Origin of the sequence: Algoriphagus sp. NF (genome assembly GCF_028823735.1) — a bacterium.
Taxonomy (GTDB): domain Bacteria; phylum Bacteroidota; class Bacteroidia; order Cytophagales; family Cyclobacteriaceae; genus Algoriphagus; species Algoriphagus marincola.
On record NZ_JAPEIB010000017.1, the window covers coordinates 1 to 57,671 of the forward strand.

Genomic DNA, 57,671 nt, shown 5'->3' on the forward strand with positions numbered 1-57,671 from the left:
TAATTGAGGGCAACTCTTTATCAAAAGAATGATGTTTATCTACTGATTCACCACAAGCAAACGTAAAAATGATGAAATACAATAAGGTCGCTCTGTTCATTTTTCTATTTATCTAATATTAAATTTGAGACAGAAGTTACTATCCTTCTGTCTCAAAACATTATTCCCCTAACCCAGGAGTGCATGGATTTCTCTGACACTCTTTTGAGCCCCAATCACAATCGTTACCAATCTGGATTACATCCCCTTGATAAATCACAAAACATTGAACAAGCTTCTTATTTTGGTCAAACATGCTCTGAGCTTCTGAACGATTGCTTAACATAAATATGAACATTAAAGTCACCAAAGCAAACCTTATTGAACTCAAAAATATCTTTTTCATAATATTAAAATTAAGTTATTCAGAAAAACCTTCACCACATGGATTAGGAATACAAACTTTATTACCAAATTCACAATTATTCCCATACTTAGTGACATCCCCCATCTCATTCACAATTTGACATGCCACAAATTTGTAGTATGGGGGAAAAAGCAAATTAGCATTAGTGGTAATAAAAAACCCAAAAGAACACAGCATAACTAAACAAAATTTAATCAATTTTTTCATCTTTTCCATAGTATCAAGTGGTTAATTGTTAGAAATAATTAAATGAATGGTTGATTTTAAGTATTCTAGTTCACACTTCCAAATCCCTTAGGATCAGAACCTTCCAATTCTTAGAAAAGTACAAGCTGAAAAACGGGTTTTTTCGGAATAAAATTCCGAATTAGTCAAAAAAAAAAAAAAAACAGTTGATAATTGTAGTAGAATGTGTTTAACAAAAATATTTCATCGAATTTCAACTATTTTTAAATTATTTTCGATTCTTGGAAAAACCCAACGATAATTTTAGCGGAAATATCTATTTGTAGGAAAATAAAGAAATCATCCTTTAAAGAAATCAGTTTTCTGATTCACGTTCTAAAAATTTTCGAAGAATTAACCTTCTGAATTTAAACTGGCTCAAAAATCGTGATATGTGTCAAATGCAAACCAAATGCCTACAATTTACCCCTTTTCTCATTTCAACCCACCTACTGCTTACTACTTACCATTTACAACCTAAGACTCAATTGGAATACTTCTCTCCGCTTGATTCGACCCCTTTTCGCCAAGGTAATAGTAAAATACCTACTGCACCGCAGGCTCCTGCTGACTTAGACAGTGAAAACTCCCCAATCCCCAGATGATATCCGTACTATCGATTCCAATTACTCGTCTTTCCGGAAAGCAATCATTCAGGATATCAAGAGCTTTCTGATCCTTTTTATCCCGAAAAGTCGGCACCACCACCACCTCGTTCCCAATGTAGAAATTGGCATAGGAAGCAGGAAGCCGCTGATCTTCCCAAATTACCGGACTGGGCATGGGAAGCTCTACAATATTCAACTGCTTGCCGTTTTCCAGACTCATCTTCTTGAGCATTTCAAGGTTTTCGGCCAGAATCTCGTGGTTTTCGTCGGATTTGTTTTCCTCCACCACGGTCACCACGGTATCCTCATTCACAAAACGGGTGATGTCGTCGATATGCCCATCCGTATCATCCCCGATAATGCCATCTCCTACCCATAGGATATGCTTCACTCCATAATAATCGCAGAGGTATTTTTCGATTTGAGCTTGGCTGAGGTGTGGGTTACGGTTCTCATTCAAGAGACAAGCCGTCGAGGTCAAAAGTGTTCCTTTTCCATTGAATTCCACCGAACCGCCCTCCATGACAATACCTGGCTTGAAGCAGGGAAGGTTCAACTCCTCTGCTATTCGGATGGGAATCTGATTATCCAAATCATAAGGAGGATACTTATCTCCCCAGGCATTGTAATTCCACTTGACGATGGCTTTTTTTTGTACTGCTTTAGGGTTGATCAGAAAGGCAGGTCCATGGTCTCTACACCAAGCATCATTCGTTGGGAAAAAGTGAAAGAATATCTTGCTCAGGTCCGCTCCGGCTTTTTCCAGATGTGCCAAAGCAAAAGCCTTCATGGCTTCATCCGCCACATTGATATTGACTTTTTGGCCCTTGGCTACTTCCTTGATAAACTGGGAATAGGGCGCAAAAATCTTCTCAATTTTACCTGGCCATGACTCTTCCTTATGTGGCCAGCTAAGCCACATGGATTCCTGAGGTGCAAATTCCGCTGGAAAATAATAGCCCAACTCAGCTGGAGTCGCTGCTCCAGATCGAGCCAATTCAAATACATCAGCCATCTTTATTCCTCGTCTAGGTAACGCTTGGTAATCGGTTCGTAACTATCAATGCGGCGATCTCGGAGAAAAGGCCAATGCGTACGGTATCGATCCGACCCAGTAAGGTCCAGCTCCTCTACATGCACTTCCTCCTCCAGGTGAGGGGCTTTGTACACCACCCGACCAAAAGAGTTGGCTACAAAAGATCCTCCCCAAAACTGCATCTCACCTTCTACGCCTGTACGGTTGACTGAAACTACCGGAACTCCATTAGCAACGGCATGGGAGCGCTGAATGGTTTGCCAAGCGCCATATTGCTCATCATTGGTGAGTTGGTCCTGATCCTTATGCCAGCCGATAGCCGTAGGATACACCAAAAAGTCTGCGCCTTTCAAAGCAGTAATACGAGCCGCCTCCGGATACCACTGATCCCAGCAGATCAGCACGCCGATCTTGCCAAATTTGGTTGGGAAAACCTTATAACCCAAATCGCCCGGGGTGAAGTAAAACTTCTCAAAATAGCCCGGATCGTCAGGAATATGCATTTTCCGATATTTGCCAAGGTAAGTTCCGTCAGCATCAAGAACTGCCGTGGTATTATGATACAACCCCTCAGCCCTCTTTTCAAAAAGGGAAGCGACAATCACCACACCCAATTCTTTGGCCAAAGCACCTAGAGATTCCGTCGAAGGGCCGGGAATGGCTTCGGCGAGTTTGAAGTTTTCATAATCCTCCACATCGCAGAAATACAGCGATCTAAAAAGTTCTTGCAGGACAACCACTTGAGCGCCTTTTTGGGCGGCAGTACGGATTCCTGCGATAGTTTTCTTCATATTTTCGGCCACATCCCCAGAGCAACTGAGCTGAACGAGACCTACTTTGACGTTTTTATTTGACACGGCTGAAGGGTTTAATTTCTGCCATAAAGGTACGGGAGTGAAAAGGGAATGGCAAATGGGATTTGGAATTGGAAAATTGAAAAATTTGAAAATTTAAAAATTATCGAATTCTCTTTTACTAATTCACTAAATTCTATTGCTATTAGGATACCTACTTAGAAAATAGAAATACTTCATAAACAAAAGATCAAAACTTCTGAATGTAAATCCTAAACTTTGCACTAAATGGATAAAGTATTGGAGTTGTATCACCTGCTTTGTAAAAACTTCCCGAAAGAGTACCTTCTACAATACTAATTTCTTCATCAAATTTTGTGATCTCCATTAATATTGTTTGATCTGTGGGTTCTGGTGAGATATTGGGGCCAGAGTAGCTTAAAGCATAGGAATCACCACCTACTAATAAACCTTGTGTAGTTTGATTTTCAAATTTCCCTACTTTCAGAGGATTCGATGGGAATATCAATAAATCAACACAGTCCCTATTCTTATCCGGACCACAATCCCGGCTCAAAACAATTGAAATATTATTACCAAAATAATTATAAAACAAGGCATTTACCCCAGGTTCACCTGAATTGTTTTTTTCAAATCCTGAGTTTGGTATCAAATCTACCTCAGGGATTTCAGCACGGAAATTTTTTCCATCAATTTCTATATCGAAATAAAGTGAATCTTCTAGCTCTTCTTCTACAGGAATTTGAGGGTCTTCAGATTCAGTACAGGCAAAAAGGAAAACAGCAACTAGAAGGCAACCTACATTCCAAATTTGAGTTTTGCGATAATTTTTCATTATGGTAGTTTAGTTAGATTTTTATACAAAAAAAATATATCCAATCTTTAAATCCTATAAACTTCATTGAAAAAATTATTTATTTTCAAATCAGTTTGAAATATGAAATGATTCATATTTATCCCATGAAGAAAAAGCTAACATTAATCTTAGTCAATACAATTTTTGTTTCGTTAAGTGTTTATTGCCAAATCAAAGAAACCTTCCTTACAATTCCTGAAAGAAAAGCAAATGCAGAAGGGGGTTCAGAGTTTATGCACCGAATCAAATCCCTGCCTCTTTCTGAGCGAGAGGAGGAAATCTATAAGGTCTTATCTTCAGGTAATTTGCCTGATTTTTTAAGAAAACCGGTCATATTGAAGGGGAGTTTTAAAGATGCATTAGGAGAAGAGCATGAAGTGATTTACCAGGCTATGCCCGACTATTTAGCGGTAGGTTCAAATGAAGATTATTGCCGAATCCCCATGAATCCTCATACAGCTCAAAAACTTGCCGATTTATTTGGAGGATCGTTGATTACTGCAAAAATCAGTGATCATCTTTATGAAAATGCAACTATCAAACTATCGCCTTTTTTCTACAAACCTGTGGGCAATCAAAATGAAAGCGTAGAAAAATTTGTCGATCACAACAACCAGATCGAATTGCAAAAAAAGGAAGCAGGTGGGCAAAACGGACAACTAATCGCCGGAATCAAAAAGGACATTATTCTATCCCATCAACTCAGTGACTTATCCAATAAAGTAATCATCTATGGATGGCATCAATTGGATGGAAAACCCATACAGCCAGTCTATGCAGGGCACGTGGACTGGTACGTGGATTACAGCCATGGAATCCGGCTGATTAGTCAACTAGTCAAAGTTGATGGAAAGGAAATTCCAATTTCCCGGATTTTGAGTGATCCAATTTTATTTAAGCTCATAAGTGATGAAGAAGAACCGGTGCTCCAAACCAGATATCTTGAAAAAAATAGTCAGCAATAATCTAAAAATATCCCTTGAGCCAAACTTCTTTTGATTTTTCACAAAGGAAGGTCATCTCAAGACCCAAACTACTCCACCGGCCCCAGCTTCCCCTTAGCGGCATTTTTCAGGTCATGCGAGGAATAAAACTTCCCCCCTTTGATCACCGTGTGTACACTGCGGGTTCGATTGATATCTTCGATAGGATTTCCCCGAATGACCATCATATCCGCCCATTTTCCAGGGCTGATGCTCCCTGCTTTATCCGCAATTCCCAAGGCCTCTGCATTTTGCTGGGTAGCTAAATAAATCACCTCTCCCGGGGAAATCCCGATCTCAACCATGGCTGCCATTTCCCGATGGATAAAAAACCCACCTATTCCTCCACCCAGGTAATTATCCAAAAGTAAGGGTCGGTCGGTACCTACGGTGATTAAGCCACCGGCATCATAAAAGCGCTTGAGTGTTTGTTGCTTTACCGGATAGATCAAAGCACAAAGCTCATTAAAGGCAGAAGCTGTTTTGGATCGAATAATCTCACGAGTAAAAGGGGTGAAATATTCATTTTCAATCGCGAAGTCAAAGAAAATGGGCGAATCAACCATGCCAATTGCTCCATAGGTAGCCAAAGTGGCGTCAAAGTAAACCCCATTATCGATATACAATTGAATAATCTCATCCAACCTTGGATCTGAGTGATCTAGAGACTTTAAACTTTGATAGGCGTCTACAGAATCCGCTAATAATCTTCCACCCAGAAAATGTTCGACACGATCAATTCCCATTTCAATGGCTTCCTGAGGATTGACGGAGTTTCGGTAGCCGGAATTCAAATGCCCGGTGACAGTCAGTCCGTGTTTGTGAGCCTGATCGATCAATACTTTGAGTTGCTCTGCATTTACACCCTTGGCTTTAAAACCATAAGCTCCCCGTCCGGCCCACTCATCGACTCGTTGCCTAATTTGAGACTCTGAAATATCCGGGTTCCAATCGGGTGCTGCTGTGCCAAAGTATGGACCCGAGTGGAGTATTCTAGGCCCTGGGATTTGTCCTGCATCGATTTTTTGCTGCAAATCCCACATTTTCTCTGGCTCAATCTCCCCGGCAGGAAAGGTGCTGGTGACTCCATTTGCCAGAAAAATCTTTGGCATCGCTACCGTATCATCATAGGCCTTCCCCTCATAGCTTACCCGATAGTGGGCATGCAGGTCGATCAAACCCGGCAGAATATAATCCTCATCGGAAAGCTTTTTGACCTGCCAGTTGGTAATATTTTCACTGCCCGTTCCAAATAAGCCGTTGACCACATAAATGGCCGAATTCTTTTTAAAGGCCTTAGTCTCGGTATCATAAACCCAGCCTCCGGTGATTATCTGATATTGGGAAAAAGCTGGGAATGTGGTAAAAATCAGAAAAAGCGAAAGGAGGATGATTTTTTTCATTTGTGAAATTAAAAATATTAGACGATTGAATTTAAGTAAATCTTTATCAAAAAAGCGAATATCAGTATAAATCCATCTTTTATAAATCCCCTTTGCCAATCTCCCGATAAAACCTACTTTTAATCAACCTTAAACCCATTAAAACCATGAAAAAACTACTTTTACTCACCGCTCTAGTGATGATGAGTTTCTCCTTTGTAAATGCTCAAAAAGGAACTAAAGAACGTATCAAAATCCATAGTCAAGCGCTAGAAGGCAACCTCATCGGCGATCCTGCCGAACGAGATGTGACTGTCTACCTTCCTCCCTCCTATGCCTCTAATTCAGACCGGCGTTTTCCCGTGCTATACATGCTTCACGGATTTACCGATACCGATTCTCAATGGTTTGGCTGGGAAGACCACTGGATTAACCTGCAAGATGTCATTGAGCAATCCCTAGCAGCCGGACTTTCCAAAGAAATGATTGTGGTCATGCCCAATGCATATAACACATTCAAAGGTAGCATGTATGCGAGTTCGGCTACCATAGGAGATTGGGAAACCTTCGTCACCCAAGAGCTGGTCAGCTACATGGACAAAAACTACCGAACCATCCCGGACAAAAATAGCCGAGGACTCGCCGGTCACTCCATGGGGGGCTACGGCACCTTGCGATTAGGTATGAAAAATCCGGATATCTATGCGGCTATTTATGCCTTGAGTCCTTGCTGTATGGATGGAGCAGCGTCAACCAATCCGGAATTGATGAAAAAGCTCGAAAGACTTACTCCAGATCAACTGGCAGAAACTTCCTTCTTCGAAATAGCGGCTTTGGCTACTTCGGCAGCTTTTGCACCCAATCCACAAAACCCACCACTCTACCTTGATCTTCCAGCAAAAGATGGGGAGCCCCAGCAAGAAGTCATCAATAAAATAATCGCAAACCGGACCCTTAACTTTGTAGATCAGTACATTTTGAATCTGAAAAAATTCAAGGCAATCGGAATGGATGCCGGACTTCAGGACCGAGGAATCAGTGAGGCCACAAAAAAGTTGCACGAGCTGCTGGAATCTTACGAGATTCCTCATTTCTATGAAAGCTATGAAGGCGATCACCTCAACCGTATTGCCGAACGCATCAAAACCAAGGCTTTACCTTTCTTTTCTGAAAGCCTAGCCTTTTAAAAAGGCCATTAGCCCAAAAAAGACATCTAGGTTTTCTGAAATTGAATTCCTATTTTTCCAAAATGAAACAATAGAAACAAATTCCATGAAAAAATTACTTCTTCTCTCCAATTTCCTTTTTGTGCTTGCCTTGAGTTCGACCGCTCAGGAAGCCTTATTCAACGCTCAGCAAATTGTTTCTCCTGAAATCCATGAAGACAATTCAGTTACATTCCGCCTTTTTGCTCCCAATGCTGATGCGGTAGAAATTACCGGGGACTTTTTACCTACGGTAAAGATGGAAACGCCCATGGGAGAAATGGACGGTCCCGGTAAAGTAGAATTGACCAAGGATGAAAATGGTCTCTGGAGCTACACTTCCGAAAAACTAGGCCCCGAGCTTTACAATTATGCTTTTCTGATCGATGGCTTTCGAACCACTGACCCAAACAATCCATTCTTAATCCGTGATGTAGCAAGCTCTACGAATATTTTTATCATCGGAGGCGGACATGCCGAACTCTACAAAACCAATGACATCCCCCACGGATCTGTCACCAGGAGATGGTATGATTCCCCGGGACTGGATATGGATAGAAGAATCACGATTTATACACCACCGGGTTATGAAAAATCATCTGCAGAATATCCTGTACTTTATCTATTACATGGAGCAGGTGGAGACGAGGAAGCGTGGATATCCTTGGGCCGTACTGCCCAAATCATGGATAACCTGATTGCCCAGGGAAAAGCCAAACCCATGATCGTCGTGATGCCAAATGGTAATGTGATTCAGGACGGAGCTCCCGGGGAGGGAAGTAGAAATTATTACAAGCCACAATTCATGATCCCCAAAACCATGGATGGAACCTATGAAGGAGCTTTTGAGGATATTATCAATTTTGTGGAGAGCAATTATCGGGTGAAAGCGAATAAGGAAAATCGCGCTATTGCAGGCCTTTCAATGGGAGGTTTCCATACGCTTCATATTTCCAGATACTATCCAAATACTTTTGATTATATCGGCCTTTTCTCTGCAGCTATTATGCCACGGGAAGATGCTACTGGAAAGGTTTACAGCGATTTTGATCAAACCCTGCAAGTCCAAATGGAAAATGGCTACAAACTCTACTGGATCGCTATCGGAAAAACCGACTTTCTATACGATGCCAATACTGCTTATCGAGCCAAACTGGACGGAATGAATATGCCCTACGAATATGTAGAATCTGAAGGAGGACATACTTGGAGAAATTGGCGAGTCTATTTAAGTCAATTTGCTCCGCAGCTTTTCTAAAAAAAATCAAACAACCACCAACGCTAAAAACGCTGCCTCAAAAAAGGCAGCGTTTTTTATTGGAAGGTCAAGCACTAAATAAGCTTCGTGCCATAATCACTAGAGTTTTCAACCACAAATTTTAAATGTAGTAATTTCTATTTGGGAGAATATCAATCCTTAATGCCCTTTATCATTCAACCTCTTCCGCTCCCGAAGGAAGCTTTTGGACAATTCTGAATTGCCCTTTGGTCACTTTTACTTCCTTGCCATCTTTCGTTTTGAATGTACCGGCAAACTGACCTTCCACCGTACCAATAAACTGGCTAAAAGTCCCATTCATAAAGTTGTAAGTCGTCTGCTTTCCGTCAAATGTGATGATTTTGACGGTGGCAGAAGATTCTGGAATTCGCTCCTCCTCCAAAAAACCATAATCATGTGCAGAATAAGCGTAATACTTGGTTCCCTCTTTCTTCACAAATCCCATCATAAAAAGATTGTTTCCAAAAGTACCATTACCAGGACCCAAATCATGCCCAGCCTCATAGGTTCCGGTACCCAAAGGTATCCAGTTGAAGCCAGCAAAATTAAAATCATTACTTGGTCCCCACATATTGACAGAGATCGATTTGTCCGTATTTAGTGTATTGAGAATTTCCGCATAATTACTCACTTCCACCCCGTCAATTTCCATTACATAGCGACTTTCATCTCCCGAAAGTGTAAAGGGAAAATTCAAGTCATTCGTCAACTGCTGATTATCATCTGGCTCCATATCTTCCCCCTCCGTACAGGAGATCATTACAAACCCAAATGCAAGAATCCAAATCCAGTTAAAAAGCCTTTTTTTCATTTTTTGTCATAGTTAGATCCTCGTCAAAATTGATTGAAAAGCAGTTTATTGCCTATACGGCATTTGCCCTAAATTCAGATTTTAAATACAGTCCTTACCTTTTAGGAGAAAAATTATTGGAATTAGCTTTGGCTTAGATTTGAGCCTTGGACATATCTAGAAGCCACCATTCCTCAAAAAGAATTTGTACTCTGACACAGGCTGCTTAATTTCCAGCTTAAGTACAAAGATTCTCATATGAAAAATAGATACCTCTTACTCCTGCTTTTTCTAGGCTTTTCGATGACAAGTCAAAGCCAAGAACTAACAAGCGAACTACTTAACGGGCTAAAACTCCGAAATATCGGACCTGCGACGATGAGTGGGCGAATAGTAGATCTTGCCGTACTCGAATCAGATCCTTACACCTTCTATGCTGCCACTGCGACAGGTGGCGTTTGGAAGACGACAAACAATGGGGTCACTTTTGAACCTATATTTGAAAATGAAGGAACTCACTCAGTGGGTGCCATCGCTCTTCATCAAAAACATCCCAATATCGTATGGGTCGGCACCGGAGAGCGAGCCAATCGCCAAAGCTCTTCCTGGGGAGATGGTGTCTACAAGTCACATGATGGCGGTAAGACTTGGGAAAATGTAGGATTAAAAGACTCGCATCATATCGGTCGAATTGTACTTCATCCCACGGATACCTTGGTCGCATACGTCGCTGCCATCGGTCACCTTTGGGGACCCAATGGGGAACGAGGCCTTTACCAAACCAAGGACGGAGGCAAAACCTGGGAGCGAATCATTTATGTGAATGAAGATACCGGTGTCACAGACGTGGCCATGGACCCTTCAGACCCAAACATCCTCTATGCAGCCACCTATCAAAGAAGAAGAAGACCTTATGGATTTCATGGTGGAGGACCTGGAAGTGGACTTCACAAGTCTACCGATGGAGGCAAAACCTGGAAAGAACTGAAAAACGGACTACCTGAAGGGGATTATGGCCGAATAGGGATCTCCATCTATCGAAGCAATCCTGAAATAGTCTACATTTCCTTGGAGCAAGGCTTTCAATACAACGCCTCCACAGCCTACAATGAGCGTCGGGCAGGATTATACCGGAGCAAAGACAAAGGAGAAAGCTGGGAACTCATGAGTGATTGGAATCCAAGACCCATGTACGCTTCCCAGCCATTGGTGGATCCCAGCGATGAGTCTCGCATTTACATGATGAATCAGTATAGCTATTCCAGTGATAGCGGTAGAACATTCATCGCTCCTCGCCAAACCCTCCATGGAGACGATCGGATTCTTTGGGTCAATCCAAAAGACTCCAGACATGTCATCAAAGGAGATGATGGAGGGATTGGAATATCGTATGATCGAGGTATCAAATGGCTATTTATTAGCAATTTACCAGTCAGCCAATACTACCGAATTGCCGTTGACAATGCCAAACCTTACAATGTGTACGGAGGCCTTCAGGACAATGGAAGCTGGGTAGGCCCAAGCGAAACTTACCGAGCTGACGGAATTATCAATGAGGACTGGAGACGACTGGGAGGCGGAGATGGTTTCTTAAACCTAGTCGATCGAAATGACCCGAATGTAGTCTATACCGAATCACAATACTTGGGACTTTCCCGACTCGATATGAAGACGGGACAACGTCAGGATATCCGTCCAGGCGACCCTCAAGGAAAAATCAGTGCCCGAAGAAATTGGGATGCCTGGGGTCCTGGGATCCCGGAACCGGAACTTGGCAATGCCATGGCGCCTGCCAACTGGGACGGTCCGTTTTTCCTCTCACATCATGATCCCAATACGATCTATGCCGGCACCAATGTCCTTTGGAAAAGTACCGACAATGGAGCGACCTGGACTTCACTGGGAGATTTGACAACCCAAGTAAATCGTAGAGAACTCCTCATTATGGGACAAAGACCTGATGAAAACACAGCTTCATTGGATGATGGAATCCCCTACTACCCCACCCTAACCGCTGTGGCCGAGGATCTATTCAAACCCGGTGTGCTGTATGCAGGAACAGATGACGGATTGCTTCAAGTCTCTTGGGATGATGGACAGACTTGGAATGATGTAACTTCCCAACTTGGGGGATTACCCAAAGAAACTTGGATCAATACCATCGAAACATCCAGCCACCAAGCCGGAAGGGCCTACGTCGCCATCAATAACTACCGGAATGATGACTTCAATAATTACATCTATCAAACCGATGATTATGGTAAAACCTGGAAATCCATAGAGGGGAACCTACCGGAAAATCGAGTTGCCAGAACCCTAAGAGAAGATCCGAAAAACCCGAATCTACTCTATTTGGGAACAGAGCTTGGCCTATTCATTAGTATCGATCAGGGAAAGAATTGGGTGGAACTCAAAAGCAATATGCCTACTCTCCCATTCAATGACTTGGTGATTCATCCACGTGATAATGATTTGGTTTTGGGTACACATGGACGGGGGGTATGGATTCTTGACCATGTAAATGCACTTCAGGAAATGACTCCTGAGGTCCTAAGGCAGGATGCCGCACTCTTCTCCATCGCTGAGGCGGAAATCATCAATTACACTCGCGATGGAGCGCATACAGGAGATATGTACTACCGAGGCGAAAATCCTGATTTCGGAGCAGCTATTGATTTCTATCTTCGAGAATCAGTTTCCCCTGATGCGATCAAACTGACGATTTTTGATGCGAATGGAAAAATGGTGGATGAAGTCAAAGCACCAACTAAAGCAGGATTGCATCGGGTGATGTGGAACCTGCGATACCAAACAGAGGCATCAGGCACAAGACGAGGTAGAATCTCAGGTCCTTATGTTTTACCTGGGCTCTACACTGCCAAACTGGAAGTCAATGGAAAATCACAGGAGCAAAAATTTCAGGTCAGCGATGATCCGAGATTGAATATTCCGATAGATATCCGAAAGGAATGGACCGCCTCCCAAATGGAGGTTTTGGCTCTTTATGCCGAGGTAGCTGAGGATCAAACAGCCATCAATAAACTGGATGACCAACTCGAAAAATTAGAAAAAGAAGGAATCTCTTACGATGAAAATACTGCGGCTCCACTGAAAGAAATCAGCAGAAAATACGGAGAATTGAGTCGGAGAATCCGGTCATTATACTCTGAAATTAGTGACTATATCGGACCTTGGACAGCAGATCAAAAGTCACAGTTTGACTACTACCAATCGATGAGGACTAAACTACGAGAAGAACAAGAGGATGTAATCCAAAATACCGTTCCAAAAATCAACCGCGGACTTAAGAAGGAAAATAGATTGACAGTTTCTCAATAGGTCCCAAAATTGAGAGTTTTCACAAAGCACTGACATTTGACAGGTCAGTGCTTTTTTTGTTTGCATCTTTCTCACCGAAATATAAAGTCCATTCAAGAATTGCTTGTATTTTGGAATTCTTAAATCTAGATCGACATGAACATTTTCAATATCATCACGATTTTGACCATTCTTTCAGCTGGTTTTGCCTTTATCAATACCAAATTCTTGAAGCTTCCCTTCACGATAGGCTTGATGATCATCGCCATCGTTTTCACCATTGCGGTGTATATACTGGGATCTTTTAATCCCTTCATCTTAGAGGAAGCCAATTTATTGATCAACTCCATCGATTTTGAAACGGTTCTACTCGATGTGATGCTGAGTTTTTTACTTTTTGCTGGGGCACTCCATACCAAACTAGACGCGCTCAAAAGACAAAAAGGCCCCATTGCGTTATTCGCCACCATCGGTGTAGTCATCTCCACTTTTTTGATAGGGACGCTGATGTATTATTTATTTCAGGCATTCAGCTATCCCATTGATTACATCTACTGCCTGCTATTTGGAGCACTGATTTCCCCCACTGACCCGATTGCAGTTTTAGGGATTTTGAAGGAAGCAAATGCACCAAAAAAACTAGAAACCAAGATCGTCGGCGAGTCACTTTTCAATGATGGAGTGGGTGTTGTTGTCTTTATTGTGATTTTCAAAATCGCCCAACAAGGCCTGGACTCGATGTCATTTGGAGATGTCGGACTGCTGTTCGTTGAGGAAGTTATCGGAGGAATAGCTCTTGGGTTGATTGCCGGTTGGTTGGCTTTCAGACTGATGAAAGCCATCGATAATTTTGAGACCGAAGTGATGATCACCCTCGCTTTAGTGATGGGAATATCGGCTTTAGCGCATTATTTGCATGTTTCAGGGCCTCTCGCAGTGGTCGTGGCGGGAATCTTCATTGGCAACAAGTCCCCTGAAATCGCTTGGTCGCCCAATACTCAAAACTATGTAGATAAATTCTGGGAATTAATTGATGTTTTGCTCAATGCCCTTTTATTCGTTTTGATCGGCTTAGAATTGTTAATCGTTTCGCTGGATAGCACCTATGTGATTTTTGGAGTATTTGGAATCGTGATTTCGCTTCTGTCAAGATTTGTTGCCCTTTCTGGACCAGTTTCCCTATTTCAAAAGAAGTTGGACTTTATCCCAAAAACGAATCTGATTATGACATGGGGAGGAATCCGGGGTGGCATTTCCATAGCCTTGGCGCTTTCACTCGAGCCGCAGATGGGACGAGAATTATTTTTGACCATTACTTACCTCATTGTGATTTTCTCCATCATCGTTCAAGGATTATCCATCGGTCCCTTGGTCAAAAAAGTCATTTCCAAATCTGGAGTAAACAATGCTTAACAGAGATTTTTATAGAATACAATCAATTGATAATCAGCAAATTGATTGCTTAAAAATAAAGTATGATTATCCGCAATGTTTCCAATAACCGAATTTTCTTTGCTAACCTAGTCGGATGTCCGATGTCAGATGACGGATGATAGCATAAATCGATCAATTTCGCAGAATTTTTACCGCGAAATTTCAGCCCTGGTAAGAAAACGGACATTCATTAAATGATGTAATCAATAAGCTTTTCCCAAAAACAGAGCAAACTATGCGGGGAGAAGTCCAGCTTCGATTTCAAAAAAATCATGTAGCCAAATATTTTTTTGTAAAATTTCATTTACTTTGCATTACAAAGTACTTTTAAAATGAAAAATCCCCAACAAGAATTAGCTGAGATCAAATCCATGATGGAGCGCAGCACGCGTTTCCTTTCTTTAAGTGGACTATCGGGTGTACTAGCTGGAATTTATGCATTGATTGGTGGCGGGATCGCCTGGTATTGGCTTTATTTTCCAAAAAGCCAATGGGGCGATTCAAGCCAACTATTGAACAGTTCCTCCTTATTGCCCCGATTATTACTCCTGGCAATTTCGATTCTCTTATTGGCTGTTGGCACCGCTTGGCTACTCAGTAAGCGAAAAAGCAAACAGAAATCACAGGTGTTTTGGAACAGTGCCAGTAAGCGGTTTATTCAAGCGCTGTTTATTCCCGTTTTGGTTGGTGGGCTTTTCACCTTTGCGCTGATTCATGAATCAGCTTTCCAATTGATTCCTGCCAACCTATTGATTTTTTATGGTTTGGGTCTAGTTGCTGCTTCTAATTTTACCTTAGGGGAAATACAGAAACTAGGCTTCTTTCAGTTGATCTTGGGAATAATGTCAGCCTTCTTTCCTGATTATGGCTTGTGGTTTTGGGTTTCTGGTTTCGGAATTTTACATGTGGTATATGGCGCCTTGATGTACCAAAAATACGATCGCTAAGGTGAAGGGGAATTACGATAAAGCATTTGAAAATGTCGTCAGACTGCGGGTCATGTCCATCCTGATGGTCAATGAGCAGTATGACTTCAATTCATTTAAAGAAACCCTGGAAGTGACAGATGGGAATCTTGCATCTCACCTTCGCAACCTGGAAAACCAAGGCTATATAGCCGTAGAAAAGACATTTGTGGGCAGAAAGCCGCAAACCAATTATTCGGCTACAGCATCAGGAAAAAAAGCCTTTCAGGATCATTTGGATTTTCTGGAGCAATTGATCAAAGAAAACAAAAACTAAAAAAATTTATCCATTCACTTTGAAATACAAAGTACTTTCATTTAAAATAAAATCTAAAATCATGAACACAAATCAAGCCCCCTTTCTTCCTCGCAACCTAAAAGACTTATTACTCCCAGCTGTACTAGGTGCAAGCCTTCCTTTGGCCTGGTTGGTTTTCATTATCCTTATGAAAGAAGATCTATTCGAATCTTGGATGTATTATCCTCTAGTCATCATCCCTTTGGGTGGTGCTGGTGGTGGCTTATTCTTTTATTTGATGGGATTTCATTGGTTTCCCGAAGGAAATAAAAAATTAATAGCGGTGATATTCAGTATCATTTTCTATTTCTTTTCACTTTGGATAAGTGCCGTAACTGCCTTTGCCATTACAGGACATTGGAATTGAAAATCATGCATATAGATATCCGAAATCTGACCACTACCCTAATTCGTTTTGCTCACCACGCTGGAAGCCGGAAGAATGAAGATCGAAGCAACAACTATCTAAACTTCAAGACGAATTTTAAGCCATATCAATTTCATACTGCCAGAAAAGCAGAAACTCAGAATCATTAAATTTAATCTAAAGCAGCACCTAATATGAAAAAAAAAATCCTATCCCATCTCGACCAGGCAGAAGAGTTGGAAAAACTTTATAGAAAGAATAAATCTGAATTCAAAAAAGCATTCTTGGACATCTATCCAAGTATTCAAAACCAATCTCCGGTTTCGGATTTTTGGAAAGCACGGCTCCAAACTCCATCGGATAGCATTCAATGGGGAGAAAAATCAGAATGGATATTTTTAATTGTAGCATCTTTAGCAGCTGGAATTTATGCTAAGCTCCCAGCTATTTTCCCCATCAATGAGGATTTCTTTTATCCCAAAAATCTTGGACTGATGGTTTTCCCTTTTGTTTCAGTCTATTTTGCTTGGAAAAATAAGCTTTCACAGAAAAGCACCATCATTCTTACCCTATCCTTTCTTGCTTCGCTGCTTTATATCAACCTTCTACCTGATAATGAAAGTAGTGACACGCTGGTTCTGGCTTGTATTCACTTACCCATTTTACTTTGGGGACTAATGGGCTATTCTTTTGGAGGGGAAAATTGGAAAAGTTCGGAAAGCCGATTGGGCTTCCTTCGATTCAATGGTGATGCCATTATCATGGGTGGATTATTGGTCCTTTCGGGAGGAATCCTTTCGGCAATTACGATTGGACTCTTTAGCCTGATTGGTTTGAGAATTGAGGAGTTCTATATGGAATACATTGCCGTCTTTGGATTGGCTTCTATCCCATTAATTGCCACCCACCTGACCCAAACCAATCCGCAATTGGTCAATAAAGTCCCACCGATAATCGCTCGAATTTTCAGTCCGCTTGTTTTAGTGATGCTCTTGGTTTACTTAGGAGCAATCGTATATGCGGGCAAGGACCCTTACAATGACCGGGAGTTTCTATTGCTCTTTAATTTGCTTTTGATTGGCGTGATGGCATTGATTTTTTTCTCGATTGCAGAGAATAGCCAAGGAAAAAATCAAGCTTCCCAAAACTGGCTTTTGCTGCTTTTAGCCTTAGCTACTTTGCTTGTAAATGCTGTTGCCTTGTCAGCCATCATATTCAGGATCAACGAATGGGGATTCACCCCTAACCGCACGGCGATTTTGGGAATTAATATACTTATGATGGTACATTTGATTTGGGTAGGAAAAGACCTCTTTTTGACTGTTAGATCCAGGAAAAGCATTAATCAGGTCGGGCAAACCATCTCCAATTTCTTACCTGCCTATTTGGTTTGGACTGGATTTGTAACTTTCCTATTCCCAGTTGTATTTGGTAACATTTAAAAAGTCTACCCAAAAAAAAATTGGGCGAATTCGAGCCCTCATTATAATTTGGAGAATTACTGAATTCGCTCAATTTTAATTTTGATCAAAAATCACTTCTCAAATACAATCGCCTCCGGATTGGCTCCCAGCTCTTCCAGCGCTTTGCTGACTGCTTTGATCATAGGTTCGGGTCCACAGACATAGAATTCCTGCTTGAAATCAGAAACATGTTTCTGTAAAAATTCTTTGTCAATTCGACCATGGGCATGACCTTCTTTTTCTTCTTGATCCAAGATGGAAATGAAATTTTCCCCAAGGGTATTTTCAAACCAATCTTCCAGAATCACATCCTTGGAAGTTTTATTTGCGAAAAGCAAACTATTTCCGTCTACTTTTCCCTGAGCTTTCAAACTTTTGAAAATCGCTATAAAAGGCGTGACCCCGGCTCCACCGGCAATGAAAATACCTTTCCCTTGGTACTGAATTGCTCCCCATGATTCATCGACCAAAAGTTCATCGCCCACTTTGAGACTGTCAATCTCTTTGGTCACTCCATCGTGATCGTGGTAGGATTTGATGACGAATTCTAGATGATCGTCCCCAGGAAGACAGGTAAAAGTGAATGGTCTTTTTTCTTCTGTCCAGCCTTCCTTATTGATTGCTACCTCGCAAGCCTGACCCGGCTCAAAAGAATAGCCGTTTGGCTTTTCTACTTTAAACTGCTTCACATCATGCGTAAGCTTCTGAATATCTACTATTTTGACTTTATCTGGCATAAAAATTTTTTAAGGTTAGTTCTATTATAGAAAAAGATTTGAGTACAAATTGTTCCATCGAATCTAACAATCAGGGATATACTCTACTCATTTCCTTCCTTCCATTTATCCAAAAAAGGGATCATTTTCATGTATATGAATTAACTTAGGGTCAAATTAAAAATCACTATGAAGACACTCCTATCAAACCTTGGAATTGCTGGTCTTTTGGCTTTAAGCCTAGGATGCAGCCCCCAATCCAATGAACAAACCGAATCAAACGAAGAGACAAGTATGGAATCAACAAACTTCGGAGGCTTGGCCCTTTACACCCTTCGAGATGCAATGGGCTCCGATCCGAAAGGCACACTCCAGAAAGTAGCAGATGCAGGCTATGCCTACGTAGAGGCTGCAGGCTATGCTGATGGCAAGTTTTATGGCATGGAGCCGGCAGAGTTCAAAAGCTATCTCGAATCGATCGGCTTGGATGCCAGAAGTACGCACATGGGTGGCGTGACTTTGGAAAATGCCGATGAGCAAATTGCAGCCACTAAAGCAGCTGGATTTGAATACTTTGTGATTCCAGTTCCTCCAATGGGTATGTTTACTTTTGGTCCTGATGGAATGGGAATGAAAGGAACACCAGAAGAATTGGTGAGCATTCTATCTGAAATCGGTGAGAAATGCTCTGCTGCTGGACTTGAGCTTCTATATCACAACCATGACTTTGAGTTTAAGCCAATGGAAGATGGCACGATCCTGACAGACTATATTTTAGAAAATACAGACCCTGCTCACGTCAACTATCAAATGGACTTATTTTGGGTAACGAAAGCTGGTGCTGACCCAGTAGCCTACTTCGAAAAATATCCGGGTAGGTTCAAAGCTTGGCATGTCAAAGACATGAGTGAAGCTGGAGAATTTGCCCCTGTAGGTACAGGCACAATTGATTTCGCTCGAATTTTGGCGGAAAAGGACCAATCGGGAATGGAATATTACCTAGTTGAGCAAGACAATACTTTTGATCTTGATCCACTTGAAGCCATTAGAATCAGTCATGATGGATTGAAAAAGTTTGGATTTAACTAATCGAAAAAACTACGAGAAAAGGCCACCTTGTTTGATTTCAAGGTGGCCTTTTTCATTAATATTCAATCATTTCAATAGCAGCGTCAAATTTCTATGGGTAGAATTATGGCCGATGTATCCATAGCCATTGGTGGTCCTGGCCCAGGCTGTAAGCACAAAGCTGTAGGCACATGTTTGAGGTGGACGCCAATTACCACTAGATGGTATCAATAGATTCGTATGACCTGCCCAATTACCTTTCGAGAGATCATAACTTTCACTGAAAATTCCAGTGGCTTGATTTTCACCGTAGGTGGCTCTGAATTGAATTGCACGAAGGTTTCCTTGTGGATCGTGTGCTGTAATTCTAAAATTCAATCCATCGGGTGCAGGTCCAATTGTTTCGATCGCACAGGCAGACACCTCACTCCTTCCGTGCTTGATACTCTCGATGTTCACTCCCGGTAGATGATTATCGATGTAAATATTGACCGTATCCGTCGCAGCAACCGTTCTTCCTTTGTAAAATATCACGGTGATTTTGTGAATTCCTGGAAGCAAAGCTATGGTAGGAAATTGGATCAATAAGTCATCGATCGAGTAATCTATCGCAGGATTTGCCAATTGATAATAGCCCAAAGCTGAAGCGGAAAAGGTCTGGAGCACATAAGAAGATCCATTCCATCGATAGTTGGACCAATTGCTAAGCAACTTCTGAGCAGAGCCGGTAGGTGGGTCAATGAGAACCCGGTATTTTCTTGCTCCCTGCGCCCATAGCTGCTGTAGTTTGGTACGATTGCCAATCACATTCAATGTCCCTCCAAAGGCAGCATTTTGAACGTAAGTGTAATAGCCTGCATCCGTAGTCGCCCTTCCTGTAGATTGATTGATATTCGATTTTGGAATCAAGCCAATGCCTCCAATTACAGGGCCGGCTAATTTGTCAGGGATTCCAGGTTTTCTGGACAAAATAATCTGTCTCAGCTTTTTGAAATCCTTGAAAAAATTCCCTGGGAAATCTGTCGTAAAACCAGGTCTAGTGGATTTGACCCGAAAACCGAAATAGGAATAAGGCGGACTCAAGGGCCATGAAAGGGCGATATTGATTTCTTTTAGATCAATTTTAAACTTCCAAATACGATGGGATGCTGAGGATGCCTCGCTTGAGCCAAATTCTTGAACCACTTCCGAACTACTAGGGTCATTCAAAATACCTGTCCACCTCGCTGGCCCGAGGTAATACTGTCGAGCCAACTTATTTGGCTGGCCTGGGTAAAGGGCATAGTTGATGTCATAATTAGCAGTGATGGCCCGGTCTCTATTTCTGTCAAAAGAAAGCCAGAAGTAATCACCGGTACCAGAATCATTACCTGTGTCCTGAACTACATCAATTGCCAGGTAGAGAAATTGTGCATCGTTCTTTGCCAAAACTTCTCCGCGGGAGAATTTCAGCTTTCCTGCACCATCCCAAGCACCACCGGAGAGCGGGCTATTGATGTCAATCGGAGTGACTGCCCAAGTACTTTTTAGCGGAAGCGCAAAAAGGATGGGCGATGTGATGGTTAAATTTTTGATTTTTGCCATGATAATATGGGGGTTAAAATAAGGGAAAGAAAAGGTGTCCAAGTGGACATGTTCGAATCAATATCCCGAAGCTCTACCTGAAGGTGGTAAGTGGGAACCGTAAACAATCTAGCCATGAAGGCTATTTATCAGTTTGAAAATCAGTGTATTAAAAGGTAATTATTTTTAAAGCAAAAGGAAAGAATTCGAAAGTTTTTAACTTTACTTTCTATAAAAAACGACATGTCAAATTGATTTTATACAAAGAAAAGCACTCCTAAAAGTATCTTCTATAAAGGAAACTCGCCGGGGTTCTTTCTAAAATTGATTTACTCCCAAGCGCTTTTGTTAATTTCAACTGTAAACCGTCGATTCAAGAAACCCATGCAAAGCAATACCACTTTGATCATCGTAGTCGTAGTTTTGGCCCTCCACTTCTTGGTTGGTATTGGATGGCTACTCTACAAAATGGCAGGATCAAAAAAACCTGATAATGATTCTTGATTCCAAGGCTGATCCTGAATGATTTTCTATGAACTTTTTTAAAAAATTGCCATAATTCCTAGAAAGGGAATAATTTCCGCTTTCGAAATCCAAAATCAATCCTAAAATGCAAGCATTTCTATTCTCAATGGCTCTCTGTTTTCTAAGTCTCAGCCTCAGTGCACAGAGCTCTTTTATCCAAAATAAAGTCATAGCCCACCGGGGTGCTTGGAAAAAGAATGAGCTTCCACAAAACTCCATCGCCTCCCTAAGAGAAGCCATTCGGCTGGGTTGCGAAGGATCTGAATTTGATGTATGGATGACTGCGGATGAAGTGTTGGTCATCAATCATGATGTAGACTTTCAGGGATTGGACATAGAGCATGAAACCTATGAGACCTTACTGAGCAAAAAACTCCCAAACGGAGAAAAAATACCCACTCTTGAAGAATACCTTCGAGAAGGAATGAAGCAAAAGAAGACGAAACTGATTTTGGAATTTAAGCCCTCAGAAATCAGCACCGAAAGAAGTGAGCGAGTGGGAGAATTGGCAGTGCTTACGGTTCAGAAACTTCAGGCGCAAGATTGGGTAGAGTATATCACCTTTAGCTATGAAGGTGGTTTAAAAGCCATCGCTACCGACCCTACCGCAAAGGTGGCCTACTTGACCGGAGACAAATCACCTGCAGAACTCAAGGAAGCAGGGTTTTATGGCTTTGATTACAACTTTAGAATTCTTCAACTGAAGCCAAACTGGATTGAGGAAGCCCGCCAACTGGGACTTACCACCAATTCTTGGACCGTTAATGACCCGGAGGTGATGCAATTTCTGCTTGATAAAAAAATAGACTTTATCACCACAGATGAGCCAGAGACACTTTTGAAAATGGTGGGAAAATAAATTTTGACTCGAAATAAAAATCCCGAGAAAGGTTCAGAGCACATCTCGGGATTTTATTTATTTCTTTTCGAAGCGATTACTTGGCTGGAAGGAGTTTGGATCGAACTTCTCCAAAGCCAACTCGCACGCCTTCTTTTTCTGCGTATCCCTTAAGGATCACCGTATCTCCATCTTCAATGAATTTTCGCTCTTCGCCAGTATCCAGTTTGACCGGTTTGCTTCCTTTCCAGCTGAGCTCCAGCATAGAACCAAAAGAATCCTCTGTAGGTCCAGAAATTGTACCCGATGCCATCATATCTCCTACATTGATATTGCAGCCATTGACGGTATGATGCGCCAACTGCTGTGCAATATTCCAGTACATGTATTTGAAATTGGATCGGCACACTCTGCTTGCTTGTTTCACTCCTTCAGGCTGAATGTATGCTTCCAGGTTGATATCAAAGCTATGCGGCGTTTCACATTTCAAGTACGGCAAGACCTCCGGATCTTGGGTTGGGCCGTCTACTCGGAATTGATCCAAAGCTTCCATGGTAACTACCCATGGTGAAATGGAGGAGGCGAAGCTTTTCCCCAAGAATGGACCCAATGGAACGTATTCCCAAGCCTGAATATCCCTTGCAGACCAGTCATTAAACAAGACAAATCCGAAAATATAGTCTTCCGCTTCTTCTGTAGATATTGAGTCCCCAAGCTTGGTAGATTTTCCCGTGATGAATGCTAATTCAAGCTCAAAATCCATTCTCCTGCTCGGACCAAAAGAAGGGCTCTCCATATCTGGATCTTTGAATTGGCCTTTTGGGCGATGAATATTTACGCCTGAAGGAATAATAGATGAAGCTCTTCCATGATACCCTACGGGTAGATGCTTCCAATTTGGCAACAGTGCATTTTCTGGATCACGAAACATCTTTCCTACATTGGTAGCATGCTCCATGGAGCTATAGAAATCCGTGTAATCACCGATTTTGACCGGAAGAAGCATCTCCGCTTCTTTTCGGTTGACCATTACCTTTCCACGGATGGAATGGTCACGAAGCTTTTCATTATCAGCCAGAAGCAATTCTTGTACGCGCTCTCTGATTTTTTTGGTTTGAGTTTTACCCAAGGCAATCAAATCATTAAGTGCTTCGCTTAAAAAGATACCTTCTGGGAGAAAAAGATCCGAAAAGAATCCTTCCTGATCCAAAATGCTCAAGTCAACAATCTTATCACCAATTGCAATTCCAACCCTAGGACTTAGCCTTTTATTCTTGAAAATGCCAAATGGCAGATTATAGATGGTAAAATCGGAATTTTTGGGAATCTCCACCCACGTTTTTAGCTCGTTCATCATTTATTGGCTACTGATCAAAAATTTGTGAGGGCAAATTTAAGCCTTCTCAATGAATACAAAAGATAATTACCATTTCATTGAAAAGAGTTTAAAGAAACTAAATCCTTAACTTTTACTTTCTTTAATTAACCTTATTTCCTAAAAACCCTAAGAAATACCTCTTATCATTATTTTTTTAGAATTATCAGATTGTAAAGGGTAATTTAAAGCAAATAAATTTTAACAGCACCATGAACAGAATAATACCCAAGACACTATTTACTGTCCTGATTTTTCTTTTCTCTATCCAGGTTTTTGGACAAGAAAAATCCATTTTGGACCAATTGGAAGAGGTCGCGATCGTCGATCAGAAAGTAATGATGCCAATGCGAGACGGAATCCGCCTAGCTACTGACATCTACAGACCCAAAACTGATGAGCCTGTCCCGATCGTATTCTCAAGGACTCCTTATAACTTCAACACCTATGGAGATGGTGAACTTCGTACCCGAACTATGCAATCTGCCCTTTCCTGGGTCAAAAAAGGATATGCCTATGTCGTTCAGAATGAAAGAGGGCGCTTTTTCTCTGAAGGTGAATGGGATATTCTCGGCACACCGCTGACAGATAGCTATGATGCTTTTGACTGGATGTCTGAGCAAAGTTGGAGCAATGGAAAAATCGGTCTCCTTGGCTGTTCCTCCACAGCAGAATGGCAAATGGCTGCTGCTTCTTTAGATCATCCTGCATTAGCAGCTTTGGTGCCACAAGGATTTGGTGCAGGAGTTGGTAAAATCGGAGACTTTGTAGAGCAAGGCAACTGGTACCGAGGAGGTGCTGGACAGATGCTGTTTACAGCTTGGCTTTATGGTACACAACATGACCCAATGGCTCCAAGACTTCAGCGAGGAATCGCTCAGGAGGACTTATTGAGATTGCAGCGCTTCTATGACATGGCTCCGGAATACCCAAGAGTTGATTGGAAGGAAGGCCTGGCGCATTTGCCTGTTCAGGACATTATCAAAAATGTAAATGGACCAAAAGGCATCTATGAAGAAATGATTACACGAAAGCCTAATGATGCACGCTGGTATCAGGGTGGACTATATCATGACGATATGCCTTTTGACAAACCAAGTATGTGGTTTGTTTCTTGGTATGATGTGTCCTCTTCACCAAACATCGCGCTTTACAATCACGCCAGAGAGAATGCTATCAGCCAAATGGCTAGAGACAACCAGTATTTGGTTATCGCCCCTGTTTTGCATTGCTCTTACACTCGAGCAACTGAAAACACCATCGTAGGTGAGCGGAGTGTAGGGGATGCCCGCTGGAACTATGATGAGGTGATTACAGCTTGGTTTGACAAGTGGCTGAAAGGAGAAGAAAGCAATACCATCAGTGAGCTTCCAAAAGTAACCTACTACACCATGGGCTCGAACGAGTGGCAGTCCTCAGATGTATGGCCTCCCAAGGAAGCTGTGATGACCAATTTCTACCTTGACTCAGAAGGAAATGCCAACACCCGAAATGGAGACGGGAAACTTGTTTCCAAGGCTCCAAAGAAAGAAAATCAAGATACATTTCAATACGATCCGATGAACCCTGTTCCCTCCTATGGTGGAAATGTATGCTGTACGGGTAATGCAGTCCAAGGCGGTGCATTTGACCAGTCTGAAATGGAGCTAAGGGATGATATCTTGGTTTATACTTCAGAACCTTTGGAGGAAGGTGTGGAAGTTTCAGGCTTTATTGAATCTTATTTGTATCTGAGTTCAGATGCCAAGGATACAGATGTCACCATCAAAGTCATCGACGTACATCCGGATGGAAAAGCCTACAACCTAGACGAAACTATTCAGCGGGTTCGATACCGTGAAGGCTATGACAAAGAAGTATGGATGGAAGATGGAAAAGTCTATGAGGTCAAAATGACTCCGATGAGTACGTCCAATTATTTTGATAAAGGACATCGAATCCGTATCGAAGTGACCAGCTCAAACTTCCCACGTTTTGACAGAAATATGAATACTGGTGGAAATAATTACGACGAAACAGAGGGAGTAGTAGCAACCAACTCTATTCATCATGGAGGGAAGTTCCAAAGTAGAATAGTACTACCAATGATAAAAAAGTAATAGCGGTTTTCAATATGGAGGGGCGAGGCCCCTCTTTTCTTTTAAAAAATCCTTTTCTGCCAAAGAATATTTACAAAATATCATTTCTACTTTCCTTTCATAATATTTTTTAACAATAAGTTGAAAATTAATCGAGGAATCCATTCCCTTTTTGTAATTTCAGATTAGATAATTAAATATTTAAACCTTATGAACAAATTTTACAAACTAAGCCTTCCCCTGCTTTTTCTGTGGCTCTCCACAGGGATGGCATGGGCACAGATATCCGTCTCGGGTACTGTGACAGACGAGCGGACCTCGGAGCCGCTCATCGGTGCAAGTATCCTGATCAAGGGTACGACCACTGGAACTATCACGGACATTGATGGTAACTTTTCACTAAGCATCCAAAATGCCGATGGAGCAACCCTTGTTGTTTCTTCTATTGGATACTTGACAAAAGAGATCAATGTATCCTCCTCTATGAGCAATCTGAATATTCAGTTGAATCAGGATGCAACTAATTTGGAGGAAGTGGTAGTGACGGGTCTTGCATCTTCTGTAAAAAGAAGTAATCTCGCCAATGCAGTTTCTACCGTTTCTGCCAAAGACCTCACTGGAACAACGACTATCCAAACTACTGACGGGGCCCTCTATGGTAAAGTAGCCGGTGCTACTATCCGATCAAACGGCGGTGCTCCAGGTGGTGGTATGTCGATCCAGCTTCGAGGTATCTCCAGTCTCTCTGGTGCATCTCAGCCACTAATTATTGTGGATGGTGTTTATATTTCCAATGCCACCCAACGAACCGGTCGAGCATCTGTAACAGGAGCAGGCGGAAGTAATCAGGATGACGGAGCTAACCGTCTCGCTGATTTGAATCCAGCTGATATCGAGACAATTGAGGTTTTGAAAGGTCCATCCGCAGCAGCGATCTACGGTACCCGTGCTAATGCAGGTGTAATCATCATTACTACCAAAAGAGGTGCTGAAGGAAGAACTACCGTATCCCTTTCTCAGGATATCGGTTTTGCCGAGCCATTAAGACTACTAGGTGTAGACGACTGGAGTGAGGAAAAAATCAATTTCTTCTTCCCTGAAGCAAGAAGACCGCTTGAGCTTGAAAGATTCAGAGCTGCACAATCTTCTGGTAATTTTATCGACTATGAAGACTTCTTTTACAACAATCAAGCTACACTTCTAAATACTCGAGTGAATGTGTCGGGTGGTAATGAGAAGACCAAATTCTTCGTATCAGGTAACATTTCTGACGAAGAAGGTACTGTTCGAAATACCGGTTTTCAGCGTTATTCCGTAAGAGCAAACATTGATCACAAGATCAGTAATGCCATTCGTCTTGGAGTATCTTCCAACTACATTCAGTCTAACACAGACAGAGGATTCACTGGAAACCAGAACAATACCGGTGCATCTATCGGATACAGTATTGCTTATGTACCTAATTATTTTGATCTGAGAAGGAATGCCGATGGTACCTACCCTGTCAACCCTTACTTCTCAGACAATCCGGTGGCAGTAACAGACAATGCGGTAAACAACTCAGAAGTAAACCGATTTATTCAGGCATTTACCCTGGATATTGATCTTTTGAAAACTGAGAATAGTTTTCTTACTGCCAACATTGCCGGTGGTTTGGATTTCTTACAAAACAGAACACTCATCTATCTTCCTGAATTTTTGCAGTTCCAAAGAGCGCAGGCTAACCCTGGTGATGTATTGAAAGGAAAGCAAGAAAGCTTCAACACCAACTTCCAAGCGGCTTTGGTATATAACTGGAACCTTGGAAGAGTCAATATGAACTCTCAAGCAGGTCTAGTAAGACTAGATTTTAACAATAGTGCTCTATTCAATAGAGGTAGAGGCTTGGTACCAGGCCAAACAAACTTGGGTCAGGCTGCCATCCAAGAAATCAATCAGGAATTCAACTCTGAAGTACAAGAAGCTGGTATTTTCTTGCAGCAGGAAGCAAACTTCGAAGACAAACTGATCGGTACAGTGGGTATCCGTTGGGATAAGTCTACGTTGAACGGTAATCCAAATGAGTATTATGCATTCCCTAGAGCTTCCTTGGCAGTAAACTTGGCTAATTTCGACTTCTGGAGTTCTTCAGTTTTCAATCAAGTAAAACCAAGAATTGCTTATGGTGAAACTGCCGGACCGGTAGGATTCGGAGCAACATTTACTCCACTAGGCGGCACCAACATTGGTGGCCTTCTTGGATCTGTTGTTTCTACTCAAATCGGAAACACACAAATCCGACCTGAAACAGCGACAGAACTGGAATTCGGTGTAGATGTGGGTATGTTCAATAACCGACTTAGCTTGGAAGCAACCTACTACATCAAAAACACTCAGAACAACATTCAAAGCTTGAGACTTTCTCCGGCTACCGGTGTGAATACCACTCCAAGTAATGAGGCAGAGCTTCAAAACAAGGGGATAGAAATCGCACTTTCCGGTAATATTGTAGAGAATCCAAATTTCAAATGGTTCTCCAGAGTACTTTTCTGGCAAAATCGTATTGAAATGACACGCCTGGGTATTCCAACTTATACAGCTGGAGCATTTGGTGCTGGTCTAGGTACTTTCTTGTATGCTGAAGGCTACTCTCCTACGACCATTGTAGGTACTCCTGCTGATCCCAATGTGCCGGGTGGTTTTACCATTTGGGGTAACTCTCAGCCAGACTTCAACCTATCCTTCTTCAATAGTTTCAATATCTACAAAGGACTTGAACTTTCCATCTTGACAGATTGGAGACAAGGTGGTGACAACATCAACTTGACTTCATTCTTGACCGATAGTGGTGGTACTACGAATGGTTGGTTTGATGATGATAATGGAGATGGAATTCCAAATGGACGTCAGCGTGAGCCAGAGCCTTACAATAATGCTGGACGCTGGGTACAAGATGCGACTTTTGTCAAAATCCGTGAAATCGGTTTGTATTACACCATCCCAAGAGCTACGATTCAGGAATGGTTTGGAAGCGCAGTTCAGAATATCCGAGTAGGTGGATCTGTCAACAATGCTTTCCTATTCACCGACTACGAAGGCTACGATCCTGAGACTTCCACTTTCGGAGCTCAAGCAGTAGCAAACAATGTGGATATCGCGCCTTACCCTACACCACGTCGCGTATTCTTCCACTTAACTATCGACTTTTAAACCCGCAACAACATGAAAAACACACTTAAAAATATCAGTAAAGTGATTGCAGTTGCAGGTGTACTTGCAGCATGTAATCCCCTACAATTAGACGAGATACAAGATCCAAACAACCCATCGGTAGGATCTGTATCAGACAATGCAACACGGGAACAAATACAATTCTTGATCACAGGACTCGAGTCAAGACACAGAGGTTATGTCACCAACGTTTCGCAAGCTTGGAATACCTTTGGTCGGGAGATTTGGTACCTCAATGCTTCCGATCCTCGATTCCAGACTGACTGGCTAGGACAAAATGGCCGAACTCCTGATCGATCTTATTTCGGTTTTGGTAACACGGGTGGTGGCTCTTATGCTTCTCCCTATCAGGCCATCAATCAAGCCAATGTCTTGGTAACTGCTTCGGAGAATACCGAGAATATATCTGCTTCTGCCAGAAGTGCGGTAAGCGGTTTTGCTAAAACAATCCAAGGATATCAATACATGATTCCAGCCAACTTCGTCTATGAAAATGGAATCCGAATTGATGTATCTGATCCTTTGAACCCAGGTCCCTTCGTACCTTATGGACAGGCATTGGATGCAATCAAGGCCATTTTGGATGAAGGTGATGCAGCCTTAGGTTCTGCAGGTTCAGGAGCATTTCCGTTCACCTTGACTAGAGGCTTTGATGGATTCAATACTATCGAAGGTCTTCGCCAAGTAAATCGTGCTATCACTGCAAGACTTAATGCTTATCGTCAGGATTGGCAGGGAGTTCTGACAGCTTTGAACGCTTCGTTTATGGACCTAAATGGCGATTTGAATGCCGGTCCTGCCCATCCTTATGGAGCGGCACCCGATATTTTCAACCCATTATTTTATGTACCAAATGCTGCCGTCAATACCATCATCGTGGTACATCCATCTGTTTTGGAAGATGCCACACCAGGTGACTTGAGAGTAGCTTCCAAGTTCTTGGAGCGAGATACCCCTGTAACGGTTTCTACAGATGCAGGTACTTTGGTAGGAACTCACCAAGATGCACGTTGGGCTTCTAACACTGCTTCAATTCCATTCATCAGAAATGAGGAATTGATTCTCTTAAAAGCAGAAGCGCATGCTAACTTGAATCAATCATCAGAAGCTGTGGAAGCAATCAATATCATCCGAAATGCCGCAGGCCTTGGAGATTACTCAGGAGCTACCACACAAGCAGCCTTGATTGATGAAATCTTATATCAGAGACGCTATTCGCTTTGGGCAGAGCCTTGGGGACACCGATGGATCGATGCCCGTCGCTACAATAGATTGAGTGAAATTCCAACCGACTTCGACGGAGGAACAATCTTTACCCAATTCCCTCATCCTCAGGCTGAATTGAGCTGGGAGGAGTATGTAGGAAATTAATCCTCGAATAAATTGACTTAAAAGACCGGCAATTTTGTCGGTCTTTTTCTTTTTCAGCAATAGCAAAGCTACAAGGCCTTTTCCCCTTTTTCCACTATTTTTGCCAATCAAAAAAAATCACCAGAATGTCTATTGCCAGCAAATACGATCCAAGTAACACTGAAGCCAAGTGGTATGAGTATTGGATGGAGCACAAACTTTTTGCTTCCAAAATTGATCCTAACAAGGAACCCTACACCATCGTCATCCCTCCTCCTAATGTGACTGGCGTATTGCATATGGGTCATATGCTGAACAATACGATTCAGGATGTCTTGATTCGACGTGCCCGCATGCAAGGCAAAAATGCTTGCTGGGTACCTGGTACCGACCATGCCTCGATCGCTACCGAAACCAAGGTAGTGCAACTGCTAAAAGAAAAAGGGATCGAAAAGAAGGACCTATCACGTGAGGAATTTCTCAAGCATGCCTGGGAGTGGAAAGAAAAGTATGGAGGAATTATCCTTGAGCAGCTAAAGAAACTGGGAGCTTCCTGTGATTGGGATCGTACTGCCTTTACCATGGATGAAGGCTTGAGCGATGCCGTGATTTCTGTTTTTGTGGATTTGTATAAAAAAGGAAAAATCTACCGAGGCATCCGTATGGTCAACTGGGACCCAAAAGGCCAAACGGCCCTGTCGGATGATGAAGTGATCACCAAGGAGATCGCTTCCAAACTTTACTACATCCAATACCAAATCGAAGGATCACAAGGTCAGTTTTTGACCATTGCGACTACTCGACCAGAGACTATCATGGCCGACGTTGCGATTTGTATCAATCCTAATGATCCCCGCTTCAACCATTTAAAGGGTAAAAAGGCCATCATTCCCCTGATCAATCGTGCCATCCCTATCATCGAGGACGAATATGTGGATATGGAATTTGGTACAGGTTGTCTAAAAGTGACTCCTGCTCATGATATCAATGACTATGAATTGGGAATAAAACACAAGCTGGAAGTTATTGACATCCTCAATGATGACGGAACACTCAATGAAAAAGCTCAAATTCTCGTGGGTGAAGACCGATTTATCGCCCGAAAGAAAATCGCAAAGTTGTTAGAGGAAGTCGGTCAGCTTGAAAAAGTCGAAGACTACAAGTCTAACGTAGGACATTCAGAAAGAACGGATGCCGTAATCGAACCAAAGCTCTCTTTGCAGTGGTTCCTCAAAATGGATGAAATCACCAAGCCGGCCTTCAGCTCTGTGATGGAAGATCTCATCCAACTTCATCCACCCAAGTTCAAAAACATGTACCGGGTCTGGATGGAAAATGTCCGGGACTGGTGTATTTCCCGTCAGCTCTGGTGGGGACATCAGATTCCTGCCTACCATCTTCCCAATGGAGAATTTGTGGTTGCCAAAACCAAAGAGGAAGCACTTAAAATTGCCCAAACTGAGTATGATTCCAGCTACACCTTGGACGACCTCAAGCAAGATGAGGATGTGTTGGATACTTGGTTTAGCTCTTGGCTATGGCCGATTTCTGTATTTGACACAGATATCTTTACCACCGGTAAGCCAAACGAAGAACTGAAATACTACTACCCAACCAATGACCTGGTGACTGCTCCAGAAATTCTATTCTTCTGGGTAGCAAGAATGATCATCGCCGGCTATGAATACATGGGTGAAAAGCCCTTCAAAAATGTGTACCTGACTGGAATCGTAAGGGATAAACTGGGCCGAAAAATGTCCAAGTCTTTGGGTAATTCCCCGGATCCACTGGAGCTGATCGCACAATATGGTGCGGATGGAGTCCGAACAGGAATGCTTTTCTCCTCCCCTGCCGGAAACGATCTTCCATACGATGATAAGCTCGTGGAGCAGGGAAGAAATTTTGCCAACAAAATCTGGAATGCCTTCAGATTGGTGAAAGGCTGGGAAATTGATTCCAATTTGGGCGGTGCGGCCAATACTTCATCAATCCATTGGTTTGAAAACCGCTTCAATCAAGCTTTGGCAGAGATCAATGATCACTTTGAGAAATTCAGAATTTCCGATGCCCTGATGGCTACCTATAAATTGGTATGGGGAGACTTCTGCTCCTGGTATCTGGAAATGATCAAGCCAGAATATCAGAAGCCTATTGATCAGGCGACTTACAACAAGACCATTGAGATTTTCGAGGATATCTTAAAGATACTTCATCCGTTTATGCCTTTCATTTCGGAGGAAATATGGCATCAAATTCAAGACAGGAAAGTGGAAGAATCCTTGATTTTGGCGAAATGGCCGGAAGCAAAACCTTTCGACTCTAAAATCACAGAGGAAGCCAACCAAGTATTCGAGGTGGTTTCTCAAGTCAGAAATTTGAGAGCTTCCAAAGGGATGTCTCCCAAAGAAGCTTTGGACCTAACGATCAATACCAAGCGTCCGGAATTGTATCAGCGCTTTGAATCCTTACTAGTCAAACTGGCCAATTTATCTTCCTTGAATTTCGCATCCAAGGTAGAAAATGCGATGAGCTTCGTGGTCAAAGCAGACGAATGCTTCGTTCCCATGGGAGACTCCATCAATTTGGAAGAGGAAAAAGCCAATCTTCAAAAAGAGCTGGAATACACCAAAGGCTTTTTGAACTCTGTGATGAAGAAGCTATCTAATGAGCGCTTTGTAGCCGGGGCACCCGCTCAGGTAGTAGAGAATGAAAAGAAAAAACAGGCAGATGCAGAGGCGAAAATAAAAGCCTTGGAGGAAAGTCTAGCCAAATTAGGTTAATCTTTGAGGTCTTTAAGACCTCGAAGATTTTAAGCAAATATGAAAAAGAAAATCCAGTGCCGTCAGGTTCTGGATTTTTTTTAGGATTAATAGATGTCAAATTTAGGATAGGAAACAAGAGAGTTTTACTCCACACTAAGCCTCACAAACCCTACTTCATCCTCGATATTCTCGAAAATCCAGATTTGATCACCTTTCACAAAATGTCGTTTGGGCTCCTGAATTAACTCCGGTATAAGGGCCTCTTTGATTAAATTAAGATCCTTGCTGAAGACGCTTAAGTAAACATCTGCTCGAGTGGGGATGTATCTCCCATATTCGGTCTTTTCTTCCCCAAAGTAGTTTTTGTGAGAGAAGCGATAAAACTTTTCTTCATCTGGGTTCCAGAATAACGGTCCATAAGTAATATCAGATTCTGCATTCCTGACGATTTCTTCGATTTCACCCGTTTGACCATCTACTTGACTAGGTGGCAAGTAGGCTCGCCTGGCTCCTAGCAAAGGAGTATCCCATGTTTTGACCGTAATGCTATCTGTTTCTAAATCAAAAACCTGAACCTCATTATAGGTATTTGTTGATAGAAATATTTTGCTACCCACTCTGGTAGAATAAACTCCTGGACCATAGCTACCCGCCATATTTCCATCATAGACAATATCTACTTTATATTCTTTTATTTTCTCAAGTTGAGGCAAATCGATCTCCCTGAATTCTCCAGATTCTAGGTTAAAATCAATCATCAAATACTTACTTTCTTCCCATTTGATAAATAAACCGATCGTCCGTGAAGGATTTTCCGGGTCCATAAAAAATTGATTTGGATAAATATCTGAACTGCTCAAAAGATCAGAAGCTATTTTTTCAAGCTCCAGATCTCGGACTAATTGTCCATTTTGGTCGAAAATGTTATAAAACCGATAGTTCCAAAAAAGGATATTCTCGTCCTCATTGATCAAAAATCCAGAGGTATATTGAGGGATAGAATTGGGGCCATCTTTGTCAAATTGTAACACCTTTTTCAACTTCAATTCATCCAAATCAATCCATTCGGCAATTGCGTCCTCTCGATTGAAATTTATCAAATAGCGTCTATCAGGGTTTAGTTTCGACAACCAAAGATTTTCTTGAAGGTAAATAAACTCCTCTCCCGCATCCACCATTACCGTGTCCAGTGAAACTGTAAAGCTGTCCGAAAGCTCAGTTTTTTCCCCATCATTCCCACCACATGAAGCCAAAAACAAGCTTATCAAAAAAACGAATATTCCATTGCGCATAGTTGAGGAGTAAAGGTTTAAAATTAAATCCTTGGTCAACTTACACACTATTCTCTTCTTTTTTGATTTTGAAAAAGGATTTTTTTGTTAAAATATTTAAACAGCAAAGTCCTTTTGAACAGGTATTTATAAAAAATACCATGTAAATTATGATCAAATCTTTTTAACAATGGAAAAACCCAATAACCCAAATTATCACAACGCAGCCAAGGATTTAGCAGGCCTCATTTATGGGGTAGCCCTAGATGGAGTGGTCACTAGAAACGAATATGCAGCACTAAAAGAATGGTGTAATGAGCACGAAGGCCTGTGCAGCTATGGACCATTTGAAAAACTCTATTCTAAAATCAGGCCACTGATCGATTCTGGTAAAATCTCAGTGGAAGAACTCGACGAAATCGAAGAAACTCTGGATCAATTTCTTGAGAGTATTGGAAGTGAAAAACGAATCGATAAGCCTGATCAGATTTTTATCAATGGGATGTTCAAAGGAATACTTTCCAGCGGGGACATCAACGATCAGGAGGTTTACAAACTCAAAACATTCCTAGAACTCGAAGAGAACAGGAAGATTCAAGAGGAGTACACCGGTCTCTATGAATTGATCAAAAAAGTATGGGCTGATGGTAAAGTTGACGATCAGGAGTTTCGAATTCTCAAAGACTATCTGAATCTACTGATCAAAAGCCACTAGGCTATATTATCCCCTTATCAGGGTGCTTGGGTGTGACAGTTCTACCAAAGGCCTTCAGCTCTTCAACTTGCCCGTCTACGTCTCCATTTGGATAAATCACTGGACCTATTCCAGCTTCTTTCTTTTTGTAGTCTAGATATCCTACTACTACAGGTACTCCTGCACCTAATGCAATGTGGTAGAAACCAGTTTTCCATCGCTTGACTGCTTTTCTTGTTCCTTCAGGGGTAACCATGATGACCAAGTCGTCTGAATTTTTGAGCATTTGGGTCATGGCTTCGGTATAGGTTTGCTTCTTTCCACCCGGGATTCGCTTTCGATCAATCGCAATGCCTCCCAAGCCCTTTAAGAGCCAACCTAAAGGCCCAACCATAATTTCCTTTTTAATGGTATATTTCACAGGAATATCCATCAAAAAGAAGGCGGCCCGAGCGTACAATAAATCCCAATTGGATGTATGAGGAATAGCGATCAATACGGCCTTCTTCACACCTTCAGGCCAAGCTTCTTTCATTGTCCAGCCTGTAATCCAAAACACAAATCTTGAGAGCAACTTCATCATGCTGATAGGGATTTTTCACCAGAGTTTTTCAATTCCAAAATGGAAGGGTTTTCTTCGATGTATCGAAGTGTTTCTACATAGCCTGCCTGAAATAAATCGGAAGCTTTTTTGATATCAAAGACACCAAACTTCCCCAGTCCAGGAGCCTCGATAAAATAATCACACTTTGCCTGACGGCTGTAGACATTATAATTCATCGACATAATAACCGATCGCTCAATCAATCGCTTCATATTTTTGATATCGCTTTCTTCAGGTAGGTGATTGCAATTGACCCCAATCACATAATCACAAGTTCCATCCAGAGGCTCTACCGGCAGATTATTTAGCACTCCTCCATCGATTAGGAATCGGTTTCCAATCACAATTGGCTCAAACATCCCGGGAATACAACTGGAAGCCATCACTGGAGCAATGAGCTCTCCTTCTGAAAAATAAACTGCTTTTCCTTTTTTGATATCTGTAGCAGCTACAGTCAGCGGGGTTTTGAGTTGGGAAAAATCATTATGCTTCAAATAAGTTCGAAAAAGTCCTTCAATACTGCTCATTTTCAGAATACCTTTCCAAGAAATGGCAGGTCGAAGAAACTTAAAATAATTTGTCTCCACGATAATCTTGAGAATTTCCGTAGGTGAATACCCTTCGCAATACATGGCTCCTGCAATTGCTCCTGCTGAGGTACCACTGACATGAGTAGGGAATATTCCTGCTTCATTCAGTCCTTGAAGTACTCCCAAGTGAGAAATTCCACGCACTCCCCCTCCGGAAAGGGCAACACCGATTTTTAAATTAGATTTCATCGAGTCGGAAAGTTTGATCTACACGTACCCCTTTCTCAGTACGCTTTAGTGTACAGCATTCATCCACTGCATCATGTTCAAAGAATAGGATATAATCGTTGTCAACTGCCTCCTCGAGGAACCTAGCCTTTTCATCCATGGTCAACAAAGGACGGGTATCGTAGCCCATCACATAGGGAATCGGAATATGTCCTACTGAAGGAAGCAAATCTGCCACAAACACAATAGTTTTTCCTTTATAACTGAGTTTTGGAAGCATTTGCTTGTCTGTATGACCATCAACAGTGATAAAGTCAAATCCCGGGAAAAGGGTCTTTTCTTTCAAATCCACAAAATCCAGCTGATTCAATTCCTGCATAGGAAGGATATTATCCTTGAGGAAAGAAGCCTTTTCCCGCGGATTGGGTTCGGTCGCCCACTTCCAATGATCCGGGTTGCTCCAGTAAGTCGCACGAGGAAAAGTCATTTCATATTGGCCATGAGAACCATATTTGACTCCGCCTCCACAGTGGTCAAAGTGCAGGTGTGTCAGAAAATTATCAGTAATCTGATGAAAACCTACTCCAAGGGCTTTCAGGGATTTCTCCAGAGAGTCATCTCCATGCAAGTAGTAGTGAGAGAAAAACTTGGCATCCTGTTTTTCACCTATTCCATTATCGATAAGCACAACTCTGTCCCCATCCACTGCGAGGAGGCAGCGCATAGCCCATGTACAGAGGTTATTTTCATCTGCAGGATTTGTACGGGACCAGAGAACCTTAGGCACTACACCAAACATGGCCCCTCCGTCCAGTTTGAAAAATCCGGTATTGACAGTGTACAGTTCCATAGTATTTCAAAATAAAATCCCGAACCGGAAAGTTCGGGATGGAAGATTTATTCGACGACGACACCCATCGAGCAAAACTTCTCGATTCGTTGATCGATTCGTTTTTCGGGCTTTTGTTTATCGAGTTCTTTTAAGGTTTTTAAGATAGTGTCTTTGATCGTTTCGGACATGGTTTTCAAGTCGCGATGTGCACCACCTAGGGGCTCAGGAATAATATCATCAATTAATCCATTTCCCTTCATATCGTTTGCAGTAAGCTTCAATGCCTCTGCTGCTTGCTCTTTATAATCCCAAGACCTCCACAAAATAGAAGAGCATGATTCCGGAGAAATAACTGAGTACCAAGTATTTTCTAGCATAAAGACCCGGTCTCCGATGGCGATTCCAAGTGCGCCACCTGATGCACCCTCACCGATAATGATACAAATGACGGGTACTTTCAGCATAAACATCTCCTTGAGATTTCTTGCAATCGCTTCTCCCTGACCTCTTTCTTCAGCCTCAAGTCCTGGAAATGCTCCAGGTGTATCAATTAGCGTAACGATCGGCTTACCAAATTTCTCAGCCATTTTCATTAAGCGTAGTGCCTTTCTGTAGCCCTCTGGATTGGCCATCCCAAAGTTTCGTTCCTGTCTTTGCTTGGTATTTCTTCCTTTCTGCTGACCTATAAACATCACCGTCCGGCCATCAATATCTCCCAAACCACCAATCATCGCTTTGTCATCTTTCACACTGCGATCTCCATGCAGCTCAATAAAGTCATTGGTGATCTCATAGATATAATCAAGCGCGTAAGGTCGGTCTGCATGGCGACTAAGCTGAACTCGCTGCCATCTAGTCAGATTCTCAAATGTTTCCTTTTTCAAATTTTGGATCTTTTCTTCCAGGGATTCAATATCGGCACTTAAATCGATATTTCTACCCTTGGCCAAATCCTTCATTTCCTGGAGTTTTTGCTCTAAATCAGCAATTGGTTTTTCGAATTCTAATACCATTTGATTGGTTTTTGATAAAACAAAGATAAGGAATCTACTTTAGAGAAAAACTCTTTGTAGGAAATCGGATAATTGAAAAAATTTTAAAAATTATTTACCTGAAAAAGAACAGGATAGGATTTTATTGAAAATTTTTTTTGGTAGAGGTATTGCGGAAAAACTCGAAATACCTACCTTTGCATCACTTCAAACGAGAAGGACATCAAAAAAACAATGGAGCGGTAGTTCAGCTGGTTAGAATGCCTGCCTGTCACGCAGGAGGTCGCGGGTTCGAGTCCCGTCCGTTCCGCTTAAAGTCCCAAAGAAATTTGGGACTTTTTTCGTTTATAGACCTACCAACATGATATACCTTCAACACTTTCTTTTTCCATTAGAATATAATCTCTTGCCTAACTTTGGTGATTCAAATAATATCGTTTCAAAATAGATTTTAAGCGATGAGATACTTCACCATTCTAATTCTTACTTCTTTCCTAATTAATTCAGGACTAAAAGCCCAAGACCGTGTAACAGGTAAAAACTTCGCCACGCGGTCAGAAATTCTTGCTCAAAACGGAATGGTGGCTACCAGCCAACCCCTAGCGACACAAGCCGCCCTTGACATTCTTAAAAAAGGCGGAAGCGCTGTCGATGCGGCTATTGCTGCTAATGCCATGTTGGGCCTAGTTGAGCCGCATGCCTGTGGAATCGGTGGGGATGTATTTGCCATCGTTTGGAATGCCAAAGAAAAAAAGCTCTATGGGCTAAACGGCAGTGGTCGGGCTCCAGCAAGTTTGACCATGGAAGTCTTTAAAGAAAAAGGTCTACAATACGCCCCCTTCTTAGGACCTCTCCCTGTCTCAGTGCCCGGAGCTGTAGATGGATGGTTCGAACTTCACGAAAAGTTTGGAAAACTTAGCATGCAAGAAATCCTTCAACCGGCAATTGATTATGGAAATAATGGATTTCCAGTTTCAGAAATCATTGTTTGGCAAATGAATGATGACTGGCCTCGAATGAAGGATATTCCCGGCTTCAAAGCTACCTACATGCCAAATGGCCAAACTACTCCCCAAAAAGGAGATATTTTCAAAAACCCAGACTTGGCAAGGACTTATGATATGATTGCCAAAGGTGGAAAAGAAGCCTTTTATGAAGGAGAAATTGCGAGGACCATCGATCGGTTTATGAAGGATAATGACGGGTATTTGAGCTATGAAGATCTGAAAAACCATACCTCTGAATGGGTAGAACCCGTCAGCACCAATTACCGGGGATATGATGTATGGGAACTGCCTCCGAACGGTCAAGGAATCGCCGCTCTGCAAATGCTCAATATTCTGGAAGGCTTTGACCTCCAGTCCATGGGCTTCGGAAGTGCGGAGTATCTCCATGTACTTACAGAAGCTAAAAAACTCGCCTACGAAGATCGGGCAAAATACTATGCTGACCCTGAATTTAATGAAATTCCTGTCGAATACTTGATTTCCAAAGAATATGCAGCTGAGCGCAGAAAACTAATCGACCTGAATCAAGCCTCCAGAGAATACCCTGCCGGAGATTTGGAAAAAGGAAATACCACCTATTTGACGGTCGCAGATTCAGAGGGTAATATGGTTTCATTTATCCAAAGTATCTATGATGAATTTGGCTCAGGTATGGTTCCAGACGGACTGGGTTTTGTACTTCAAAATCGAGGACAAATGTTCAATGTTCAAGACCCTGATCACTGGAATTCATTGGCTCGTGGAAAGCGACCTTTTCACACCATTATTCCAGCTTTTGTCACTAAAGATGGAGAACCCTTTATGAGTTTTGGATTGATGGGAGGGGCAGTGCAGCCTCAGGGTCATACCCAAATTTTGGTCAATATCATCGATTTTGGAATGAATATACAAGAAGCTGGAGATGCTCCTCGAATGCGACATACAGGTTCCTCCCAACCTACCGGATCGAAAATGACTTCTGGAGGTTCGCTTAATTTGGAAAGTGGTTTTTCTTATGAGGTTATTCGAAAATTGGAAGAAATGGGCCATCGGGTTGAATTCAGCGTTGGAGCCTTTGGAGGCTATCAGGCTATCAAATTTGATCCCGTAAGGAAAGTTTATTACGGAGCCTCAGAATCCAGAAAAGACGGACAAGCTGCAGGATATTAAAAATGAAAGCCCTTTGAACTGTAATCAAAGGGCTTTGGTTTTAGAGTCCTTTTTGCCAGTTCCAGCTATCCCGCATGGAATCAGCAAGTGAGTATTTTGGGTACCAACCAAGCACTTCATTTATTTTCTTGGTATCAGCCCAGATTTTCACCACATCACCAGGTCTTCTAGGACCAATTTCATAGTTCAACTTGACATTGGTGACTTCTTCAAAAGTTTTGATGACCTGCAAGACAGTGTCTCCCTTCCCAGTACCCACATTAAACACATCATAGAAATTGTTCTGTTTTTCATCCAGGTAAGCTAAGGCTTTGACATGGGCATCGGCAAGATCCATCACGTGAATGAAGTCTCTTACACAGGAGCCATCAGGCGTATCGTAATCATCTCCAAATACGGTCAATTTTTCGCGAATACCGGCTGCTGTTTGCGTTACAAATGGGACTAGATTATTTGGCTTCCCTTGAGGGAGTTCGCCGATTTTACCACTTGGATGAGCTCCCACAGGATTGAAATAGCGGAGCGAGATGACTCGAATACCTGGCTTGCTTTTCACAAAATCTACTAACATATCCTCGCATACTTTTTTGCTATTTCCATAGGGACTTTCAGCATCCTTTCGAGGAGTAGCTTCTGTGACAGGAAGGATGTCTGGCTGACCATAGACAGTGCAGGAGGAAGAAAAGACCAAATCCTGGATTTTATGATCCCGCATAAATTCCATAATCTCTATGAGGGAAACCAGATTGTTTCGGTAGTATTTTAAGGGGAGTTCTGTACTTTCTCCCACTGCTTTGAAAGCGGCAAAATGAATCACCCCACTCAGTTGATGGTCTTTGGCCACCTGATCCAGAAGACTCCTATCTGCACAATCGCCTTGATAGCAGGTAATCTTTCTACTTGTAATCTCTTCCAATCTATCTAAAACACTTTCCTGAGAATTGGAGAAATCATCAATGATTATTGGTTCAAAATCTGAATTGATCAATTCAACTGCTGTATGGGAGCCAATATATCCTGCTCCACCTGTAATTAAAATTTTCTTCATATTTCAAAAATTGCTTAACAAAAGTATCAAATACTAAGAGAAAGCATGGATAAAAATGTAATTATTGAATCAAAGTAAATGACCCACGAATTTGATCCGTCTGAAGGCCCGACTCTAAAGCATATTCATAATTGAGATAGTAGATATACACTCCTGCAGGCATGGATTCGCCTTTGAAAAGCCCATTCCAGCCTTCAACTCCAGAAAACAGCAATTGTCCCCATCGATCAAAAATTAACAGCTCATAAGAGATACTACAGTTGGAAACTGGCTGGTATGGACCATCTTGTGGATCAAACCCAGTTGGCATGCGGACAGCCGGGCGAGCATCGGGAACGATACCTACCCCGCTGACTTCACAGCCATTTGCATCTATTATCCTGACACCATATTCTCCCGATGAGAGCGACTCAAGAACATCTGAATTCCCGCCTTGTTCCCAAATTATCTGATAAGGGGCTGTTCCTCCTGTAGGAATCACTCTGATTGCTCCATCTACTCCGCCCGGACATCCCGGACTAAGTTGTTCAAAACTGATTTCCAAAGCTTCTGGAGCCTCCATTATTCCTTGAACGGGGAAGGTACAGCCATTATCATCCTGGACAAGTAGATTGAATTCTCCTTCAGCAATCCCCGAAACAGTTAAAATCCCAGAATTCCATTCGCTTTGATTTCCTAAAGCAGTAAAAGGAGCCGTCCCTCCTACCATTTCTAAGAAAACCTGACCGTCACCACTTGCCTTACATAAGGGCCTGCTTTGGCTAATAGAAAGTAATTCTATGGGAGCAGGATCCTGAATTTCAACTTCAAAAGGGAAATCGCCACAACCTTGCAAATCCCGAACAAGCACTTGGTAGCTTCCAGAGGGAAGGCCTTCAGCTTTGCTATCGTTGAGATCCGGATCATGGGACCATTCAAATTCGAAAAGTCCAGAACCTCCGGATATTGCCAAATCGATCTGACCGTCAGAATCACCTGGACAGGACGGGCTGATTATTGAACCAATTTCCACAGATAAATCAGGGAATTGATCCACGGTCAAAACTTCAGAGGTTCCAAAACATGTACCTCCACCCGGCAATCGCTCCTCGTAAAACAAAGTTCTTGTCGGAGAATTTGGATCCCATTCTACCTGAATAGACTCCGAAATCGTATTACCAATGATGCTTCCTCCCGTAATAAACCATTCATACTCTTTTCCTGCTTGTGGAAAAGGAACCAAATAATCAAAAGGTCCGGTATTGGTTCCGCAAAGTCCTAATTGCCCTTCCGGTAAATCAGGCGTAATGGAGTCATCCAAAGATATTTCTAGATCTAAAGTTTGGCCTTGACACCCGTTTTCACCTACAGGTATTGCTCGAACATAGGCGGCAGGGTTGGCAATACCCCAATCAACTACTATTTCCAGATCATTTACTTCAGAAAAGGTTCCCCCTTCTACCTCCCAAATCACATCAAAAACGCCCACTTCATCTTCCAAAAAGTACCGCACTCTCGCCGTTTCTGGACAAAGAGAAGTTGGACCAGAAAGCTCTGCTCCAATATCTTCCACAGTCACCTCAAAATTGAATTCTGTTTCGCTGCCGCAAGAGCCATCTCCTGTGGATGCAAAAACAGTAACTTCATAATCTCCTGGCTCGGTGAAGGTATGATTGACGGCTTTTCCATCCTTCAAATCTGAATCATCTCCAAAGTCCCAGGAAAAATCAACAAAGCGGGAATCGTCTGGGAATATTTCCCATAAACCCTCTTGATCCAAGCAAGCCACCCGATCTCCCACCACTTCAAAATCATAGATGGTTTCGGTTTCAAACTGTACATTTTCCAAACTGGCCCCTATCGCAAAACCATAGGACTCAATCGACCCGGAGCCATAAACATATCCAATGAAGCCCTCAGGATTTGAAAGCGTATTCACCCCAAAAGGGACTTTGATTCGAGCATAGGAAAAATCACTATTCAAAACAGGTTGAAATTGATTTCCTACGGCTTGCCCGTTTAAAATGGTTTGATTGGCGGCATCACTTTCTACGAGAATCGTAACAAAATGCTCAATATCTTGATTGAAGCCACCGATTAGCTTTCCTGTTGAAAAGGTAATGCTTTCCAGTTGCTGCGAATTGGGACTAAGAAGAAAAAGCGTTGGATCACCCAAGGGAGCCACCCCAAATTCATTACAAGCCCCACTTTTTGCAATTACGGCAACCGAGCTAGGCTTTGAAGTTTCGATCAGTGCCAACTCATCCTTGGCAAATTCAAAACGGGTAAACTCGCGTGCATCAAGGGTAGCTCTTAATACTCCATTTACCCGAATTTCAGTATCATTCTCAGCAGCCAAAACTTTGACAATTTCTCCCGAAGTCCGACCTGCTAGTGGAACGTGTATATACTCTTTGCCCCAACTTTCGAGTGGGTAAGCTTGCTGAAAAATATGATCTCCACTGGTACCACAATCTCCCGCACTTGAGGTCTTATTCCCACCAAATACTGCCAAAAGCTTGCAGGAATCTGAGGTGGCATTTAGTACTCGAACTCGTGACCCGGTCAGATCTCCGTTGGCTTTGATTTGATAGCTTTCACCTGCATTCAGAGTGAATTGAATGGGTGCTCCTGCTGGAATTGTATTGACAGTTGGAGCTGTAGGAATTACTTCAACTTGCGTATCATTTTCGATGGCTACCACCAAAAGAGTGCTTTCGAAGTTCTGATTACTTCCAGGATCCAAACTCGGATCAACCACATCATAGTGCGCCATGACCAAATACTCACTGCTCAGAGCGGTAGTTGGTAGAATAACCGTTCCGTCTGTACTATATTCTCGCCCATTGATGGCATGAACAGTCAAATCTCCTGAGCTAGTAACTTTAAATGGTTTGAAATCTACAGCTCCACTTCCCCTATGAATTACCCCTTCCCCATCTCCGTCAAATTCGCGAATCAGTTGCTCCCCAGGCTCTAAGTCGAAAGTAATGCTTTGGCGGGGAGTCTGGATAGTTCCGGCTGCTTCCTCTACCGCTGTAATGATTACGACTACCCGATCGGGCTGAGAGTTCCGACGATTATTATCCATAAAGCCGATGTAAAACTCCCTACCGATGGTGCTGATTTGGGCATGGGATAAAAATGGCAAAAGCATAAGCAACAAGGCTATCAACCTTTTACCTACACTCATCTTACTCTCCCACACTCTTCTAATCATAGTCAAATTTACCTAACCAAAAGGAAACCACCACGCTTTTCAAGTGTTTGGACTTGATCTTCAAGAGGGAATAAATAGCGCGCCAAATAGGAGTAATTTCCGGTTGGAGCTTCTTGCCCATTTTCAAGAAAACCATCCCAACCTATAGACCCTTGATACACTAATTGTCCCCAGCGATTATAGATCCATAGTTCAAATTCTACCTCGCAATTAGAAATACCTTCGAAAAGAGAGCCATCTTCCGGATTATACCCGGTTGGCATTCTTACCTGCGGGGCAGTCTCTACCACCTCTCCATTCCCCAAACTGACACAACCTTGACTATCGATCACAGATACATTATAGGTTCCTTTTGAGAGACCTGTTAGTAGTTCTCCACTCCCTTGACCGTCCCAGTCATACACATATGGGGCCTGGCCTCCAGCCGGGAAGGCAAATAGTTCTCCATTGCTCCCACCCGGGCAGGCAGGCTTTTCCAGCCTTACCTCCACCTCTAGCGCAGGTGGGGAGGTGATTTCAAAGGAAATTGGTAAGACGCAACCATTTGCATCTACCACTTCCCAATCATAAAGTCCTTGTGGTAAATCACTCAATTGAAGATTTCCAGAAAAAGTATTTACCCCTTCATAATCAATAGTATACGGAGAAACACCTCCGGTAATACTTAAAGAAATTGAGCCATCAGGTTTTCCAAAACAAGACACACCTACGGGGTTTTGAGATTGAAGCTCAAGAGGTAAGGGTTCAACTATTTCAATATTTTCTATTAATCTTTCACAGCCTAGTTGATCGGTGATTTTCACCGTGTAGGTACCAACTGATAAATTGCCTGCCCGCTCCTGTTGTAGATTGCCGTCATGGGACCATTCGATTTCATAGGGCCCTACTCCTCCTTGGATTTCGAGGTCAATAGCCCCTGTTTCAAAACCCGAACAACTCACCGGAATAAGCTCCTCGATTGAAACCAAAAATTCAGATTCAACTCGCACATCAAGGGTTCCTGATTCACCCTCGCAAAGGGAATCGATTAAACTTCTAACAGTATATGAAACCTCACCTGTGATATCCGGTTGATCCCAGCTAACCTCAATTTCAGGACTTCCTTGCCCACTGATGATTTGTCCTCCTGTCACGGTCCAAGTGTAAGACCTTCCTGTAGGTCCGTTTGGTACGGTGTAGGTTTGTAAAGCAGCAGGATCAAAACAAACTTGCTCCGGTCCTTCAGCTAGTATCGCGTCTATTCGTTGATTGATTACAACAGGGTATGTAATTGGCTCTCCGGGACAGCCATTAAGGGAAATAGGCGTCACTGTTAGGCTTGCATTATCATTAGCTACACCCCATCTGACGACAGCGGATAGCTCATTGATTTCCGTCAACTCTCCCCCATCGACTTCAAACTCAACCCGTTCTACATTTTCAAAATTTTCAAAGGTGTAAAGCAGCTCCTCCACTTCGGGGCAGGCCGATTCAGAACCGACTACCTCTCCTGAGGAATCCAATACCGTCACAGTGAAGGTTACTTCCTCTTGTTGATCACAGGAATTAGGACTCAAAGCTGCTAAAACAGTCACTTCATATTCACCAGCCTGACTAAATGTATGATTTACCTCTTGACCCTCTTGCAAATTACTTCCATCCCCAAAGTCCCAGACGAAATAGCTGAAATCAGGATTTTCAGAGTTGATGATCCAATCTCCAGGTTGATTCAGACAAGCCACATTATCTCCTGAGACGTCAAATTCGTAATTCGCCTGAGTTTCAAAGTTTAGATTATCCAAAGCTGCCCCAGCCGCATATCCATAAGACTCCAGTTCGCCAAATCCATAGGCATAGGCAGCAAATCCATCCGGATTTGTCAAGCGGTGAACACCTTGTGAGATATTGATTCTGGCATACAAAAAATTAGGATCTCCTGGCAAGGGAAAGAACCTTCCACCTACATTTTGTCCATCCAATATGGTACCATCCTGCGTTCCAGCTCGGACCACCACATTTACATAATGATTCACAATGGAAGGCAAGTCCAAAGAGATGAATGTTAATTGCTTCAAAAATTGTTCGCTGGGACTGTAAGTGATCATAAATGGATCTCCTGTAGTCGATCCAGGTGCAGTCGGTTCGTTACAGGCTTGGCTTTTTGAAAAAACCGAAACTGATGCAGGTTTGCTCGTCTCTATCTTACCATGCTCATTGATTCCAAATTCAAGCGGCAACCATTCTCCTTGGTCAATAGTCCCTTCCAAGGCCCCATTTACTCTTACTTCTGTTCCATCTTCAGCAGCTAGGACTTTCACTAGCTCACCCGAAGTCCGGCCAGATAGGGCTACATGCACAAAGGAACTACCCCAAGTATTGATAGGATAAGCTTGCTGAAAGAGGTGATCATTTGCCTCCCCACAATTCCCAACTGAAGTCCATTTATTTCCTCCAAATACAGCGATCTTTTTACATTCATTGGCATCGGCACCAATCACTCGTACCCGAGAACCCGTCAAATCAGCTTTTGCTTTAAGCTGATAGCTTTGTCCCCGATTCAGCCGGATGGTATAGGGAGCTCCAGCAGGGCCACCACCAATATTGCCGACAGAAGGGGTGATTTCTACTTCCGTGTCATTTTCAGTAGCGATGACCAAAAGCGTACTTTCATCATTGATATTTCCGTTGAAATTGACATTGGCAGTGAGCGTTTCATAGTGGGAGGTGATAAAATAATCTGTACCCAAGGCTGAAACTGGTAAAATGACTGTTCCGTCCGCACTTCGAAAACGTTCATTGTAGGCATGGACTGCAATTTTCCCTGTGCTGGAAATATAAATCCCCTTATTCTGGGTAACAGCTGAACTACGGTGTAGCAAATCCAAGTCCTCCGAAGGAACACGAAGCGTGTATTGTTGCCCTGCATTCAAAGAGAAATTGGCCGTCCTGCCAAGGTATTCAATACTTCCATCGGCATCTTCATTAGCTGTGATGATCAAGACTGCAAAATCCGGCGCACCTGAACCTCCATTACTCGGGGGGATCCTGTTATTATCCATAAAGCCTACCCAAAACTCCGTTCCAACTGTGGAAACCTGAGCTTTAACAGCATAAGACACAGAAAAAATTAAAATAAATATAGTGAGTAGGTAAAATCTTCCCATCCGGCTTCAGCAGCATAAATTCCCGATCAATATAAGCATAGAGACTGAAAAATGTTATCTGCTTCTTGTAAGCACTGAAATGGATTGATTAGCGGAGGAGAATAAATAGTCAAGGAAATATTTATTCCTATCTTTGCGCCTTCAAAAAAAACACAACTAGTACCATGATTTCTGTAGATAATCTTTCCCTCAAGTTTGGAAAACGAACCCTCTTCGAAGATGTAAATCTAAAATTTACACCTGGAAACTGCTATGGGGTCATCGGAGCTAATGGAGCAGGGAAATCCACTTTTTTGAAAATCCTCTCCGGTGAAATCGACAGTACCTCAGGAAGTATTCATATCACCCCCGGCCAACGGATGGCTGTTTTGAAGCAAAATCACTTCGAATTCGATGAGATAGAGGTACTGAAGACCGTGTTGATGGGTCACAAAAAACTTTACTCCATCATGGAGGAGAAAGATGCGATCTACATGAAGCCAGACTTTTCGGAAGAAGATGGCATTCGTGCATCAGAACTCGAAGCCGAATTTGCGGAAATGGATGGTTGGAATGCAGAATCTGATGCCGCAGCACTACTTTCTGGTCTAGGCATATCCGAAGACATACATTATCAGCCTATGAAAGCACTGGCTGGTAATCAAAAAGTTCGGGTTTTGCTCGCTCAAGCCCTTTTCGGCAATCCAGATATCCTGATTCTTGATGAACCGACCAACGACTTGGATGCAGAAACCATTGCTTGGCTGGAAGACTTCTTGATCAATTTTAAGAACCTAGTCATTGTCGTGTCTCACGACCGACACTTCCTGGATGAGGTCTCAACGCACATCGTAGATATTGATTTTGGTAAGATTAAAATCTTCTCAGGAAACTATACTTTCTGGTACGAATCGTCACAGCTTGCACTCAAGCAACGATCTGATCAAAACAAAAAAGCGGAGGAAAAGCGGAAGGAACTTCAGGAATTTATTGCAAGATTCTCTGCGAATGTAGCCAAGTCCAAGCAGGCAACCGCAAGAAAGAAAATGCTTGAAAAACTGAACGTGGACGACATTGAGCCAAGTTCTAGAAAATACCCGGGCATCATTTTCAAGCCAGAGCGTGAAGCTGGAGATCAGATTTTCATGTCTGAGGGTTTAGAGTTGGTGGAAGATGGAACGACCTATTTCACAGATGTAAATCTAATGGTGGACAAAGGCGATAAAATCGCTTTCATCTCCAAAACCAAGCAAGCGGTCAACAAATTCTTTGAGACCATCATGGAAGAGCAAAAGCCTACCAAAGGCACTTTCAAATGGGGGGTCACGATCAATAAAGCCTACTTACCCAATGAAAATTCCAAGTATTTTAATTCTGACCTGAACCTCATCGACTGGCTGCGGCAATATTCCAGCAATCAGGAAGAAGCTTATGTCAGAACCTTTTTAGGTCGAATGCTTTTCACAGGTGAGGAGACTTTGAAGAAATGTACAGTGCTCTCAGGAGGTGAAAAAGTCCGCTGCATGATTTCCAAAATGATGCTTCAAAATCCAAACTTCCTGGTTTTGGATGAACCTACCAATCACCTTGACCTAGAATCCATCACCGCATTTAACAATGCCGTGGTTGAATTTAACGGGACAGTCTTCATCTCCTCCTATGACCATGCGTTTGTGCAGTCCACGGTCAATAGAGTAGTAGAATTCACTCCAAATGGTGTGATTGACAGACGGACTAGCTATGATGATTACTTGGAAAGTGAGGAAATAAAAGCCTTGCGGGAAAAGATGTACGCTAAAGGCTAGTCGGGTTGTTACTGACGGCCATCATCGTTTATTTGGCAATCACCGTGGGGATCGGCATCTGGTCCTCACGGCTTGTCAAAAACTCGGGGGATTTTGTCCTAGCAGGCAGGTCTCTACCCCTCTTCCTTTCGGCTTCCGCCCTATTCGCCACTTGGTTTGGGTCAGAAACAATTTTTGGAGCATCCTCGGTCTACCTAGAAGAAGGACTTCTTGGCGTAATAGAAGATCCTTTTGGAGGCGCTCTCTGTTTGATTCTTTTTGGAGCTTTTTACTTGAAGCCCATGTATCGGATGAATGTCCTGACCATCGGGGACGTCTTTGGAAGAATCTACGGAAGGAAAGTAGAACTGACAGCATCCATTTTTATGATTCCGGCATATTTCGGTTATGTTGCTGCACAATTGGTTGCTTTGAGTTTAGTCTTAGGTGCAGTCACAGACCTTAGCATATTTCAGGGAATTATGATCGCAGCCGGAGTGGTCGTTCTTTATACCTTTCTAGGAGGAATGTGGGCCATCTCCATTACCGATTTCATTCAGACCACAGTTATTGTCATTGGTTTACTATGGGTAGCAGTCATGGTTGCCAAACAAGCGGGAGGCTTTTCTAATGTGATCGATCAAGCACCTGAGGGCAGCTTTCGATTCATTCCTGACGCCACTCCCACTGCTTGGCTCAATTACCTAGGAGCTTGGATGATTTTGGGCTTAGGTTCCATACCCAGTCAAGATATTTACCAGCGGGTGATGTCTGCCAAAAGTCAAAAAGTAGCGGTACAGTCTACCTATTTGGCCGGAATATTCTATTTGTCATTTGGTTTGCTTCCATTGTTTATTGCCTTGGGTGCTCGTGTGCTTTATCCCGAACTATCCCTAGACAATAATCAAATGCTCCTACCAAGAATGATTCTCGAGCACGGCGGATTACCCATTCAAATTGTCTTTTTCGGAGCCCTAATTTCGGCCATTATGAGTACCACTAGTTCTGGCCTGCTAGCTCCCTCTGCTATCATTTCAGAAAATATCATCAAACCCTATTTTGGACAAAATTTATCAGACAAGCACTTCCTTTGGATTCTAAGGATCAATGTAGTTTTGGTGGCAATCATCGCTACCATTATGGCTAGTTGGAAATCAAATATTTACGATCTGGTTGCTGGAGCTTCCATTTTGATGTTGGTTTCCCTGTTTGTACCGCTCACGGCAGGCTTTTATTGGAAAAAAGCCTCTCGAGGCGGAGCATTTTTGTCTATGATTGCAGGAATGCTTACTTACCTTTTCATGAATTTCATTCCTTCCGATATAGCCACCCATCTGTTTGGCTTGGCAGGCAGTATTTTGGGAATGGTCATCGGAAGTTTTCTATTTCCCAAATCAAAAATTCAATCCCATGAACTATCCTAAAATCATCCTCAAAAAAGGAAAAGAAATCTCTCTTAAAAGAAGGCATCATTGGGTATTCTCAGGCGCTATTGCTGAGCAAGAAAGCGATCTGGAAAACGGGGAGCTTGTCAGTGTCTATTCAAGAGGAGGAGAATTCTTAGGAATCGGACACTTTTCCAATGGTTCCATCATGGTAAGAATGATCTCTTTCGAAAAATCAGAAATTGATCAGAATTTTTGGGATGAAAAAATCCAGTCCGCTTTTCAACTACGAAACAGCTTGGGCTTGACAGATAGCAGCCATACCAATGTGTACCGTTTGATTCACGGGGAAGGTGATTTATTACCCGGCTTGATTATAGACTTTTACAATGGCACAGCCGTGATCCAATGTCATCAAATTGGGATGCACCAGCATCTGGAAAACATCAGCAAAGCGCTGCAGAATTGCTATGGTAAAAGGCTAAAAGCTATTTTTGATAAGAGCTCTGAGACACTGCCCAAGCATTTTGGAATCCATGAAAACAATTGGGTTTATGGTAGTCCGGATACAGATTTGGTTCAAGAATACGGAGCCACCTACCGGATTGATTGGGATAAAGGTCAGAAAACAGGCTTTTTTATCGATCAGCGAGAAAACAGAAAGCTTTTGGCGGATTATTCCAAGGGGAAGAAAGTCCTTAATACCTTCTGTTATTCAGGAGGTTTTTCAGTTTTGTCTCTTCTAGAAGGTGCAGAAGAAGTTCATTCGGTGGATATTTCGGCCAAAGCCATCGAGCTCACAGAAGAAAACATCAAGCTCAATCCTGAGATCAAAGGCAGGCACGAATCCAAAGTGGCCGATGTAGTCAAATACATCCGTGAAATAGGAGACGATTATGATATTATCGTTTTGGATCCTCCGGCTTTTGCCAAAAACATCAAAGCCCGCCACAATGCGGTTCAGGCTTACAAACGACTGAATGCAGAAGCTCTCAAACGAATTAAAAAAGGGGGAATTCTATTTACTTTTTCATGCTCTCAGGTAGTGGACAAAAACCTTTTTGCGCATACAGTCACAGCAGCTGCCATGGAAACTGGCAGGAGAACTAGAATACTTCATCAGCTTTCGCAACCTGCAGATCATCCAATCAATATTTTCCACCCTGAGACAGAGTACCTCAAAGGCTTAGTGCTATTTGTCGACTAATTTTCGGTCTTTTTGGAAACCTTTTTCCATTTTCAGCTATTTTCACACAAACAATTCGAACTATGTACACAGGATTACAACATGCACACTCCGGACTGGCTTACTTAGTGCTCATCGCACTAATAGTCGTGATCTTCTTAATGCTTATCGGCTCACTCAGTGGACGTGAGTTTACAGAAAAAGACAGAAAAATAGCACTGATTGCTTTCATCCTTTCCCATGTCCAATTACTCCTTGGCCTGATTCTTTACTTTGTGAGTCCAGTAGGACTATCGCTTCTACAAGGCGGAGGAGCTATGTCTGATCCTGCTGCTAGATTGACGGCTTTGGAGCATCCACTTATCAACATCGTGGCGATTGTGCTAATTACTATCGGCTACAGCCGTGCTAAAAAGGCTCAAACATCCCGAGCAAAATTCAGAAGTATTTACATGCTTTACGCTGTGGGTTTGGTGCTTATTCTCAGCAGAATACCTTGGAGCGCTTGGTTGGGATAGTTTTATTAAAAAAATTAAAGTCAAAAAAACCCGCTGGAATTAAGTTTTCAGCGGGTTTTTTGATTATTCGTATCGAAGGGATTCAATTGGATCCAATTTACTTGCTTTGAAAGCGGGGAAATATCCCGAGAGCAAGCCAACAACCACACAAATCACGAATGCCACAAACATCCAAAGCCACGGCACCAAGAAACCTCCTGGGCCAATGAAGTTGGCGATGACATTTCCGATGGTAATCCCCAGTAAAACGCCTACCACTCCACCAAAAAGGCAAATCACAATTGCCTCGATCAAAAACTGCTGACGGATCCGAAGTGGAGTTGCGCCCAAAGCTTTCCGGATTCCAATTTCACGAGTTCGCTCGGTAACTGAAACGAGCATGATATTCATAAGACCAATTGATGCACCCAAAAGGGTGATAAACCCGATTCCAAAACCTCCAATTCGCAAGTAACCTGCTACTTCCTCCAAGCTCTCAGCCACAGACTCACTTTTTGTCAGTTCAAAAGAATCCTCTTCAGTTACTCTGTCTTGACGGATTTTTCTCATAATCCCAATCGCCTGACCCATTTCATACTCCAATCTATCCGGTCCAGAAGCCACGGAAGTAGCCTGATATCGGAAGGTACCACGTTGATCCAGTCGAGAAGCATTTTCCACAGGAATCAATATCTGACGATCAGCTCCTTGATCATTACCTACGCCTCCTTGCTCTTCCAATACCCCAATTACGGTATAAGGTCGGCCATAGACAGTTATCTTTTCATTGACTGGATTCTCGTTTGATTCAAATAGTATCTCCTTGATCTCCTTTCCAATGATGCAGACATTGTTTCCATAGCGGATCTCGACATTTGAAAAGTTTCGCCCTGCATCCAACTTAATGGCCTTGATAGAAAGATAATTATCATCGGCTCCTACTACTCGAACATTTGGATCAGACTTTTTAGAGTCCCTTTTAACCTCAGCGGAACCCGACACTCGGGTGAAAACTGTGGAAATCCCATAGGCAGAGTATTCATTCTTGAACTCCATGAATTCCTTGTAAGTAATGATCGGATAGGTCTTCTCCTTCTCCCCTTCTTGGATGGCTCTACCTCCGGAAAACCCCCTATTTCGCAGGTCAAAAGTATTGGCACCCAATCCAGAAAAACTCTCGGCAATCTGTGCTTTGATTCCGTCAATGGCTGTCAACATTCCAACCAAGGAAGAAATCCCAATGGCAATGATGGCACCAGTCAAAATTGTCCGCAGGATATTCACCTGCACTGACTTGGTCGCCTCACGCATATTTTCGATCAAATTCATATTCTGTCCGCTTTTAGAACAATTTCTTTATTCAAAATTTATTTCTGCCAATAAGTATAAGCATTTCACGAAGATACTTCCTAAGATATTGCTTAATGCATTCGATCACCTCGGAGCTCCATATTTTTCATTACCTCAGCCTCGAATTCAAGCCATTCCTTCCAACGCTTATTTACTTTTTCAGGATCTTGGTATTTTCTGGCTAAATCAATAAAGGTCACATAATGGCCAGCCTCCGAGATCATCAACTCATAGTAAAATTTCCGAAGCTCCTCATCCTCAATATTTTTGGACAGAAGCTTGAATCTTTCACAGCTTCTTGCCTCAATGAGTGCATTCATGAGTAATCCTTCTGTCAGCTGATCTTTTCTGCTCCCCCCTTTGCGAACAAAGTCATTAAGCTTTGCCACATATTCATCTTTTCGTTGCTTCCCAAATCGCATCCCTCTTTTACGAAGCTGTTCCATGACCCGCTCAAAATGTCCCCACTCCTCCGCTACGATCGGAGTCAAAGTATCAACAAGTTCATCCAAATCATTGTATCGGATGATCAAGGAAATGCAGGAGGAAGCCGCCTTTTGCTCGCAATAAGCATGATCAACCAAAATATCTTCAATCTGCATCTCAGCTATTCCCACCCATCGGGGATCTGTAGGTAGCTGGAGATTCAGCATTTTTTCTTTCGTACTTTCTTGCCAACTCATCAGTCAACCAATCTTTTTCTTCAAACGTCTTTTAATCAAACCTCAATTCATCCTTCAGGTTCAGGACACCATCAATCGAATAAATACCATGTGATTCCCAAATCAATAAAGGATCGAATTCCAGTGTAGTCAGGCGTTACAAAATACCCCTCTCGACTCATCATCCCCGAATTCAAATGATTGTATTTCAGCAAAACTCGAGTTCTGTTGATTCGGAAATTCAAAAACACGTCAACCACCGGATAGGCATACACATCAAAGGTGTTTTGGAGGTAAAACTGCTGATGAGATGGCCAATAGGCATCCGCAAAATAAGAAGAGTGATAGCGAATATCCAATCCAAACTGCAGGAATACATTTTCATCAAATGCAGGACTATCGAAGTAAAAACGGGTATTTGCAAATAACTCAGGAATTCGAAATGCATCAGCTGCCCCTCCGGATACACTTGTGAAAATCACTTCAGCATCCCACTGGAATTTTTTACCTACCCGGATAGCTGATTTTACACTTGGCATCAGCATAAACGCTTCTCCATCTGCCTGAACAGGTAACCTGTTTTCATCAAAATAGATGTAATTATTTACTCGGTTGATAGTCAAGCCCGGTCTTATTTTAGCTTTGCCGATATCTAGTTTTAGCGTCCCGGTAACTTGGTCCACGCCAACATTGTCGAAATCATTGTCCCAGTTGAAGTGATTACCGGCATATCGCTGCTGCATGGAACTGGGTTTGTAAAGTGCCTTGGTATATTCCACATCCAGCCAGGGAGATTGAAAAACTCCATGAATCCGAAAGGCACCGGGAAGTAGGTATTCCCCATCTGCACTTAATGACCACTTCTCGGAAAGTTTGCCGATAAGTTGCCCGCCGATAAATACCTCATTGAAGGTATTGTCGCTTTCGAAAGCAGGGTTTTGCATTCTACCATTTCGGAGCATTGCATAGGCATTGTAGAAAAAGCCTCCGAAGGTTCCCTTCAATCCGAATTCATTTTTCCATTCCGAAAAATCATGGATATTTCTCGTGGTGTCGGGCTCCAGCAATCTAGCAGAGGGATAAAAAAGAGAGTCAGTCGAATTCAGCAAGGCATCAAACCTGATATCCTGACTCTTTCTATCGAAAACGTGATAGATCTGGAGGCCATCCCTTACCTTATACTCGTGATAGAAATGGTAATCCTGTCTCAGGTCTCTCGCTTGGGAGTTTCGCAACCAAACTTTGGCATCTTCATAGGTGAAATAAACTGAGGTAGAGTCCTCTTCAGGAGGAATAATTCCACCAATCTCGTTTACTACATGCCTCATCCTTGAGAAATTGCCTAGAAGCCAATATCGGCCATTTTCAGAACGATAATTGGTATGCAGCGAGTAGGATGTCTGCTCCACCATATTGTCATCCCTCGCGATTGGATTTAGTGTTTTTCGGGAGCGAATTGTATGGAATTCAAATCCAATATTCCATCGCGGATTCACATTTCGGGCAAACTCCAAATCCAGCATATTTCGATTCCCTCCACCAAAAAATGCTGACATATTGGTAAAGGGAGACTTGGTATCGAAGTACTTTCTGGTTTCGGGATTGTGATAATAAATGTCGTATGCATGAAATCCAGATCGAGTACCAATTTGATCAGGTATTTCATAAAAAATAGGCTGGGCAGCGGAGCCGATATTTCCCAAGTCCTGATATTTCCAACCACCCTTTGCACGAGGGTCATAATTATGAAAATTGGTCAATGAAGTATCTTGGGGATAAAGTGTCAAACTGTTTCGCTTGATATCTTTTTCATAGAAAAACAAGGCAGTGGTAGGCCCAAAAACCATCCGGGTACTATCGTCCAAAAGAGTTCTCCTACCCGTTTGCTCCTCTCCTTCAACTTCTCCCTGCTGCAAAGCTTCCTGCTGCACTCGCTGATTTGGGTTTTGAACCTGCCGTCCATTTTGGGGAATAGGGCGCTGCGCAAAGGAATGCTGAATCAATCCTAAAAAAAAGAATATAAATACTGCGAGTATGGATTTATTCACCTTTGTGGTCTTTTCCAAAGACTTTTTGTTGGATTAGTTGTAATAGCGCTGTCGCTTCCTCTTGCTCAAACTGGGCCTCTATTGGTAGGACAAAAATCGGAATTTCTCCCAAAAATCCTTTCTTAAGCTGGGATTTAACTTTTACCCCATCTTTCTCTGTCGTCAAAAAGACCAAATTCTTACTTCCATGAGCTGATGCCTTTTGCTTGAGCAACTCATAATCCTTTTCAGAATAAGCGTGATGATCAGGAAAATCTACCACATCCAAGACTTGATAATTCTTCTCACAATAAGCCCTCAGCGCACTGGAATCGGCCAAACCACTGAAAAGAATCACATGTGGGGAAAAAGCCTCTTGATGATTTATAGGTTGAGGCTTTCCATAATCGATAGAAGAAAAGAATACAGGTGTAGTATCACCCGAATAAGACTGAATTTGCCTCCTCATCTCATCTTCTTGCTGCAAAGTTCGAGAGCTTGGACATTTGGTCACCACTATCACATCGCCTCTTTTAGCACCTTGGCGACTTTCCCGAAGTCTTCCTGTTGGCAGGAGAAAATCCCTAAAAAAAGGATCATTCCAAGTAGTCAACAGAATATAAGCCTGTGCACGAATAGCCCTATGCTGAAAGGCATCATCTAGTATCAGTAAACTTGGGACCTTAGGCTCTTTCAAGATTTCTTCCACTCCCAAAACACGATTCTCAGAGACAAAAACCTGAATATCCTGTCCGTACTTTTGGTGTAATTGGTAGGGTTCATCACCTACTTCTGCCACTTTTGAGTCTGAGTTGACTCTTCGAAAACCCTTTGTTATCCTTCCATAACCTCTTGACAAGGTGGCTACAGCATGATCCGAGCGAAAGCTTCGAATCAGAAATTCAACCATGGGAGTTTTGCCGGTCCCTCCCACTCTTAAGTTACCAACGACAACCGCCGGAATCTTGGAATCAGTGCATTTGAAAAGACCCCAGTGATAAAACGCATTGCGTAGGCGGGTGATGCCATCGTAGAGAACAGAAAAAGGAAACAAAAGAAAAAGCAACCCTCGCATCTAGAAGAATTCTTATTTTTGATCAAAGAAACAAAAAACCATGGAATACAAAATCCGAGACATCATTTCATTTTTAGATCAACTTGCACCTCCTGCCTACCAAGAGTCCTACGA

The 57,671-nt window shown here is 42.5% G+C and carries 43 protein-coding genes and 1 tRNA gene (1 of these 44 running past the window's edge); 24 read left to right on the forward strand and 20 right to left on the reverse strand.

Annotation, left to right across the window (positions count from 1 at the left end; translation table 11 throughout):
- Window positions 1-1,177 precede the first annotated feature (1,177 nt).
- From OU792_RS09800 to OU792_RS09810, 3 genes are all read right to left on the reverse strand, one after another.
- On the reverse strand, window positions 1,178-2,254 hold the full coding sequence (locus OU792_RS09800; RefSeq protein ID WP_134202746.1) for an agmatine deiminase family protein: 1,077 nt from the start codon (window positions 2,252-2,254) through the stop codon (window positions 1,178-1,180).
- A gap of 2 nt (window positions 2,255-2,256) precedes the next feature.
- Window positions 2,257-3,132, reverse strand: coding sequence for a carbon-nitrogen hydrolase (locus OU792_RS09805; protein WP_134202747.1), 876 nt, complete (start codon window positions 3,130-3,132; stop codon window positions 2,257-2,259).
- 187 nt (window positions 3,133-3,319) lie between these two features.
- Window positions 3,320-3,925 carry a hypothetical protein gene (locus OU792_RS09810; RefSeq protein ID WP_134202748.1) on the reverse strand — a complete coding sequence of 202 codons (606 nt, stop codon included), beginning with the start codon at window positions 3,923-3,925 and terminating at the stop codon, window positions 3,320-3,322.
- 125 nt (window positions 3,926-4,050) lie between these two features.
- Here OU792_RS09810 and OU792_RS09815 point away from each other — a divergent pair, with 125 nt between their 5' ends.
- Window positions 4,051-4,911, forward strand: a complete 861-nt coding sequence (locus tag OU792_RS09815) for a hypothetical protein (protein ID WP_134202749.1) — start codon at window positions 4,051-4,053, stop codon at window positions 4,909-4,911.
- Window positions 4,912-4,979: 68 nt separating this feature from the next.
- On the opposite strand, the gene OU792_RS09820 is transcribed toward OU792_RS09815, so the two are convergent.
- Window positions 4,980-6,332 carry an amidohydrolase family protein gene (locus OU792_RS09820; protein ID WP_134202750.1) on the reverse strand — a complete coding sequence of 451 codons (1,353 nt, stop codon included), beginning with the start codon at window positions 6,330-6,332 and terminating at the stop codon, window positions 4,980-4,982.
- A gap of 146 nt (window positions 6,333-6,478) precedes the next feature.
- Between OU792_RS09820 and OU792_RS09825 the strand changes: the two genes are divergently transcribed.
- Together OU792_RS09825 and OU792_RS09830 are read left to right on the forward strand one after the other, a co-directional pair.
- A complete protein-coding gene (locus OU792_RS09825; protein WP_134202751.1) occupies window positions 6,479-7,498 on the forward strand; it encodes an alpha/beta hydrolase in 1,020 nt (339 codons plus the stop codon).
- Between the two features lie 85 nt (window positions 7,499-7,583).
- Complete coding sequence (locus OU792_RS09830) at window positions 7,584-8,774, forward strand: esterase (RefSeq protein ID WP_274670061.1); 1,191 nt, start codon at window positions 7,584-7,586, stop codon at window positions 8,772-8,774.
- Window positions 8,775-8,946: 172 nt separating this feature from the next.
- Here OU792_RS09830 and OU792_RS09835 read toward each other — a convergent pair whose 3' ends face one another.
- Window positions 8,947-9,606, reverse strand: coding sequence for a hypothetical protein (locus OU792_RS09835; RefSeq protein ID WP_274670062.1), 660 nt, complete (start codon window positions 9,604-9,606; stop codon window positions 8,947-8,949).
- A gap of 237 nt (window positions 9,607-9,843) precedes the next feature.
- On the opposite strand from OU792_RS09835, the gene OU792_RS09840 reads away from it, so the two are divergent.
- The 7 genes from OU792_RS09840 (at window position 9,844) to OU792_RS09870 (ending at window position 17,409) form a co-directional block, all read left to right on the forward strand.
- A complete protein-coding gene (locus OU792_RS09840; RefSeq protein WP_274670063.1) occupies window positions 9,844-12,924 on the forward strand; it encodes a VPS10 domain-containing protein in 3,081 nt (1,026 codons plus the stop codon).
- A gap of 135 nt (window positions 12,925-13,059) precedes the next feature.
- Entirely contained in the window at window positions 13,060-14,316 is a 1,257-nt protein-coding gene (locus tag OU792_RS09845; RefSeq protein ID WP_274670064.1) for a cation:proton antiporter, read from the forward strand.
- 353 nt (window positions 14,317-14,669) lie between these two features.
- A complete protein-coding gene (locus OU792_RS09850; protein ID WP_274670065.1) occupies window positions 14,670-15,284 on the forward strand; it encodes a hypothetical protein in 615 nt (204 codons plus the stop codon).
- Window position 15,285: 1 nt separating this feature from the next.
- Entirely contained in the window at window positions 15,286-15,579 is a 294-nt protein-coding gene (locus OU792_RS09855; RefSeq protein WP_274670066.1) for a winged helix-turn-helix domain-containing protein, read from the forward strand.
- Between the two features lie 61 nt (window positions 15,580-15,640).
- The gene (locus tag OU792_RS09860) at window positions 15,641-15,967 is read left to right on the forward strand and encodes a hypothetical protein (protein WP_274670067.1); all 327 of its coding nucleotides are present in this window, start codon (window positions 15,641-15,643) and stop codon (window positions 15,965-15,967) included.
- A gap of 5 nt (window positions 15,968-15,972) precedes the next feature.
- The gene (locus OU792_RS09865) at window positions 15,973-16,137 is read left to right on the forward strand and encodes a hypothetical protein (protein WP_274670068.1); all 165 of its coding nucleotides are present in this window, start codon (window positions 15,973-15,975) and stop codon (window positions 16,135-16,137) included.
- Between the two features lie 24 nt (window positions 16,138-16,161).
- Entirely contained in the window at window positions 16,162-17,409 is a 1,248-nt protein-coding gene (locus OU792_RS09870) for a DUF4153 domain-containing protein (protein WP_274670069.1), read from the forward strand.
- A 92-nt stretch (window positions 17,410-17,501) separates the two neighbouring features.
- Here the strand turns inward: OU792_RS09870 and OU792_RS09875 are convergent, their stop codons facing one another.
- Complete coding sequence (locus OU792_RS09875) at window positions 17,502-18,167, reverse strand: FAD-binding oxidoreductase (protein WP_274670070.1); 666 nt, start codon at window positions 18,165-18,167, stop codon at window positions 17,502-17,504.
- A gap of 168 nt (window positions 18,168-18,335) precedes the next feature.
- Between OU792_RS09875 and OU792_RS09880 the strand changes: the two genes are divergently transcribed.
- The gene (locus OU792_RS09880; protein ID WP_274670071.1) at window positions 18,336-19,235 is read left to right on the forward strand and encodes a sugar phosphate isomerase/epimerase family protein; all 900 of its coding nucleotides are present in this window, start codon (window positions 18,336-18,338) and stop codon (window positions 19,233-19,235) included.
- A 66-nt stretch (window positions 19,236-19,301) separates the two neighbouring features.
- On the opposite strand, the gene OU792_RS09885 is transcribed toward OU792_RS09880, so the two are convergent.
- On the reverse strand, window positions 19,302-20,798 hold the full coding sequence (locus tag OU792_RS09885) for a hypothetical protein (RefSeq protein WP_274670072.1): 1,497 nt from the start codon (window positions 20,796-20,798) through the stop codon (window positions 19,302-19,304).
- 589 nt (window positions 20,799-21,387) lie between these two features.
- Here OU792_RS09885 and OU792_RS09890 point away from each other — a divergent pair.
- A complete protein-coding gene (locus tag OU792_RS09890; RefSeq protein ID WP_274670073.1) occupies window positions 21,388-22,161 on the forward strand; it encodes a glycerophosphodiester phosphodiesterase in 774 nt (257 codons plus the stop codon).
- A gap of 76 nt (window positions 22,162-22,237) precedes the next feature.
- Here the strand turns inward: OU792_RS09890 and fahA are convergent, their stop codons facing one another.
- A complete protein-coding gene (gene fahA, locus OU792_RS09895) occupies window positions 22,238-23,497 on the reverse strand; it encodes a fumarylacetoacetase (protein ID WP_446698889.1) in 1,260 nt (419 codons plus the stop codon).
- Between the two features lie 230 nt (window positions 23,498-23,727).
- Here fahA and OU792_RS09900 point away from each other — a divergent pair, with 230 nt between their 5' ends.
- From OU792_RS09900 to OU792_RS09915, 4 genes are all read left to right on the forward strand, one after another.
- Window positions 23,728-25,614 carry a CocE/NonD family hydrolase gene (locus tag OU792_RS09900; protein WP_134202764.1) on the forward strand — a complete coding sequence of 629 codons (1,887 nt, stop codon included), beginning with the start codon at window positions 23,728-23,730 and terminating at the stop codon, window positions 25,612-25,614.
- Window positions 25,615-25,803: 189 nt separating this feature from the next.
- Window positions 25,804-28,782 (forward strand): SusC/RagA family TonB-linked outer membrane protein, encoded by a 2,979-nt coding sequence (locus tag OU792_RS09905; protein ID WP_026947466.1) that lies wholly within the window; start codon window positions 25,804-25,806, stop codon window positions 28,780-28,782.
- A gap of 12 nt (window positions 28,783-28,794) precedes the next feature.
- Window positions 28,795-30,174, forward strand: coding sequence for a RagB/SusD family nutrient uptake outer membrane protein (locus OU792_RS09910; RefSeq protein ID WP_134202765.1), 1,380 nt, complete (start codon window positions 28,795-28,797; stop codon window positions 30,172-30,174).
- 125 nt (window positions 30,175-30,299) lie between these two features.
- Window positions 30,300-32,933, forward strand: coding sequence for a valine--tRNA ligase (locus OU792_RS09915; RefSeq protein ID WP_274670074.1), 2,634 nt, complete (start codon window positions 30,300-30,302; stop codon window positions 32,931-32,933).
- Between the two features lie 125 nt (window positions 32,934-33,058).
- On the opposite strand, the gene OU792_RS09920 is transcribed toward OU792_RS09915, so the two are convergent.
- Entirely contained in the window at window positions 33,059-34,207 is a 1,149-nt protein-coding gene (locus tag OU792_RS09920; protein WP_274670075.1) for a DUF4221 family protein, read from the reverse strand.
- A gap of 169 nt (window positions 34,208-34,376) precedes the next feature.
- Between OU792_RS09920 and OU792_RS09925 the strand changes: the two genes are divergently transcribed.
- Entirely contained in the window at window positions 34,377-34,901 is a 525-nt protein-coding gene (locus OU792_RS09925; protein ID WP_026947462.1) for a hypothetical protein, read from the forward strand.
- A gap of 1 nt (window position 34,902) precedes the next feature.
- Here OU792_RS09925 and OU792_RS09930 read toward each other — a convergent pair whose 3' ends face one another.
- The 4 genes from OU792_RS09930 to OU792_RS09945 are packed head-to-tail and all read right to left on the reverse strand — an operon-like array spanning window position 34,903 to window position 38,087.
- Window positions 34,903-35,463 carry a 1-acyl-sn-glycerol-3-phosphate acyltransferase gene (locus OU792_RS09930; protein ID WP_274670076.1) on the reverse strand — a complete coding sequence of 187 codons (561 nt, stop codon included), beginning with the start codon at window positions 35,461-35,463 and terminating at the stop codon, window positions 34,903-34,905.
- Window positions 35,460-36,263, reverse strand: coding sequence for a patatin-like phospholipase family protein (locus OU792_RS09935; protein WP_134202769.1), 804 nt, complete (start codon window positions 36,261-36,263; stop codon window positions 35,460-35,462). The genes OU792_RS09930 and OU792_RS09935 overlap by 4 nt, the downstream gene beginning before the upstream one ends.
- On the reverse strand, window positions 36,253-37,092 hold the full coding sequence (locus OU792_RS09940; RefSeq protein WP_134202770.1) for an MBL fold metallo-hydrolase: 840 nt from the start codon (window positions 37,090-37,092) through the stop codon (window positions 36,253-36,255). Before OU792_RS09940 ends, OU792_RS09935 begins: the two co-directional genes overlap by 11 nt.
- 47 nt (window positions 37,093-37,139) lie before the next feature.
- Entirely contained in the window at window positions 37,140-38,087 is a 948-nt protein-coding gene (locus tag OU792_RS09945) for an acetyl-CoA carboxylase carboxyltransferase subunit alpha (RefSeq protein ID WP_024282861.1), read from the reverse strand.
- 215 nt (window positions 38,088-38,302) lie between these two features.
- Here OU792_RS09945 and OU792_RS09950 point away from each other — a divergent pair.
- Window positions 38,303-38,376, forward strand: a tRNA-Asp gene (locus tag OU792_RS09950).
- A 148-nt stretch (window positions 38,377-38,524) separates the two neighbouring features.
- Complete coding sequence (ggt, locus tag OU792_RS09955; RefSeq protein ID WP_274670077.1) at window positions 38,525-40,222, forward strand: gamma-glutamyltransferase; 1,698 nt, start codon at window positions 38,525-38,527, stop codon at window positions 40,220-40,222.
- A gap of 40 nt (window positions 40,223-40,262) precedes the next feature.
- Here the strand turns inward: ggt and galE are convergent, their stop codons facing one another.
- The 3 genes from galE to OU792_RS09970 form a co-directional block, all read right to left on the reverse strand.
- Entirely contained in the window at window positions 40,263-41,270 is a 1,008-nt protein-coding gene (galE, locus tag OU792_RS09960; protein ID WP_134202772.1) for a UDP-glucose 4-epimerase GalE, read from the reverse strand.
- 61 nt (window positions 41,271-41,331) lie between these two features.
- On the reverse strand, window positions 41,332-44,469 hold the full coding sequence (locus OU792_RS09965) for a PKD domain-containing protein (RefSeq protein WP_134202773.1): 3,138 nt from the start codon (window positions 44,467-44,469) through the stop codon (window positions 41,332-41,334).
- Between the two features lie 8 nt (window positions 44,470-44,477).
- Window positions 44,478-47,567 carry a PKD domain-containing protein gene (locus OU792_RS09970; protein WP_274670078.1) on the reverse strand — a complete coding sequence of 1,030 codons (3,090 nt, stop codon included), beginning with the start codon at window positions 47,565-47,567 and terminating at the stop codon, window positions 44,478-44,480.
- Between the two features lie 209 nt (window positions 47,568-47,776).
- Between OU792_RS09970 and OU792_RS09975 the strand changes: the two genes are divergently transcribed.
- From OU792_RS09975 to OU792_RS09990, 4 genes are all read left to right on the forward strand, one after another.
- Complete coding sequence (locus OU792_RS09975; RefSeq protein WP_274670079.1) at window positions 47,777-49,396, forward strand: ABC-F family ATP-binding cassette domain-containing protein; 1,620 nt, start codon at window positions 47,777-47,779, stop codon at window positions 49,394-49,396.
- A 5-nt stretch (window positions 49,397-49,401) separates the two neighbouring features.
- Window positions 49,402-50,799 carry a sodium:solute symporter family protein gene (locus tag OU792_RS09980; RefSeq protein ID WP_274670080.1) on the forward strand — a complete coding sequence of 466 codons (1,398 nt, stop codon included), beginning with the start codon at window positions 49,402-49,404 and terminating at the stop codon, window positions 50,797-50,799.
- The gene (locus OU792_RS09985) at window positions 50,786-51,967 is read left to right on the forward strand and encodes a class I SAM-dependent rRNA methyltransferase (protein WP_274670081.1); all 1,182 of its coding nucleotides are present in this window, start codon (window positions 50,786-50,788) and stop codon (window positions 51,965-51,967) included. Before OU792_RS09980 ends, OU792_RS09985 begins: the two co-directional genes overlap by 14 nt.
- Before the next feature lie 62 nt (window positions 51,968-52,029).
- Window positions 52,030-52,464, forward strand: coding sequence for a hypothetical protein (locus OU792_RS09990; protein WP_274670082.1), 435 nt, complete (start codon window positions 52,030-52,032; stop codon window positions 52,462-52,464).
- A gap of 63 nt (window positions 52,465-52,527) precedes the next feature.
- On the opposite strand, the gene OU792_RS09995 is transcribed toward OU792_RS09990, so the two are convergent.
- From OU792_RS09995 to lpxK, 4 genes are all read right to left on the reverse strand, one after another.
- Window positions 52,528-53,772 (reverse strand): ABC transporter permease, encoded by a 1,245-nt coding sequence (locus OU792_RS09995; RefSeq protein ID WP_100629965.1) that lies wholly within the window; start codon window positions 53,770-53,772, stop codon window positions 52,528-52,530.
- Between the two features lie 92 nt (window positions 53,773-53,864).
- Window positions 53,865-54,476 carry a tRNA-(ms[2]io[6]A)-hydroxylase gene (gene miaE / locus OU792_RS10000; protein ID WP_208325317.1) on the reverse strand — a complete coding sequence of 204 codons (612 nt, stop codon included), beginning with the start codon at window positions 54,474-54,476 and terminating at the stop codon, window positions 53,865-53,867.
- A gap of 71 nt (window positions 54,477-54,547) precedes the next feature.
- Window positions 54,548-56,521: a putative porin gene (locus tag OU792_RS10005; RefSeq protein WP_274670083.1), complete on the reverse strand. Its 1,974-nt coding sequence runs from the start codon at window positions 56,519-56,521 to the stop codon at window positions 54,548-54,550.
- A complete protein-coding gene (lpxK, locus tag OU792_RS10010) occupies window positions 56,496-57,557 on the reverse strand; it encodes a tetraacyldisaccharide 4'-kinase (protein WP_222583513.1) in 1,062 nt (353 codons plus the stop codon). The genes OU792_RS10005 and lpxK overlap by 26 nt, the downstream gene beginning before the upstream one ends.
- Before the next feature lie 40 nt (window positions 57,558-57,597).
- Here lpxK and OU792_RS10015 point away from each other — a divergent pair, with 40 nt between their 5' ends.
- A protein-coding gene (locus tag OU792_RS10015) for a Nif3-like dinuclear metal center hexameric protein (RefSeq protein ID WP_274670084.1) crosses the window boundary here: on the forward strand, window positions 57,598-57,671 show its beginning. Its footprint extends 1,027 nt past the window's final position; the window shows 74 of its 1,101 coding nt (coding positions 1-74); the start codon lies at window positions 57,598-57,600; its stop codon lies off the right edge, out of view.

What these genes read in the sequence shown, in the direction of transcription:
- OU792_RS09800 (WP_134202746.1), bottom strand. Translation starts at nt 2,254, where the DNA reads ATGGCTGATGTATTTGAATTGGCTCGATCTGGAGCAGCGACTCCAGCT.
- OU792_RS09810 (WP_134202748.1), bottom strand. Translation starts at nt 3,925, where the DNA reads ATGAAAAATTATCGCAAAACTCAAATTTGGAATGTAGGTTGCCTTCTA.
- OU792_RS09815 (WP_134202749.1), top strand. Translation starts at nt 4,051, where the DNA reads ATGAAGAAAAAGCTAACATTAATCTTAGTCAATACAATTTTTGTTTCG.
- OU792_RS09820 (WP_134202750.1), bottom strand. Translation starts at nt 6,332, where the DNA reads ATGAAAAAAATCATCCTCCTTTCGCTTTTTCTGATTTTTACCACATTC.
- OU792_RS09825 (WP_134202751.1), top strand. Translation starts at nt 6,479, where the DNA reads ATGAAAAAACTACTTTTACTCACCGCTCTAGTGATGATGAGTTTCTCC.
- OU792_RS09830 (WP_274670061.1), top strand. Translation starts at nt 7,584, where the DNA reads ATGAAAAAATTACTTCTTCTCTCCAATTTCCTTTTTGTGCTTGCCTTG.
- OU792_RS09835 (WP_274670062.1), bottom strand. Translation starts at nt 9,606, where the DNA reads ATGAAAAAAAGGCTTTTTAACTGGATTTGGATTCTTGCATTTGGGTTT.
- OU792_RS09840 (WP_274670063.1), top strand. Translation starts at nt 9,844, where the DNA reads ATGAAAAATAGATACCTCTTACTCCTGCTTTTTCTAGGCTTTTCGATG.
- OU792_RS09845 (WP_274670064.1), top strand. Translation starts at nt 13,060, where the DNA reads ATGAACATTTTCAATATCATCACGATTTTGACCATTCTTTCAGCTGGT.
- OU792_RS09850 (WP_274670065.1), top strand. Translation starts at nt 14,670, where the DNA reads ATGAAAAATCCCCAACAAGAATTAGCTGAGATCAAATCCATGATGGAG.
- OU792_RS09860 (WP_274670067.1), top strand. Translation starts at nt 15,641, where the DNA reads ATGAACACAAATCAAGCCCCCTTTCTTCCTCGCAACCTAAAAGACTTA.
- OU792_RS09865 (WP_274670068.1), top strand. Translation starts at nt 15,973, where the DNA reads ATGCATATAGATATCCGAAATCTGACCACTACCCTAATTCGTTTTGCT.
- OU792_RS09870 (WP_274670069.1), top strand. Translation starts at nt 16,162, where the DNA reads ATGAAAAAAAAAATCCTATCCCATCTCGACCAGGCAGAAGAGTTGGAA.
- OU792_RS09875 (WP_274670070.1), bottom strand. Translation starts at nt 18,167, where the DNA reads ATGCCAGATAAAGTCAAAATAGTAGATATTCAGAAGCTTACGCATGAT.
- OU792_RS09880 (WP_274670071.1), top strand. Translation starts at nt 18,336, where the DNA reads ATGAAGACACTCCTATCAAACCTTGGAATTGCTGGTCTTTTGGCTTTA.
- OU792_RS09885 (WP_274670072.1), bottom strand. Translation starts at nt 20,798, where the DNA reads ATGGCAAAAATCAAAAATTTAACCATCACATCGCCCATCCTTTTTGCG.
- OU792_RS09890 (WP_274670073.1), top strand. Translation starts at nt 21,388, where the DNA reads ATGCAAGCATTTCTATTCTCAATGGCTCTCTGTTTTCTAAGTCTCAGC.
- fahA (WP_446698889.1), bottom strand. Translation starts at nt 23,497, where the DNA reads ATGATGAACGAGCTAAAAACGTGGGTGGAGATTCCCAAAAATTCCGAT.
- OU792_RS09900 (WP_134202764.1), top strand. Translation starts at nt 23,728, where the DNA reads ATGAACAGAATAATACCCAAGACACTATTTACTGTCCTGATTTTTCTT.
- OU792_RS09905 (WP_026947466.1), top strand. Translation starts at nt 25,804, where the DNA reads ATGAACAAATTTTACAAACTAAGCCTTCCCCTGCTTTTTCTGTGGCTC.
- OU792_RS09910 (WP_134202765.1), top strand. Translation starts at nt 28,795, where the DNA reads ATGAAAAACACACTTAAAAATATCAGTAAAGTGATTGCAGTTGCAGGT.
- OU792_RS09915 (WP_274670074.1), top strand. Translation starts at nt 30,300, where the DNA reads ATGTCTATTGCCAGCAAATACGATCCAAGTAACACTGAAGCCAAGTGG.
- OU792_RS09920 (WP_274670075.1), bottom strand. Translation starts at nt 34,207, where the DNA reads ATGCGCAATGGAATATTCGTTTTTTTGATAAGCTTGTTTTTGGCTTCA.
- OU792_RS09925 (WP_026947462.1), top strand. Translation starts at nt 34,377, where the DNA reads ATGGAAAAACCCAATAACCCAAATTATCACAACGCAGCCAAGGATTTA.
- OU792_RS09930 (WP_274670076.1), bottom strand. Translation starts at nt 35,463, where the DNA reads ATGATGAAGTTGCTCTCAAGATTTGTGTTTTGGATTACAGGCTGGACA.
- OU792_RS09935 (WP_134202769.1), bottom strand. Translation starts at nt 36,263, where the DNA reads ATGAAATCTAATTTAAAAATCGGTGTTGCCCTTTCCGGAGGGGGAGTG.
- OU792_RS09940 (WP_134202770.1), bottom strand. Translation starts at nt 37,092, where the DNA reads ATGGAACTGTACACTGTCAATACCGGATTTTTCAAACTGGACGGAGGG.
- OU792_RS09945 (WP_024282861.1), bottom strand. Translation starts at nt 38,087, where the DNA reads ATGGTATTAGAATTCGAAAAACCAATTGCTGATTTAGAGCAAAAACTC.
- ggt (WP_274670077.1), top strand. Translation starts at nt 38,525, where the DNA reads ATGAGATACTTCACCATTCTAATTCTTACTTCTTTCCTAATTAATTCA.
- galE (WP_134202772.1), bottom strand. Translation starts at nt 41,270, where the DNA reads ATGAAGAAAATTTTAATTACAGGTGGAGCAGGATATATTGGCTCCCAT.
- OU792_RS09965 (WP_134202773.1), bottom strand. Translation starts at nt 44,469, where the DNA reads ATGATTAGAAGAGTGTGGGAGAGTAAGATGAGTGTAGGTAAAAGGTTG.
- OU792_RS09975 (WP_274670079.1), top strand. Translation starts at nt 47,777, where the DNA reads ATGATTTCTGTAGATAATCTTTCCCTCAAGTTTGGAAAACGAACCCTC.
- OU792_RS09985 (WP_274670081.1), top strand. Translation starts at nt 50,786, where the DNA reads ATGAACTATCCTAAAATCATCCTCAAAAAAGGAAAAGAAATCTCTCTT.
- OU792_RS09990 (WP_274670082.1), top strand. Translation starts at nt 52,030, where the DNA reads ATGTACACAGGATTACAACATGCACACTCCGGACTGGCTTACTTAGTG.
- OU792_RS09995 (WP_100629965.1), bottom strand. Translation starts at nt 53,772, where the DNA reads ATGAATTTGATCGAAAATATGCGTGAGGCGACCAAGTCAGTGCAGGTG.
- miaE (WP_208325317.1), bottom strand. Translation starts at nt 54,476, where the DNA reads ATGAGTTGGCAAGAAAGTACGAAAGAAAAAATGCTGAATCTCCAGCTA.
- lpxK (WP_222583513.1), bottom strand. Translation starts at nt 57,557, where the DNA reads ATGCGAGGGTTGCTTTTTCTTTTGTTTCCTTTTTCTGTTCTCTACGAT.